The organism is Desulfocicer vacuolatum DSM 3385 (assembly GCF_900176365.1).
Lineage (GTDB): Bacteria > Desulfobacterota > Desulfobacteria > Desulfobacterales > Desulfobacteraceae > Desulfocicer > Desulfocicer vacuolatum.
The window spans coordinates 1-57,671 of the sequence record NZ_FWXY01000019.1 but is presented as its reverse complement, the minus strand read 5'-3'; the positions used below and the strand labels follow the sequence as shown (position 1 = coordinate 57,671).

General features: G+C 47.9%; 49 protein-coding genes (1 of these 49 running past the window's edge). 18 read left to right on the top strand and 31 right to left on the bottom strand.

Annotated features, from left to right (window positions below; genetic code table 11):
* The 7 genes from B9A32_RS15870 to B9A32_RS15840 all read left to right on the top strand — a co-directional run.
* Positions 1 to 284 carry the final stretch of a cytidylate kinase family protein gene (locus tag B9A32_RS15870; protein ID WP_084070715.1) on the top strand. 499 nt of this gene lie to the left of the window's left edge, so 284 of the gene's 783 nt are visible here — the last part of the coding sequence; its start codon lies off the left edge, out of view; it ends in the stop codon at positions 282 to 284.
* Between the two features lie 47 nt (positions 285 to 331).
* Entirely contained in the window at positions 332 to 736 is a 405-nt protein-coding gene (locus B9A32_RS15865) for a response regulator (RefSeq protein WP_084070713.1), read from the top strand.
* A gap of 17 nt (positions 737 to 753) precedes the next feature.
* Complete coding sequence (locus B9A32_RS15860; RefSeq protein ID WP_084070710.1) at positions 754 to 2,331, top strand: sensor histidine kinase; 1,578 nt, start codon at positions 754 to 756, stop codon at positions 2,329 to 2,331.
* A gap of 51 nt (positions 2,332 to 2,382) precedes the next feature.
* On the top strand, positions 2,383 to 3,999 hold the full coding sequence (locus tag B9A32_RS15855) for a TrkH family potassium uptake protein (RefSeq protein ID WP_084070707.1): 1,617 nt from the start codon (positions 2,383 to 2,385) through the stop codon (positions 3,997 to 3,999).
* A 12-nt stretch (positions 4,000 to 4,011) separates the two neighbouring features.
* Complete coding sequence (locus B9A32_RS15850) at positions 4,012 to 4,671, top strand: potassium channel family protein (protein ID WP_084070704.1); 660 nt, start codon at positions 4,012 to 4,014, stop codon at positions 4,669 to 4,671.
* A 2-nt stretch (positions 4,672 to 4,673) separates the two neighbouring features.
* Positions 4,674 to 5,366, top strand: a complete 693-nt coding sequence (locus B9A32_RS15845) for a hypothetical protein (protein ID WP_084070701.1) — start codon at positions 4,674 to 4,676, stop codon at positions 5,364 to 5,366.
* Positions 5,367 to 5,476: 110 nt separating this feature from the next.
* Positions 5,477 to 6,421 carry a D-2-hydroxyacid dehydrogenase gene (locus B9A32_RS15840; protein ID WP_084070698.1) on the top strand — a complete coding sequence of 315 codons (945 nt, stop codon included), beginning with the start codon at positions 5,477 to 5,479 and terminating at the stop codon, positions 6,419 to 6,421.
* A 12-nt stretch (positions 6,422 to 6,433) separates the two neighbouring features.
* On the opposite strand, the gene B9A32_RS15835 is transcribed toward B9A32_RS15840, so the two are convergent.
* The 5 genes from B9A32_RS15835 to B9A32_RS15815 all read right to left on the bottom strand — a co-directional run bounded on the left by B9A32_RS15835 (position 6,434) and on the right by B9A32_RS15815 (position 13,032).
* Positions 6,434 to 7,393, bottom strand: a complete 960-nt coding sequence (locus B9A32_RS15835; RefSeq protein ID WP_084070695.1) for a DMT family transporter — start codon at positions 7,391 to 7,393, stop codon at positions 6,434 to 6,436.
* A gap of 79 nt (positions 7,394 to 7,472) precedes the next feature.
* Positions 7,473 to 8,261, bottom strand: a complete 789-nt coding sequence (locus B9A32_RS15830; protein ID WP_084070692.1) for an aspartate/glutamate racemase family protein — start codon at positions 8,259 to 8,261, stop codon at positions 7,473 to 7,475.
* 397 nt (positions 8,262 to 8,658) lie between these two features.
* A complete protein-coding gene (locus B9A32_RS15825; protein ID WP_084070689.1) occupies positions 8,659 to 10,095 on the bottom strand; it encodes a trimethylamine methyltransferase family protein in 1,437 nt (478 codons plus the stop codon).
* Between the two features lie 153 nt (positions 10,096 to 10,248).
* Positions 10,249 to 11,229, bottom strand: a complete 981-nt coding sequence (locus tag B9A32_RS15820; RefSeq protein WP_084070688.1) for an ornithine cyclodeaminase family protein — start codon at positions 11,227 to 11,229, stop codon at positions 10,249 to 10,251.
* 105 nt (positions 11,230 to 11,334) lie between these two features.
* Positions 11,335 to 13,032: a BCCT family transporter gene (locus B9A32_RS15815; protein ID WP_084070685.1), complete on the bottom strand. Its 1,698-nt coding sequence runs from the start codon at positions 13,030 to 13,032 to the stop codon at positions 11,335 to 11,337.
* Positions 13,033 to 13,513: 481 nt separating this feature from the next.
* On the opposite strand from B9A32_RS15815, the gene B9A32_RS22400 reads away from it, so the two are divergent.
* Entirely contained in the window at positions 13,514 to 13,639 is a 126-nt protein-coding gene (locus tag B9A32_RS22400) for a hypothetical protein (protein WP_269749035.1), read from the top strand.
* On the opposite strand, the gene B9A32_RS15805 is transcribed toward B9A32_RS22400, so the two are convergent.
* The 23 genes from B9A32_RS15805 to priA all read right to left on the bottom strand — a co-directional run bounded on the left by B9A32_RS15805 (position 13,627) and on the right by priA (position 43,201).
* On the bottom strand, positions 13,627 to 15,189 hold the full coding sequence (locus B9A32_RS15805; protein WP_232367195.1) for a sigma-54 interaction domain-containing protein: 1,563 nt from the start codon (positions 15,187 to 15,189) through the stop codon (positions 13,627 to 13,629). The genes B9A32_RS22400 and B9A32_RS15805 overlap by 13 nt on opposite strands.
* A 10-nt stretch (positions 15,190 to 15,199) precedes the next feature.
* A complete protein-coding gene (locus tag B9A32_RS15800) occupies positions 15,200 to 16,771 on the bottom strand; it encodes a WecB/TagA/CpsF family glycosyltransferase (RefSeq protein WP_084070681.1) in 1,572 nt (523 codons plus the stop codon).
* Between the two features lie 6 nt (positions 16,772 to 16,777).
* Positions 16,778 to 17,659 carry a sulfotransferase family protein gene (locus B9A32_RS15795; protein WP_084070678.1) on the bottom strand — a complete coding sequence of 294 codons (882 nt, stop codon included), beginning with the start codon at positions 17,657 to 17,659 and terminating at the stop codon, positions 16,778 to 16,780.
* Between the two features lie 15 nt (positions 17,660 to 17,674).
* A complete protein-coding gene (locus B9A32_RS15790) occupies positions 17,675 to 18,640 on the bottom strand; it encodes a glycosyltransferase family 2 protein (protein WP_084070675.1) in 966 nt (321 codons plus the stop codon).
* Positions 18,641 to 18,667: 27 nt separating this feature from the next.
* Entirely contained in the window at positions 18,668 to 19,630 is a 963-nt protein-coding gene (locus tag B9A32_RS15785; protein WP_084070674.1) for an aminoglycoside phosphotransferase family protein, read from the bottom strand.
* A gap of 87 nt (positions 19,631 to 19,717) precedes the next feature.
* Positions 19,718 to 21,427: a bifunctional sulfate adenylyltransferase/adenylylsulfate kinase gene (locus tag B9A32_RS15780; RefSeq protein ID WP_084070673.1), complete on the bottom strand. Its 1,710-nt coding sequence runs from the start codon at positions 21,425 to 21,427 to the stop codon at positions 19,718 to 19,720.
* A 727-nt stretch (positions 21,428 to 22,154) separates the two neighbouring features.
* Positions 22,155 to 23,234 carry an acyltransferase family protein gene (locus B9A32_RS15775; protein ID WP_170923864.1) on the bottom strand — a complete coding sequence of 360 codons (1,080 nt, stop codon included), beginning with the start codon at positions 23,232 to 23,234 and terminating at the stop codon, positions 22,155 to 22,157.
* 237 nt (positions 23,235 to 23,471) lie between these two features.
* On the bottom strand, positions 23,472 to 24,266 hold the full coding sequence (gene cysQ, locus B9A32_RS15770) for a 3'(2'),5'-bisphosphate nucleotidase CysQ (protein ID WP_232367194.1): 795 nt from the start codon (positions 24,264 to 24,266) through the stop codon (positions 23,472 to 23,474).
* A gap of 49 nt (positions 24,267 to 24,315) precedes the next feature.
* Positions 24,316 to 25,581 carry a glycosyltransferase family 4 protein gene (locus B9A32_RS15765; protein ID WP_084070671.1) on the bottom strand — a complete coding sequence of 422 codons (1,266 nt, stop codon included), beginning with the start codon at positions 25,579 to 25,581 and terminating at the stop codon, positions 24,316 to 24,318.
* Positions 25,571 to 26,035 carry a VanZ family protein gene (locus tag B9A32_RS15760; RefSeq protein WP_084070670.1) on the bottom strand — a complete coding sequence of 155 codons (465 nt, stop codon included), beginning with the start codon at positions 26,033 to 26,035 and terminating at the stop codon, positions 25,571 to 25,573. The genes B9A32_RS15765 and B9A32_RS15760 overlap by 11 nt, the downstream gene beginning before the upstream one ends.
* On the bottom strand, positions 25,980 to 27,548 hold the full coding sequence (locus B9A32_RS15755; protein ID WP_084070669.1) for an O-antigen ligase family protein: 1,569 nt from the start codon (positions 27,546 to 27,548) through the stop codon (positions 25,980 to 25,982). The genes B9A32_RS15760 and B9A32_RS15755 overlap by 56 nt, the downstream gene beginning before the upstream one ends.
* Before the next feature lie 6 nt (positions 27,549 to 27,554).
* Complete coding sequence (locus B9A32_RS15750) at positions 27,555 to 29,720, bottom strand: GumC family protein (protein ID WP_084070667.1); 2,166 nt, start codon at positions 29,718 to 29,720, stop codon at positions 27,555 to 27,557.
* Positions 29,721 to 29,730: 10 nt separating this feature from the next.
* Positions 29,731 to 31,518 (bottom strand): lipopolysaccharide biosynthesis protein, encoded by a 1,788-nt coding sequence (locus tag B9A32_RS15745; RefSeq protein WP_084070664.1) that lies wholly within the window; start codon positions 31,516 to 31,518, stop codon positions 29,731 to 29,733.
* 2 nt (positions 31,519 to 31,520) lie between these two features.
* Entirely contained in the window at positions 31,521 to 32,717 is a 1,197-nt protein-coding gene (locus B9A32_RS15740; RefSeq protein WP_212637972.1) for an SLBB domain-containing protein, read from the bottom strand.
* A 119-nt stretch (positions 32,718 to 32,836) separates the two neighbouring features.
* The gene (locus B9A32_RS15735; RefSeq protein WP_084070658.1) at positions 32,837 to 34,039 is read right to left on the bottom strand and encodes a glycosyltransferase family 2 protein; all 1,203 of its coding nucleotides are present in this window, start codon (positions 34,037 to 34,039) and stop codon (positions 32,837 to 32,839) included.
* Positions 34,036 to 35,250: a glycosyltransferase family 4 protein gene (locus B9A32_RS15730; protein WP_084070655.1), complete on the bottom strand. Its 1,215-nt coding sequence runs from the start codon at positions 35,248 to 35,250 to the stop codon at positions 34,036 to 34,038. Before B9A32_RS15730 ends, B9A32_RS15735 begins: the two co-directional genes overlap by 4 nt.
* Positions 35,251 to 35,459: 209 nt before the next feature.
* Positions 35,460 to 36,482 carry a glycosyltransferase family 2 protein gene (locus B9A32_RS15725; protein ID WP_084070652.1) on the bottom strand — a complete coding sequence of 341 codons (1,023 nt, stop codon included), beginning with the start codon at positions 36,480 to 36,482 and terminating at the stop codon, positions 35,460 to 35,462.
* A 2-nt stretch (positions 36,483 to 36,484) separates the two neighbouring features.
* Positions 36,485 to 37,984, bottom strand: a complete 1,500-nt coding sequence (locus tag B9A32_RS15720) for a sugar transferase (RefSeq protein ID WP_084070649.1) — start codon at positions 37,982 to 37,984, stop codon at positions 36,485 to 36,487.
* Positions 37,985 to 38,169: 185 nt separating this feature from the next.
* Positions 38,170 to 38,958, bottom strand: coding sequence for a sugar transferase (locus B9A32_RS15710; protein WP_212637971.1), 789 nt, complete (start codon positions 38,956 to 38,958; stop codon positions 38,170 to 38,172).
* 21 nt (positions 38,959 to 38,979) lie between these two features.
* Positions 38,980 to 39,312, bottom strand: a complete 333-nt coding sequence (locus B9A32_RS15705) for an STAS domain-containing protein (RefSeq protein ID WP_084070644.1) — start codon at positions 39,310 to 39,312, stop codon at positions 38,980 to 38,982.
* A gap of 190 nt (positions 39,313 to 39,502) precedes the next feature.
* Positions 39,503 to 39,907 (bottom strand): ATP-binding protein, encoded by a 405-nt coding sequence (locus B9A32_RS15700; protein ID WP_084070641.1) that lies wholly within the window; start codon positions 39,905 to 39,907, stop codon positions 39,503 to 39,505.
* A gap of 223 nt (positions 39,908 to 40,130) precedes the next feature.
* Positions 40,131 to 40,754 (bottom strand): anthranilate synthase component II, encoded by a 624-nt coding sequence (locus tag B9A32_RS15695; RefSeq protein WP_084070638.1) that lies wholly within the window; start codon positions 40,752 to 40,754, stop codon positions 40,131 to 40,133.
* Positions 40,755 to 40,762: 8 nt separating this feature from the next.
* A complete protein-coding gene (gene priA, locus B9A32_RS15690) occupies positions 40,763 to 43,201 on the bottom strand; it encodes a replication restart helicase PriA (protein WP_084070635.1) in 2,439 nt (812 codons plus the stop codon).
* 279 nt (positions 43,202 to 43,480) lie between these two features.
* Here priA and upp point away from each other — a divergent pair, with 279 nt between their 5' ends.
* Together upp and B9A32_RS15680 are read left to right on the top strand one after the other, a co-directional pair.
* Positions 43,481 to 44,107 carry a uracil phosphoribosyltransferase gene (upp, locus tag B9A32_RS15685; protein ID WP_084070632.1) on the top strand — a complete coding sequence of 209 codons (627 nt, stop codon included), beginning with the start codon at positions 43,481 to 43,483 and terminating at the stop codon, positions 44,105 to 44,107.
* Between the two features lie 8 nt (positions 44,108 to 44,115).
* On the top strand, positions 44,116 to 45,366 hold the full coding sequence (locus tag B9A32_RS15680) for a uracil-xanthine permease family protein (protein WP_084070629.1): 1,251 nt from the start codon (positions 44,116 to 44,118) through the stop codon (positions 45,364 to 45,366).
* Between the two features lie 410 nt (positions 45,367 to 45,776).
* Here B9A32_RS15680 and B9A32_RS15675 read toward each other — a convergent pair whose 3' ends face one another.
* From B9A32_RS15675 to B9A32_RS15665, 3 genes are all read right to left on the bottom strand, one after another.
* Positions 45,777 to 47,087 carry a citrate synthase gene (locus B9A32_RS15675; RefSeq protein WP_084070770.1) on the bottom strand — a complete coding sequence of 437 codons (1,311 nt, stop codon included), beginning with the start codon at positions 47,085 to 47,087 and terminating at the stop codon, positions 45,777 to 45,779.
* A 246-nt stretch (positions 47,088 to 47,333) separates the two neighbouring features.
* Positions 47,334 to 47,579: an FmdB family zinc ribbon protein gene (locus B9A32_RS15670; protein WP_084070626.1), complete on the bottom strand. Its 246-nt coding sequence runs from the start codon at positions 47,577 to 47,579 to the stop codon at positions 47,334 to 47,336.
* A gap of 248 nt (positions 47,580 to 47,827) precedes the next feature.
* Positions 47,828 to 48,520, bottom strand: coding sequence for a GntR family transcriptional regulator (locus B9A32_RS15665; RefSeq protein WP_084070623.1), 693 nt, complete (start codon positions 48,518 to 48,520; stop codon positions 47,828 to 47,830).
* 243 nt (positions 48,521 to 48,763) lie between these two features.
* Between B9A32_RS15665 and B9A32_RS15660 the strand changes: the two genes are divergently transcribed.
* The 8 genes from B9A32_RS15660 to B9A32_RS15630 all read left to right on the top strand — a co-directional run bounded on the left by B9A32_RS15660 (position 48,764) and on the right by B9A32_RS15630 (position 57,611).
* A complete protein-coding gene (locus B9A32_RS15660; RefSeq protein ID WP_084070620.1) occupies positions 48,764 to 49,879 on the top strand; it encodes a transketolase C-terminal domain-containing protein in 1,116 nt (371 codons plus the stop codon).
* Positions 49,872 to 51,167 (top strand): thiamine pyrophosphate-dependent enzyme, encoded by a 1,296-nt coding sequence (locus B9A32_RS15655; protein ID WP_084070617.1) that lies wholly within the window; start codon positions 49,872 to 49,874, stop codon positions 51,165 to 51,167. Before B9A32_RS15660 ends, B9A32_RS15655 begins: the two co-directional genes overlap by 8 nt.
* 124 nt (positions 51,168 to 51,291) lie before the next feature.
* Positions 51,292 to 52,455 (top strand): glutaryl-CoA dehydrogenase Acd, encoded by a 1,164-nt coding sequence (gene acd, locus B9A32_RS15650; protein ID WP_084070615.1) that lies wholly within the window; start codon positions 51,292 to 51,294, stop codon positions 52,453 to 52,455.
* A gap of 85 nt (positions 52,456 to 52,540) precedes the next feature.
* Positions 52,541 to 52,675, top strand: coding sequence for a hypothetical protein (locus B9A32_RS22395; protein ID WP_269749034.1), 135 nt, complete (start codon positions 52,541 to 52,543; stop codon positions 52,673 to 52,675).
* Between the two features lie 49 nt (positions 52,676 to 52,724).
* On the top strand, positions 52,725 to 53,846 hold the full coding sequence (locus B9A32_RS15645; RefSeq protein WP_084070614.1) for a sodium ion-translocating decarboxylase subunit beta: 1,122 nt from the start codon (positions 52,725 to 52,727) through the stop codon (positions 53,844 to 53,846).
* A gap of 144 nt (positions 53,847 to 53,990) precedes the next feature.
* Positions 53,991 to 54,206, top strand: a complete 216-nt coding sequence (locus B9A32_RS15640) for an acyl-CoA carboxylase biotin carboxyl carrier protein subunit (protein WP_084070613.1) — start codon at positions 53,991 to 53,993, stop codon at positions 54,204 to 54,206.
* Between the two features lie 446 nt (positions 54,207 to 54,652).
* Positions 54,653 to 56,386, top strand: a complete 1,734-nt coding sequence (locus tag B9A32_RS15635) for an acyl-CoA carboxylase subunit beta (protein WP_084070612.1) — start codon at positions 54,653 to 54,655, stop codon at positions 56,384 to 56,386.
* A gap of 493 nt (positions 56,387 to 56,879) precedes the next feature.
* Positions 56,880 to 57,611, top strand: a complete 732-nt coding sequence (locus B9A32_RS15630; RefSeq protein ID WP_232367193.1) for a CRISPR-associated endonuclease Cas3'' — start codon at positions 56,880 to 56,882, stop codon at positions 57,609 to 57,611.
* The last annotated feature ends 60 nt before the right edge of the window (positions 57,612 to 57,671 follow it).

The following is a 57,671-nucleotide window of genomic DNA, read 5'->3' as shown; positions in this document are numbered from 1 at the left end:
CGGTGGGATATCCGCGATTTAAACCCATGACCTATTCCAGAAACACGTTAACGGACCGGGCTTTGGCTGCAAAGGTTAAAAATGCATTATTAGAGACATTGACAAATATCCATGTCCATGCCCAGAATGGTACTGTGGTGGTGACCACTACCTCTTTAAAACGGGAAAAAGCAAAGAAAGTTGCCGCCATAAAAGAGATTGCAGGTAAGGTGGAAGGCATGGGATATTTGGAGGTTCACTGGAACGTGGATATGGTGAGTGAGGCGGCCTTGGGCCATCGTTGATACCGGACTGGAATTGTATTCCAACTTTTTGAACCAAGGAGACACAAATGTCAAATCAACTTGAAATTTTGCTGTTGGATGATGAACTCATTGTGGGGAAACGCCTGAAACCGGCCCTGGAAAAAATCGGATGTTGTGTGGAGGTTTTCCAGGACCCCCGGGAAGCCATGAAACGCATTGGGGAAAAGGAATTTGATATCGTAGTAACCGATATTTATATGGAAGAGATGGACGGTATGCAGGTGCTGGAAATGGTTCATGATCAATGGCCAAGAACAAAGATTATCATGATCACCGGATATGCCATGATTTCCCTTGCAAGGGATGCCATGGAGCAGGGTGCCTTTGATTTCATTGCCAAACCCTTTAAACCCGATGATTTGAGAAAAGTCATTGCCAAAGCTGCTGAGGCCCTGGGATCTCCCCTTGATCTAAATGCACCTGTCAACTGAACGGGGATGAATGAAAAATGGAAATATCGCAGCACAATTCAGAAAATTCCGGCAGCAAAAACGAGGTGGACGGCAGTGCAAAACATCTGTACGGGCATATCGCTGACATTCGTGAAGCCCAGCAAACCTTAATGTCCCGGTTACATTTCAGTGTAAGAAAGCAGATTTATCTGGGAAATGTTCTGGTGTTTTTGTTTGTGTTGGTCATTGCTGTGGTGCTCATTCTCAACAATGAAAAGGTACAGACCCGGCTGAAATTTCTTGAGTTTGTAAATGAATTTTCAGCCGAGGTTCAACAGGCCCGTCGGTATGAGAAAAATTATTTTCTCTATGGTACCAATCTCAGCGATGCCATTGAAAATATTCATCTTGCCCGGTTAATTTTCACAAGGGAGTTAAACACCTTTGCCGAGTTGCAGGATCAAATGACCCGGGAGGGTATTTTAAATAAGATTGAATCCTATGAATCGCTTTTGGGACAGTTGTTCCAGAAACAGCAGCAAAATGTGGTGGAGCTGCATAAAACCGGCTTTTCCAAGGGTATCGAAACCAAGCTTCGGAAGTATGGTCAGGATATTCTTGCTTCGGCGGAAAGTATGATGACCGTTGAGAAGCGGGCCCTTGAAAAATCCCTGGATCAATCCCGGGATTTTCATATCTATTCCATTCTGGTATTGCTGGTAATACTGACCATGAATGCGTGGTTGCTGGTGGGCAGAATCTATACAACCCTCAGTCGATTTTCCACCTATGCCCAGCGCATTGCCTCCGGGGATTTCAGGCCCATCCTGCCCAAACGAAAGTTCCGGGATGAATTTACGGATCTGGCAGTGGCCATCAATGAAATGATCAAGGAGATTGACACCAGAGAAGCTGTTCTCATCCAGACCCATAAGATGAGGGCCGTGGGAACACTTACCTCGGGGGTGGCCCATGAACTGAACAACCCGTTGAACAATATCATGCTCACAGCCCACATGCTGCTGGAGGATTATCAAGATCTGTCCGATGACGAGCGTAAAGATATGCTCAAAGATGTAACTGAAGAGACAGATCGTGCCCGGAAAATCATCCGCAATCTTCTGGATTTTGCCCGGGAAAGTTCCTCTGCCATGGAATCTGTGGATCTGTATCAACTGTTAAAGGAGACCATTACCCTGCTGGAAAATCAGATTCGGCTGGCAGGTATCACTGTGGACATTCAATTCACCGATGATCTTCCACGGATACATGGGGATGCCCAGAAACTCCAGCAGGTATTTGTGAACCTTTTGCTCAATGCCATGGATGCCTCGTCAAAGGGAGGGAAAATACAGGTTATGGGGTGCCTGGAGGAAAAAGCCGATGCCGTTAAAGTGGCTGTGATTGATTATGGCCAGGGCATTCCCCGTCACATTGTTTCATCGGTGTTTGATCCGTTTTTCACCACCAAGCCCAAGGGCAAAGGGACAGGGCTGGGGTTAAGTGTGTCCCAGGGTATTGTGGCCAAACATGGCGGCAGTATAAAGGTTACGAGCAAAGAGGGGAGCGGATCGAGTTTTAATGTTATTCTTCCGGTGGTTACTTTTCCGGAACTTCATTCTTTTCATCTTTGAGTACCGTCTTTTAAGGTTCTCAATAAATTTCATGTTGCGTATTTTGTTTTTATGATTTACCAAACTTATTTTTCATCCATGTGGCACTTGGGCTTTGCCTGCCTGGCTTTTCTGGGGGCTTTTTTGTGTGCCATCACCGTGTTTCGATGGCCCGGGCCCGGCAAGTTTTTTGGGGTGTTGGCAGGGGGGGCCGGTTTTGCTGCAGCCTTTCCCTGGTTTCTGGAAAGCCCCTTTATGGCGTTGCTGGGGGCGGTGGCATTGATCACCGGCAGTTTTATGTTGCTGGATTTCAGCCCCGGTTCCGGTTGCTTCAGATCTTTTTTTTCCGAAAAAAACGCGGCCCGGCACAGGGGCGGGGAAGATATGTGGGATCGTCCCGCAGCCATTGTTTTTTTTACTTTTCTGGGATTGTGCCTTATGGGTACATTGATGCTTCTTTTGCCCGGTATCATGGGCCATACTCCCATTGCCCTTGTGGATGCCGCATTCACCTCTGTGAGTGCCGTGTGTGTCACAGGGTTGGCCGTGCTGGATACCCCCACTGATTTTTCCATGGCAGGCCAGGGGGTGATTCTTGTTCTCATTCAGTTCGGCGGGCTTGGCATCATGAGTATTACCACCGTTGCCATGCATGCCATGGGAAGGCGATTAAGTTTACGCCAGGAGCGTCTCATGACTTCTCTGATGGATGCCGACCGCAAAGATCTGTTGGCATCCCTTGTGTTGATCCTCAAATTTACCTTTCTGGTGGAAGCCGTGGGGGCCATTTTTCTGGGAGGGGTGTTTTATACCATGGGAGACAGCCCCGGCCAGGCTGCCTGGCGTGGGAGCTTCACTGCCGTATCTGCCTTTTGCAATGCCGGTTTTTCCCTGCAGACCCAGAGCCTGGTACCATATAAAGATGCCCCCATGGTCTTGCACATGGTTGCTGTTTTGATTATTTTCGGCGGTATGGCCCCTGCCACAAGTTTATTGATTCCCCGGTGGGTGCGGGGCCGCAATATTCCCGTGACTGCCCGTATCGATCTTGTGTCCACGGCGGTTTTATTGATTTCCGGCACCCTGTTTATTCTGGCCTTTGAATGGAATGGTGTTTTATCAGATCTCTCCTTTGTCAATAAAATTCACAATGCCTGGTTTCAATCGGCAACCCTTCGCACCGCAGGATTTAACTCCGTGGATCTTGCCGGGGTCATGAGCCCCACGTTCCTTGTCATGCTTTGTCTGATGTTCATCGGGGGTGCCCCCGGTGGCACAGCCGGCGGGATAAAAGTCACCACAGTTGCCATCCTTGCCATGACTTTCTGGGCCAATATCACCCATTGTAAAGGGGTGATCCTTGGGAATCGGCATATTCGCCCGGTGACCATTTTCCGTGCCGTTACCATTGTCATTTCCGGGGGGATGATCTGGTTTATGGTGGTGTTGATGCTGGAGGTCACCCAGCAGATTCCTGCCCGCAGTATTATTTTTGAAGCCACCTCAGCCATTGCCACAGTGGGGCTTTCCATGGGTGTCACAGCCCAGTTTGATCAGATCGGAAAGTGTGTTGTGATGTTGGCCATGTTCATTGGACGTATTGGTCCGTTGACGCTTTTTATGTTGCTCAGCAATGCTTCCCTTGCCCCTGTTTCCCACTGTCCCGATGCAAAAATAACCCTTACATAATGGTATTATGATATGATTCAACAAATATTAATTATTGGCCTGGGACAGTTTGGCATGTCCCTTGCCCGAACCTTGTCCCAAAAAGGTGCAGAAGTACTGGCCGTTGATCTCCGGAAAAATCTGGTGCAGGAAGCCTCTGTCTTTGTAACAGAGGCCCTGACCATGGATGCCACAGATGAGGTGGCCCTTGCCCGGCTTCATCCGGATAAACGGGATGCCGTGGTATGCGCCATTGGTGATGATTCCAAGGAGCAGTCCATCATCTGTACAGCACTGCTTCGACAGATGGGAGCGCCTTTTATTGTTGCCCGGGCCAACGATAAGATGCACCAGCGCATTCTGCACCTGGTGGGAGCCCATAAGATTGTCAATCCTGAGCAGGAATTTGGCATGCGATTTGCCAATCGCCTGCTGTATCGACATGTCATTGCAGATACGGCCATTGGGGATGACCTTCATCTCACGGAAATTCGGATACAACCCTCCATGGTGGGTAAAAATCTCATTGAGCTGGCATTGCCCAAACGCTTTGGTATACTGGTGGCGGCCATACGCCGGGGCTCTCCTGATCGCATCATACAACCCTCTCCCCATGAACCCCTTCAGGCCGAGGATAATCTCATGGTGGTGTGCAATGAAGCTGCCATAACAAAATTCATAAAGGGGGTATGACCATGAAGACGGCACGCACGGTGCACATGGGCGTATGGTTTTTGATGGGACTGAACTTGCTCATGGCCTTGGGCTCCATCTGGATTTTCATGCGCATGGCCCCGGCCATTGAAGTGATCATTGATCGCAATGAGCTTTCCCTGGAGGCGTGTGAAGAGATGTTGTCATCCCTTGCATTGATGGGGACGGACGGCGCTGTGGACGGTGGGCTGAAAGACAGCTTCCTGGGGGCCATGGAACGGGTGGAGAACAATATAACAGAAACAAAGGAACCTGGGGCATTGCAGGCCATTCATACAAACTTTTCCCAAGCCTTTGCCGGAGATGTCAAAGCCCGGCACGCCACGGTGACGGCCATCACTCTTCTGGCCGGAATTAATAGAGATGCCATGATAAGAGCCGATCTAAGGGCCCGGCAATTTGGATATGCCGGAGCCTGGGCCATTGTGTTCATGGCTGCCACTGTTTTTTTTGCAGGCATGCTTTTTAAACGGCGGCTTTCCAAAAATCTGCTTGTTCCCATGGGGGAGATAGAAGCGGTGGTCAGGGCCCATCAAAATGGAGATATCATGCGCCGTTGCACCGGGGCAGATGTTCCGGGAGAGGTTCAGAATCTGTTTGACGGCGTAAATGAACTGCTTGATAAAATTCAATTTCAAACCGTTGCCACCGGCAATTTCCGAGCCTGGTTTTAGTTGGTTTAACATAGTTTCCCATCATCTGGGACTGGTTAAAGGACGCATTTATTTTTAAAATTTGTTTTGGCAGATCAAGAAGGCCTGGATGGGGTCATAAAGGAGGTGTGATGAAAGAATTTAAAGCTGTTATTTTGTCCAGTGATGCCCATGAGTATCGGGACATTCTGCTTGCGGAAGCATTGCCGGGACTTTCCATTGAAATTTGCCGGGATGTGGAGCAGGCTGAACCCCATCTGGCAGACTGCGATATTATGTTTGGAACCCCGGCCCTTGTGAGCCCACTGATCTCCCGGGCCCCCCGATTAAAATGGGTTCAGTCCATGTGGGCGGGGATTACCCCTTTTCTGGTACCCGGCATGCGGCGGGATTATATTTTGACGGGGGTCAAAGAGGTGTTTGGGCCCATGATGGCCGAATATGTGATCTGTCATATGTTAATACATGAACGCCGTTTTCTTCACCGATTCCAGAGCCAGCTTGTAAAGCAATGGGACACCACACCGCCGGGGACATTGATGGGAAAATATGTGGGGATCATGGGAATCGGTTCCATTGGTAGGGCCATTGCCGGGGCTGCAAAATTTTTCGGTATGAAAACCCGGGGATTTTCCCGGACCCAGACCCAATGCAAAAACATTGATTGCTGTTATTTGTTCCGGGAGCTGACATCCTTTGTTAAGGGACTGGACTATCTGGTGTGCGTGTTGCCGGAGACAGCGGACACCACCGGACTCATTGATGATGCCCTGTTGCAGGCCATGCCGGACACTGCCCTTATTATCAATGTCGGCAGGGGAAATGTCATCCATGAGCCGTCCTTGATCCGGGCTCTTGAAAATGGAAATATTGCAGGGGCGGTGCTGGATGTGTTCCAGGAAGAACCCCTGCCGCCGGATCATGGATTCTGGGAGACGCCCAATACCCTTATTACTTCCCACACGGCAGCATTGAGTTTTCCCGGTGAGATTGCTCCCATATTTGTTGAAAATTATCAACGGTTCATCAATCATGAGGCCCTGATGTACCAGATTGATTTTGAGCATGGGTACTAATTTTGCGGCCTTTTATTCCGATAATGCCACTGCCACCACCGATGCCATGATCAGGGTACTGCCCATCATTTGAAAAACGGAAAAGTTTTCTCCCAGAAGGGCGATGCCTGCAATGAGGCTGGTGACAACTTCAAAGGTGCTTAAAATGGTGGCGCTGGTGGCGCTGATTTTTTTTAAACCTGCCTGGAATGCCACCATGGCGATGACACTTGACACCAGTGCCACCATCACAGTGGCCATGAATCCCATGGGGGTCATTTGATGGGGAAGATTATCCATGAGGATGCAGGTGACAAGAAGCGTGATACTGTTGAACAAGGTGATGTAAAAAATCACCACAAAGGAGTTCATTGTCTTTATGGTGCCGTGGGACACCGTTAAAATGTAATAGGCATAGAAAAACCCCGATGATAAAGCCAGGGTGAATCCTGTGACGTTTAAACTTCCTTGACTTTCCAGCCCCACCAGAAAATAGATTCCCACAAGAGAAATCGCCATGGCTCCGATTTGCACAACATTGGTTTTTTCTTTGTATATGATGACGGCACCGGCCATGGTGGCCACGGGATAAACAAAATGTAAAACCGTTGCAAGCCCTGTGGCCATGAGGGTGTATGAGACACAAAGAGTGACCATCATCAGGTAGTAGCCAAAAAAACTGGCCTTGAAAAGGGTGATGACGTCTTTTTTTTCAATGACCAGTGATTTGTTTTGGTATTTCAGGATGGCAAAAAGGAATATTGCCGTGAATACCACCCTGAAAAGACTGAAACTGTATGGGTTGAATCCTCCGGCATAGGCTGTTTTTGCAAAAAGGGGCAAAAGCCCGAAGCAACAGGCGGCAAGGATGGTCAAGAAAATCCCCCCGGCCACAGTATCACCCGGAAAAGAGCCTCGTTTCCATGGAGATTCCATTTTCCCCCTTTTGCTTGTCAATATCATTCCCCCCTGTTTTTTACCTTTTTTTGTCATCCGTTATTTTTCAGTTCACACCTGCGGCATTGTGATTCCATTTTTGTTTCATGGTTCAGGGGGAATGGGGTGTCAAGGGTTATACATGTCCATAATAATCCCTGTGCGCCACAGTGGAAAAGGCAAAGTCCAGAATGGTGCCCCAACTGTATATGGGCAGATCCACCTCTCTCTGGATGGCCCGGGCAAAGGGCTGCATTCCCGTACATTCCAGCATGATGGCGCCAATGGAGGCATGGGATTTACACATGTTGACACATGCGTTGATCATCTGTTTTTCCTGGATTTCATATACGGCTTCGGGTTTTTCCGGTCGCACTTCCCAGTTCCAGAGTTTATCCAGCTCCGTGCACCGGTAGTCATCACTGGCACCCTTTACAATGTAGTTGCTTCCCGGGGTGATACCCACGCTTTCCAGGTGGGTGTCGGTGAGAAACTGGTTCTGGTAGCACAGAATACCCACATCTTTATCAGGACCGATGGTGTTCTGGATAAAGGGTACCTGGAGCAGGCTTGACATGAACACCGGAATATCCACAAATCCTGCAATGGCTTTTTGGAAATAGGCAAAGTAACCGCATTCTGCCGCAATGGCCTTGCAGCCCATGCGTTCCAGTTTTTTTGCCGCTTTTTGAATGGGTTCAAGACAGGGTGATTTGTCTTTTTCCCATAAAAGTTGTTTGATATCAATTCCTTCTACAATTTCATATTGGACAGGATAGGGAAATGCACTGGCATTTCTCACATCTCCGGGAAAGCCCGGGTACACATCATCCAGGATTAAAATACCGATGCCCATGCCGTAGCAGGTGTGATTTTTTCGGGTTTTCATGTGGGTGATGCCCATGTCTCTATTTTTGTATAGCATGCTGCCTCCCTGTGGGAAAATAGTTTGAAAAACGGTCAATCAATGGGATTCGTAGTTAATGTCGGGTCAGCAATTCTAAGAACCGCAAATTTTATAACTCGAGCGAAATAGCTTGCCTTTTGGCCCATCTACTGGGTTGCATCAAAGGCCAAATAGAGCTGAGTGTAATGCCAAATCTTAATTTTAGGATTGTCAATTCTCAAAAATCTCGCGGTGTAATACTCTTTGAACTTTATCATCCCAAATCTTAGCCTTGACCAAGCATGAGCTATTAAACTTTTAAAGCGCCTTGTAGATGAATCACCGGATTTTATAGATTGGTATGCACTATTTCTGCTCAAGTTATTTCATCTGCGGCCCTAAGTGTCATAATTAGAATTGCTGATGACGGATGCCGTTATTTCCAGTTTGCCTGCATTTTGTCCAGCTCTGCGATAACTTCATCGGAAAGTGGGGCAGGACGATGTTCCATGAGTTTCAGGGTCAGTTCCTGAAGGCGTTGCTCCATTTTTTTTGCCCCTGCCTTTTCCCATTTATCAAAGACCTTTCTGTCAAAAAGTTCTGAATATCGAACCTCTTTGAAATGATCCATGGTGTGTTTTTCCATGATGTAGTTACCACCGGGTCCCACCTTGTCAATGATATCAAGGGCCAGGGTCTCTTGGGTGACGGGAATTCCTTTCATGTAATGTTTTACTGACATCACAATATCATTGACCAGCACCATGTATTCCGGGGAGGCCAGGAAACCGTGATCCATCCAGGAGCTGCAATCGTGGACCAGACCGGAGCCAATGGCCGCCGAGGAGAGGCACTGAAAAGCTGCTTCGGCACCGGCCTGGGCATCACAAAATTTGGCATCGGTGGCCCCGGCAGTACCAAAGAAGGGAATTTCATAATGCTGGGCCATCTGGGCCAGGGCCCCGGTCATGAGGCTCAACTCATTGGCACCATAGGAGAAAATGGTGGTTTTCATGTCCAGAACCGTGGTGAATGCGCCGTAAATAAAGGGCGCTCCCGGGTTGGCCAGCTGGTGGATCACAAGGCCGCTTAAAGATTCTGCACTGGCCTGGACAATGGTTCCGGCAAATGTGGAAGGAGAAGATCCCGAGGCTTGGGGGGCCGGGAAATTAATCAGGGGAATATTATTTTCGGCACAATAAATGAGTTTATCCACAGCCGGATCATAATAGACCAGGGGGGAGATGGGTTCGGAGTAATGGACGATGCAGGGAGCCTTATCAAAATTTTTCTTGCCGCCGCACATGACAAGGGCCATCTCATAGATGTCTTTTACGCTGTTGGTGTCTTTGCAGCAGAACACCAGGGGTTTTTCACAGTTTTCCATGGTGTTCCTGGCAATGACCCGGTCGGCAATATCAGGGTGAACATCGGCTGCCATGCCAATGGTCATGCACCAGTCAAAACCGGGAAGCGCATCTGCAAGGGCCGCAGTGGTTTTCACATGTTCGCTGCTAAAGGGCATGCGCCGGTGGGTTTCAGGGTCGCAATATTCCACACAGTCAAGGCTGGGGCCAAAATAGGATTTGTCCCGTTCCAGGTGAACTGTGCGTTCGCCGGTGCGTTTACCCAGAACCACACGGCTGGGGGATTTGCGGATGGCATCTTCCACCATCCATCCGGGGATTCTTACCCGATCGCCGTCCACGGTTGCTCCACCTGCCACCAAAAGATCAATGGCGGGCTTGTGGGTGATTTTAATGCCGGTTCGTTCCAGAACCTCCAGGGTGGCGGCATGGATCTGTTTTATCTGATCGTCATTGATTACTTTTAACTGGGGTTTAAAATAGAGTTCGTCGGTGTTTAATCCCATTATTATACTCCTTAAGTTTTTTATATGACAAAGCGGGTACTGGGTGTTGTTCGCCGGGGGATGCCCGTTATATTAAAGACTTTGCAGATCACGAGCGTATGTAAGCTTTGTTGTGGGCAGAGCCGGATGAAAATACGGTCTGCCCATGGCTGTTTACAAAGTCAACCAGGTGCCGATGTTCTTTTCTGCGGCTTTTTTATAAATCAGCGGTGCCACGGCCATGTCTTCCATGGCAAGTCCCAGGTTGGCGGCAAAGTTTTTTTCCGTGGCATTTTCACGCCCCTTTTTCTTTCCTGTCACCAACTCTCCAAGCTCTGCATAAACCCCGGGGCAATCAACAAAAAAGCCCACCTTGTCTTTATAATGGTTATATTGATCCAGGTTGTCCGTGGTCCACTTGGCGGCTTCCTTCAGGGCCTCCCGGGAAAAAAAGGAATCAAAGTCCACACAGGAGACAAAGGTACCCTCATTCAGCCAGCCAGCCTGGATGGTGGCATGGGGAACCTTGAGAATGGGACCGGATGTGACCACAATATCGCAGCCGGTGACGGCGTCTTTGGGATCTGACACTATGGTGACCTCAAGGCCCAGGGTCTCTTTTCCAAACCGGGCCAGCTTTTCTGCATTTTCGGGGCTGGGGTCATAGGCCATCACTTTTTTCAAAGGAAACAAAACATTCATGGCCTCAAGATTGGTGTGCCCCTGGACGCCACAGGCCAGAATTCCGATGGTGGAAGATTCCGGCCGGGCCAGATATTTGGCTGAAACAGCAGAGGCCGCAGCCGTGCGCATGGCTGTGATCCAGGAACAATCCATGACGGAAAGGGGCAGGCCGGTTTCCGGATCATTGAGAATCAGCAGGCCGTTTATGTAGGGCAGCCCTTTTTGCTGGTTTCCGGGATAACCGCTGACCCATTTAACACCGGCTGCGTCCATGGCCGGGATAAAGGCGGGCATGGCATGGATGAAATTATCACCGCCTTCTCCGGGGTGTATACCGGGTTTGGGGGGCATTTCCACACGGTTGTTGCCCATTTCCATAAATCCTTTTTCTGTGGCTTCAATGATTTCTGCCATGGTAAGTCCCACGGATTTGACGTCTGCCTGGCTTAGATACAAAAGTTTGTTTGTCATGGTAAAAATTTCCTTTGTTTATGGATTACGTCGGCTGTTAACTGATAAAATTTTTGCAAACCTGTTCTTGGATGGCATCTCAAGGATGCCAAAAATCAGTAATTGTTACTCCTCGGAAACAGATGCTTTTACAGCGGCCCGGGCCGTTGTGGTGTCTGTTCCAACCGGGACAATTTTACCCCCTTGCCGGGCCCGCAGGGCATCACGGATAAGCGCTTTGAACAGGGCAATACCCATGAGGACCATGATAAGAGAAAAGGGAAGTGCCCCCACCAGCATGGCTGATTTAATGGCAGCCAGACCACCTGCCAGAAGCAACGTGGCAATCAACACCGTAATAATTGTTCCCCAGAAAATAATGTGTGTCTTTTCTTTCTGGCTTTCGTCACCCCCGGAATTGATGGTATTGATGATCAACACCGCAGAATCAGCAGAGGTAATGAGGTAGGTCATTAAAAGAAATACCACCATGGCCGTCACAGCTTTGGCAACCCCCGAGGAGAGGATCACCTTGAGGGTGGCAAAGAGCTGGGCTTCCTGGCCTGCACCCAAAATGGTGCCGCCGGCCTGTCCTGACAGTTCCAGATCAATGGCGGTTCCTCCCACAACGGTGAACCAGAGAAAACACATAATGGCGGGAATAATCATGGTGCCCATGACATATTCACGAATGGAGCGCCCTTTGGAGATGCGGGCAAAAAAGAGACCCACAAAGGGGGCAAATGCAATCCACCAGGCCCAGTAAAATACGGTCCACCATATGGATTGCCATTTGTAAAGGGTGGCAGCGGGCTCCACATCGGAACTTGCCCAGTAGGTAAGCCCCTGGATGGGGAAATTGATCAAATAATCCCACATGCCCAGGGCCAGGGATTTTATAGCCACCAGGGGAGAGCCAAAAATCATGAAGAAAATCAACAGTGCAAAGGAGAGAAACATGTTGAGGTTGGAAAGCCATTTAATACCCTTACCCACTCCGGATGCCGCAGAAAGAATGGAGGCAGCCATGATAATGACAAGTCCAATGATCATGGCTGCGTTGGTGGGAGACCCTTGTGCATTGATCATCCAGTCGGCGCCAAAAACGGTGTGCATGCCCGAGGCAAACTGGGTGATTCCGTAACCAATGGTGACAGCAACCCCTAAGATGGTGGCCACCACAGCACTGATGTCCACGATGTTCCCCAGGGGCCCTTCCAGTTTTTTGCCAAACAGCGGGGTCAGGCCGGATCGTATGGTCAGGGGCAGTTTTCTATTATATGTAAAAAAGGAGAGGGCCAGACCCACGATGGCATAGCAGCCCCAGGCACTCAATCCCCAATGGAAAAAAGACCATTTGTACACAGATCTGAGGGTTTCTTCACTTTTGGGCGCCACAAGGCCCATGATGGTATCCGGGTTACTGGCAAAGTGATATATGGGTTCTGCTGTGGAAAAGGTGAGCATGCCAATGCCCATGCCGGCCCCAAACATCATGGCAATCCATGAAAAGGTGGAAAATTCCGGTTTTTCGCCGGGATCACCCAGCTTGGTTTTTCCCAGGGAAGGGTGGATGGCAAGCCCGAGACATGCAATGACGTAAAAAGCCATGGCATAAATGTACCAGGCCCCAAAACTTTCAAAGGACCAGCCCTGCATTTTTTTTAACAGGGCGCCTGCCTGATCGGAAAAAACCGCTGCCCATAGGACAAGCAGGATAATGATGAATTTGGATCCCAGGGTAACCATGCTGTTGAATCCCTGATAAAATCCTTTTTTTTCCACCGTAATATTTAACTCTGTTACCGGGGGATGAATACTCATGTTGCTCCTCTTTTGTTGGGTTTGGGGTTATATGTTCAGTTTACCTCTTTGTCTGGGAAACACGCCTTTTGCATTTGGTACGGATACACTGGTCCCTGTTTATTTTTACCGGAGATGATTTTCCCGTTTAGAAATATATAAGAAAATCGTCGGTGAAGGACGAAAATACGATTTTTTATCGCCAGATACGCTACTTGGGTTTGTACATGTATCTGGCTTGTTTTTGTTATTGTTAATCTAAAAAATAGCAACATGTATGCCGTGGCAATGCCGGTGTTCATTTGGCCAGTGGGATTTTTTTCGAAAATTCGCCTTAAAATGCTTTAATTACAAGGCTGTTAAGATTTTTCATATCTCTTCTTTAAAATAGGGAGTGGGATGAAAAACAGGAATAAAATAAAATATATTTTATTTTTTTTCAGGGAGTAAAAATAAAATATATTTTATTTTTACAATGATGGAGGATGCTCAATTTTTTTATATGAGATACTCCAAAAATCTAAGGCGTATTTTAATCTTTGTTGTGGGCAGAACCGGATCGGAGTACGGTCTGCCCATGGCAGTTAAACAGCGTAATGGTATTTTCCGGAAAGGTCAGGGTTTGTAATCGTGGCGGTTGATTTTATATTTTTTCATTTTGTAATGGAGTAACTGGGGAGAAATTCCAAGATTTCTGGCGGCTTTGGCACCATTCCCCAGTGACTTTTTCAGAGCCATTTTTATATTTTCCACTTCATTATCAATCTGGATCTGTGCCAGGGTTTTTTCACGGGGAGTGGGGTGCCCGTTAACAGGAAATACGAAATTAAGACGTCCCGGTCCAGGGAGGGCGGCGTTGGATGGGGTAAGTGGCACCGGTGTTTCCCCATGGGGGGACTCATTTAACAGTGTCTCTGAAAAATTGCCCATTTGCACCAGAAGGTGGGCTTTTGTGATGGTTTCATGGTCACCAGTCATGTTCATGGCTCCCTCGATGATATGTTCCAGTTCACGGATGTTGCCTGGCCAGTGGTATTGGTAAAACAGATCCATCACCTCACCGGCAATGGAGTTGACCTGTTTGTCCATCAATACATTGTAGTGGTTAAGAAAATGGGCAATCAAAGGATCAATGTCCTGTTTTCGTTCCCGCAGGGGGGGTATTTGAACAAATACCACCCCCAGGCGGTAAAACAGGTCCATGCGGAAACGTCCTTCCTTACAGGCAAGTTGCAGGTCTTCGTTGGTGGCGCTGATGATTTTAAGATTCACATCCACTTCACGCAATGAGCCCACCCTGCGGATTTTTTTCTCCTGAAGGACCCGGAGGAGTTTGGCCTGTAATCCCATGGAAAGGGAGTTTATTTCATCCAGAAGCAGGGTGCCGCCATGGGCTTTTTCAAAAATACCGGCCTTGTCCATGGCACCGGTGAAGGCCCCCCGGGCCGTGCCGAATAAAATGCCTTCCAGGAGGTTTTCCGGTATGGCCGCGCAGTTGATGGCCACATATTGTTTGTCACGGCGGTGGCTTTCATTGTGGATGGATTGGGCAAACAATTCTTTACCGGTACCGGTTTCTCCGCCCAGCATGATGGGGGAGGGGGAGTCAGAGGCCATGCGGGCCGACTTTAAAGCCTTTAAAAGGTCCGGTGTGTTTCCGATGATATTATGAAATTCATACCGGGTGCCGTTTCCCTTGGCAGAAAGGGGTTTTTGTTTATCAGGCACATTAAAGGTCTGAAGGTTTTTTGCCCGTTTGGCCAGGCCTGCATTTCCCACACTCTGGTCCAGGGCGTTGTATTCCCTGACAAAACAGATGGAGCCTTTTAGTGTTCCATGGTGATACAGGGGAAATACATTGTGGATGGAATTGATCATTTTACCCAGATGGGTTCGGTAGTAACACACGGTGTTATCAACCGGTTTTCCTGTTTTCAGGCACTGCATGGTGGGGCTGAACCCTTCGTCTATGCGGTAAAGTGCCGTCACCTTTTTTCCCAATGTATACTCTGGGTCCAGATCATCAATTTTTGCCTGGGTTTGATTGAAATAGATGATAATGCCCCGGGGATTGGTGATCATCACTCCTTCGTAGAAATTGTCCAGGACCGGTACCATGGATAAAAGGGGGATGTCCGGGTCCTCAAACAGCATGTGAATGGATTCTTTTGTTGTCATGCTCATTGTCTCAGATATTGTTTTGGTTCAGCAGTGCCAGGGCAGAGGTCAAGTTTTTATGAATGTCAAACAGTTTGTCCACCCGGGTGATTTTTAACATTTGTTTTACATTGTCCGGAGGTTCGCATAAAAAACATGATTTTCCGCTCTGGAAGGTCTGTTTTCTTACTTTCAGAAAAATCATGATGGCAGAACTGTCGGCAAAGGAAAGTCCCCTGAGATTCAAAAGACAATGTTTATCATCAACTCCCCGGGTGAATTCTGAAATATCCATTTTTGAAATTTTGTCCGCATCCAGCTGACCAAACAGATGGAGGATAACCTTATCAGCGCTTTCATCCTTGAAATAAGAAAAATCCTTGTGCCCGGCATGGTCCATCAAGGCGTTCATGGCCTCTTGGCGGTTTTCAAGAATTGCGTTTTTAAAAAGGTCATGGATGCGGCTCACCTTCATGGTGCGCAGCACCTGGGGCCGTATACCGAAAAAAGCCAGGGGAAATTTATTTTTTTGGGACTGGGTGTAGAGCTTCACAAGAAAACCAATGCCCGAAGAGTCCATAAATGATACCTGGGACAGATCAATGAGAAGGGGCGTGCTGTCATCAATATCCTTTAAAAGAACGTTGCTTTGTGTGGTGACCTGGTGGGCGTCCAGGGGATCTTCAAGGGAGATGATTGTCACTGCCATGGCAGTTGCAGTCTCAAGCTGTGTTGCCCCGGGGGGGGCATCATTTTTTGTGGTGGATTGTTTTAGTGTGAGATTAAAAAACAGTTTTCTGTATTTCATGTAAAAAATGGGGGGGAGAATCAAAAATCCGAATTTAAAAAAACCGATGAAATAGCGTTTAAACAATCGCATGGGGTCCTGTGTGATGCGGTATATCCACTCCAGACCACTTTTTTGTATCCACACCGGGGCCCTTTTCACCCGGCCGGTGATGAACTCAAAGGTGCCGCCGATACCGATGGTTACGGCAGCCTTTAGTTTTGATCGATTTCGTTCAAACCACATCTCCTGCTTGGGATTGCCAAACCCCACAAACAGGATGTCCGGCCGGGCCCGGTTGATCTCTTCCAGGATCTGCCGGTCAATGCTCTCTTCATCCATGATTTTTTCCCCTTCAACATGGACAAAGGGGGAGCTGACACCGGCAATGCAAAGATCTGGGTATTTTTTCTGGAAGATTTCTGCTGTTTTCCAGGCCACATCTCCTTTACCCCCCAGAAGATAGATGGATTTTCCCCGGAGGGCACAGGCTTTGGCAAGGCCCGGCACCAGATCCGCGCCGGTGACCCGCTCCTTGAGTCGGGTTCCCAGCAGGCGGGCAGCCCATACCACGGGCATACCGTCGGCTGTCACCAGGTCTGCTTTTCTGAGAATGGAGACAAGTTCGGGGTGCCGGAACCGGTTGGGCAGCCAGGAAACGGTGTTGACAATGAAATCCACATTCACCGTGGCCACATATTTGGCCTGGTGATCCCTGGCAAATCGGTCCACCAGTTCAAATATGGATTCAATGGCCTGGTCAAAGGTGAGATTGTCAACGGGGATGCCAAGGATCAATCCGGTTTCCTGTTTCATTTTATGTTACTCCCATGCATGGTTGATTCGGGGATCTGAAAGGGATCGCCCGGTTTCCTTGAATGTATCACAACTTAATGCCACATTCATCCAGTTTCCCAATGTTTTTAAATCTTTATCAAACTGTTTTTTTAAAAAATCAATGTTTTCCGGGGTAAGGGTGGGACGTTTTTCCATCTGCCAGGGTTTTTTGATGAAATTCCGGACACTTTTGGGAATGAAATTTTTTCGGATAAAGGTCACCATGGCATTGTCAACAATGGCATCCCGCAATGGATTTACCTGTAGGCGTTCCCTGGAGACATTGGAGGCCTGGAGATCAAAGTCCCATTGTGGGCTCTGGGCGTAACCCAGAAACTTACACACCCTTTCAAGCTCGTGCTGGGGCCGGGTAACCAGTGAATCAAAAAACAGAGGAAGAATATTTTCCCGGCCATAGGTTTTGATGAAGGGTGCCAGCTGTTTGCTGTACATGCTGTATTCAATGAGGATGGGAAGGGTTGTGACAGCGCGGTTGATATCCACAGATACTTCTTTTTCTGTCCAGTGGTGGATGTACTGGGAGATGAGGCGATCAATGGGGTGCCGCATTACATATATCAATTTCAAGGAAGGCATTGCTGCCTGCATGCGCAAGATGGTGTCAGGGTAGGTGGGCAGCTTGGTGTAGTGGGTGCTGGATTCGCCACAAAGGGTGGTGACATCTGCACCCTGGAACAGGTCTGCGTACCAGTCAAAGCCCTTTGCATAGATTTCATCGTTGCTGAAGAAATTGGGTTCTTTGGGTTCACTCATTAAAATGTCGGGTTGGATGGCCAGCTGGTCATGCAGGGTGCTGGTGGCACACTTCATGGCGCCTATTATTATAAAATCCGGTGTTTTTTTCATAAGTTAAATCTCCAGTCATGGTCGGCGCAGCGATTGGTTTTCCTTAAGGGGATCGGTGAATTGTATCCAGGTGTCCCTTGCGCTGTATTGACAGTTGTGGGGTTCTTTATTGCCCAGGCGCTCTCTAATTCCTGCCACAAGCCAGCCTGCGGTCCACAGGAGATTGGCCAGGAACAGTCCTCCGGTGCCTGTGAATTTTGCAAAATACCGGGTCCTGGAGGCGTAAAAGTAGTGCGGCAGGCGTTTTCGTTTGGCCAGGGATGACTTCACAGAAGAGCTTCCCCCCCGCAGGTGCACCACCCGGGCCCGGGGCTGGTGGAGAATCTGCCAATCCTTTTCCCACACCCGGCGGCAATAGTCATTGTCCTCAAAATACATGAAATAGCCGTCATCCATCATGCCCACCTCCCGGATGACATTGTGGCGGATCATCACACAGGCAAAACTGGTCCAGGGGGGATACATGGGACCATCAGAGACCTCCATGGGAACATCATATGATTTGAGTAACCGGGTGACAGGGCCGGTGCCTGCTGCGTCAATGGTCTGGCTTAACGGGGTATGGTTGTTAAAGCAGCTGATCTGGGGCGTGGCATCGGGCCACTCCAAGCGGGGACTTACCAGCCCTGCTTTGGGGTGGTGCTCCATGGCATCCAGAAGGTGGCTAAGGGCTCCGGGACGCACAATGGTGTCACTGTTGAGAAGAAGATAGAACTGGGCCTTAACGGTTTTAATACCCAGATTGTTTCCCCAGGAAAAACCACCGTTCACCGGCGAGTGTACCATGCTGATCCATGAATCCCATTGATTGTCGATGATTTTTTCTTCTATGATTTTACCTGAACCGTCCGGGGAGTTGTTGTCCACCAGCACAACAACATCTTTGGCTGGATCTATTTCATGTTCCAGGGAGGTGAGGCACTGCAGGGTCAGATCAAAGGAGCAGTAATTGATGATAATAATGGAGAGTCTATGGCCCATGTTTTTTTCCCTTTTTTATGATGTTTCTCAGTGGGTTTGGCTGAATGCATAAAGCCCTTTGGCCAGGTTGACATAAGCGTGATGGGGAAACTGGTTCAGATTCTGTCCCAGAACCCCAAGGGCGGTTAACAGGTATGCCGTGGCATCAACGGGTCGGCATTCCAGAATGTCACAGTGGGCCTGGATCATTTTTTTTCCCTGGGACCGGGGGACGGTGAAGCTCTGGAGAAATTTAAACAGATCAAAAAAAGGAATGCCCCGGGTATCGGCCCCGGCCCAGTCAATGATTCTGAATTGACAGGCAGTCACACCGGTTTTGGGGGGCCGCATGATGTTGCCCCGCCACAGATCATTGTGGGCCAGGCTTGTGAAGGGACACCAGGCACCTGATGAGAGCGCTTCCATGGCATTTTCAGCGCTTTGAATCATCTCTTTGGGGAATTTTTTTTCCCGGCAGACGGTCTGCAGGGCCGATATGACGGCCACGGACTGCCCGGTAGCACACATTGGGTGTCGGGTTTGCTTGACCACATCTGTAAGCCATTTTCCCACCATTGGGGTTAACAGGCGTTTTTGCACCTGCCACATCCATCGGTTGGCAGTTAATGGCGTGTTCAGGTCATAGATGGCCCAGGAGACACCCAGAACCTCTCCATGCACAAAGGGCAGAACAATGACCTGATCATGGGGGCTTTGCAAAAGGGATCTGGCGGATCGGGCCTTTTCAACATTGTCCTTAACCAATGTTTTACCGATGGGATTGGCACAGAGGATAAAAGCTGCAGGGGTATTATTTTTATCTGCTATGATGCCCTTATAGGTCACATCAATGGGATAATAGTTGTTTTTCATGGGACCTGGATCAAGAACCATGTTATCGATGGCCAGTTTTCGCTGCCGGATTTCTTCCATACCGGCCAGTGACTGCTTCAAGGCTTCCAGCACAGGGGGAAACCGGGTCGGATCAAAGGAATTTTCTGTGTTTGTCATATTTTCCCCATGAAGTGGTTGATATATTTTTTTTGCATGCTTTTTGGGGGACCTGGGTTAAAATATGGTCCGCCCCGGCAATTATGATCACATACCGTTGGTTTTGATATATCCCTTTTTTTCCAGAAATGTCATCACCATCTGGGCCGCCTCGGCCTGGGTGGTGTTGGAGGTGTCAATGGTGATCTCTGCTTCTGAAGGGGGAATATATGGATCATCCACACCGGTGACCCCTTTTATTTTTCCCTGTTTGGCCTTGGCATAAAGCCCTTTTCTGTCCCGGAGTTCACACACCTCAAAGGGGGTGTTCATGTGGATTTCAATATATCCGCCATATTGGCTGATGAGATCCCTGTTAAATCGCCGGGACTCTTCATAGGGGGCAATGGGGGCACAGATGGCAATGCCCCGGTTTTTGGTGATCTCACTGGCCACAAAACCGATGCGGCGCACGTTGATTTCCCGGTGTTCCCTGGAAAAATTGAGTTCCCTGGACAGGTTACTTCGCACAATGTCGCCGTCAAGTAAGGTGACGGGCCGATCCCGCATTTCCATGAATTTTACATATAATGCCTTTGCCAGGGTGGATTTGCCGGCCCCTGAAAGGCCGGTCATAAAAAGGGTAAACCCCTGTTTGTGCCGGGGAGGGTAGGTTTTTTTTAATTCTGCCACCACCTGGGGAAAGGCAAACCATTCCGGAATTTCTTCGTCAAATTCCAGGCAACGTCGCAGTTCTGAGGAGGAAATTTCCCGGATTTCCATGTCCGGCTGGATTTCATTGCGGGGAAAATAGCGTTTCTGGCCGGGCACATAGACCATGGGGTCCAGGGGGACCATTTCAATGCCGATTTCCGGCCCATGTTTTTTCACCAGTTCCTGGGCCTTGCCCGGGGGATAAAAAAGATGGTCTCCGGTCTCATGCATAAAGGGGTCAGCCTGGTCCGGGGCCACCATAAAATGGGTGCAGCCGAAGTTTTTCTTGATAATGGCCTGGAGTACGGCCTCTTTGGGGCCCGCTTTTCTGGAAGCAAAGGGCAAAAGACCCAGCATGATCATGGTTTTGGGAAATTGCTGCACAAAAGCCTTGTAACAATACACTGTGGTGAAATGATCCAGATCCCCCGGTGCGGGAATGCCTGCCACGGGCTGGAGAAAAATGTTTGCCCGGGCATCCCGGGCTGCCTGGAGCACCATCTCCTTGTGGGCACAGTGCAGCAGCTTTTCCGTGTGAAAACCGATGACGTTACGCCAGCCGTTCTGGGTAAAGCTGCGGTGAATTTCCGAAGGGGGTTTCCTAAGATCCATGAAATCAAAATGGAGAGGGTGGTGGAGCCCTTCAATGATGCCGCCAATGTAACAGGATTCGGTTTTGTTAAAAAGATTAAACACTCCGGGGTGGAGGTGTTCATCTTCTGTGCCGTAGATGGACTGGGCTTCCAGCCGTTTGTCCGGTTGCCAGATGTCTTTGATGTGTAAAATGGCCAGGAGAAATCCTTCGGAATCGCATAGCCCCAGATCTTTACCCGGTTCCAGGGATGTGGCAAGGGACTCTGGAATATCAAGACAGATGGGCATGGGCCACACCGACCCATTGGCAAGAGAGCCGTTTTCCAGAACCGATTCATAATCTTTTTGAACCATGAAGCCGTTTAAGGGATAAAATGCCCGGTTGCACAGCAATTCAAGATCGTATAACTGACGTTCGTTGAGATTGATTCCCGGGAGGCCCAGGGCTTCTTTTTTCAATCGTTCAACCCTTCTGAAGTGGACCATCAGGCTTTCGGAAAAATCATTCATGGAGGTTTTATCCCTTGTCTGGTTAACTTTTGTGCTTTGTTGTGGGTGGAACCGGGTCAGAATAAGGTCTGCCCATGGCAGCTATATGTCCTTGTTCAATTGTAAAGGTAAGGTGAATTTGATCCATTTTGTAACGATCTTACTTTATTATGGTGATATTATGGTGTCAAGGTGCAATTGTATGGGGGGGTCACAATATTTTTTTCCATCCTTTCTGGGAAACATCAGTTGAAAATATCCTTTTATCCCACCATACTTAGTCACTCTTTCCGAAAAACAGTACAAGCGTGCTTTTGGGATGACACAGGCCATGATGTGATCAAAACTCAACTTTCGGGCTTCATTTCAAAGCTGGCATTTTTAAATGTACCGATGGGGTCAGTGTGCCGACGGGGTCATGTGCCGACGGGGTCAGGCTTTTGTTATTGATGTTATCGACCAAGGCCTTTGCCAACGAAAAAAACCTCGATAATGTCAATAACGAAAGCCTGAGCCCACCACGAGATGCGAACACCGAAAGTTGAGATTAAAATTAAAAATAAGGCTATTCCCGGGCAATGCCAGGCAATAGCCATGCATAAAAGTATGTAGAATAGAATTATTCCATGGGATTTTTGCCATTGGCAGCCTATGTGTTTTAAATGTTTCTAATTTCGATCTATTTGATTTGTAAAAGCCGATAGATAAAATTGTACCCGCACAGCTCGAATTATTTGAGATCGGTACTTTACTTTTTATCTTTTCCCGGAAGACCGATGAAAACCGGAAAATATTTTTTTATTCCGTCAGCCACGGGAAGTAATATCAGAATGCTGATAACGGCATAGGCAAGGGAAAGTAGGATGGAATCTTCCTTGATGCTTGATGGTATTTTAAATCCATACACGATAATGGCTGTTAAAAAAGGAAATACTAGCAAATGCAGGGGAAAAATAATCAGGGTGCTGTCTCCGATTTTTGATATCAGACGGTTGGCAGGAATTTGCATGGCCAGAATGACCCAGAACAAAATTCCTGATAATGCGGCAGTATAAAAAAAGATATAATTGCCGTATACCCCCGCCACCACCGCCACTTTTAGGTTCATCAGGCTGCATACCGTGTAAAGCGCCAGACAGGTGGCACCAAGACCCCATTTAAAGAGACGATTTTTCCAGATGTCAAAGCTGAGCCAGGGCTGGCACAGATACCCAATGCCGTAAAAGACCACCATGGAAAAAGCAATGTCCATATTCCAGGGCAGCCTGAATCCATCGGGGCGGTTGATCCATGTATCCACGTACCCCCCAATGGAAAAAAGTGTTAATGCAACCATCAACCCCATTTTTGAAGGGATTTTAATCAAAAAGAAAAATAGGATTTCCGTGACAAAGAGGCAGAGAAAAAACCACAGCACCGTGTTGTGGTCCATCCAGTGGTTGATGCCATTGCCATAGAAAATGCCGATAAATGTACGAATGGGGCTGATGTTTAACTGGGCCTGGGTACCAAAATGACGAAAAAGAAAAAACCATAGGATATAGCTTAATATGGAAAAGGAGATATAGGGAATCAGGCGGCTTCGGGCCTTGTTTTTCACATAGGCCCTAAATGGAATCTCTCTAATGTTTTTTTTAACAAGAAGTCCTGAAAGCCAGAAAAAAATGGGCATGTGAAAGGAGAAGATCAGGCGTTCCACCGGGGTGGGCAGACCGATGGTGTGGCCGATGACCACCAGAAAAATGGTCATGGCTTTAAGGGTATCAATCCAGACAATGCGATGGGCCATGATGATTCCTCCACTTTTATTTTTGTTGGGCTTGGTCATAACGTGGGCCATGGTGTGATAAAATTTCGGTGACAAAAACTAATAGCTGTAATTACAGCGCTTTGTGGTTAATAAAATTTTATATCACGTATAGTGGCCCAGCTTATGATAAACCCCTGTTTGTAGTATTTAAGACCTCTTTCAGTGCAATGTAGTCGTCAAAGCCATTGTCCAGGAATATGCGTTTAATGGCAAGGCTTGGGCATGTTGATGGTGTTGCATCTTTTGGAATCAGTTTTAAAAAAGAGATAAGTTTTCCATAAAATTCAAGTTTGAGCCCACAAAAAACGGTCCATTGAGTAGATTTGCTTTGTTGTATTTAAACGATACTCCTTTGGTGTCTGTGACAATGCCCCCGGCTGCGGTGACCACTGCCTGGCCAGCCCCTGTGTCCCATTCCCAGGTGGGGCCAAGTCTTGGATAAAGATCTGCTTTGCCTGCGGCCACCAGACAGAATTTTAAAGAACTTCCCCGGCTCACAGCTTCATGGGGAGGCAGGGCATTCAGGCACTTTGTCAGCTCTTTTGAGGGGTGGGACCGGCTCTGGACCACCCGGACCACATCCCCGTCAATCGGAGGAACAATTTCAAGTTTTAGCTGTTTTTCCCGGGTAATTTCCCAGCATCCGGTTTCCACATCTGCCAGATACATCAGATCCAGGGCCGGGGCATAGATGGCCCCTGCCACAGGGATATGGTTTTCTATCAAGGCAATGTTCACGGTGAATTCATCGTTCTTTTTTATAAATTCCTTGGTGCCGTCCAGAGGGTCCACCAGCCAGAAGCGTTGCCATTGTTTTCTCTCTTCAAAGGAGATGGTTTTGCCTTCCTCAGATAAGATGGGAATGGCGGGATATTCTTTTTTCAGCCCGGCGGAGATGATTTCATGGGAACAGGTATCTGCCTTTGTGAGAGGGGAATCATCGGATTTGATGTCCACAGAGAAATCTGTGGTATAAATATCCATGATACCTTTTCCGGCTGCCTTTGACAGTTCTTTTAAAAATTCAAGATCAATGGGATGGGACATCATATTATCTCCTTTGGGGTCTTTTCAGAGGCGGCACACCGAGGGAAGGCGCTTATGCCCTGATCATTTTTTTATATAAACAGACCATGTCATGGGCTTTATTCCCCCATTCATAGGTTCTTACCCGGTCAATGGCCCGGGCTGACATTTTTTCTCTGATGTCCGGGTTTTCCAGCAGGAATTGGATTTTTTCAGCAAATTTTTGAATCAGGTGGTCCCGGGATTTGGGTTTGATTTTAATGCCGGTCTCCTCTGTGACGTATTCTCCAAGACCTGCATAGTCCGGTACAATACAGGGAAGTCCGCACCCCATGGCTTCCAGGGCCACGGCCCCTCCAAATTCACGCACTGAAGGAAAACAGAACACATCGCTTTTTTTGTAGTGGATCAAGGTTTCTTTCTGGGGTATCCATCCGGTGAAATGGACAATATTCCCCACACCGGCCTTTCCGGCCAGTCTTTCCAGTGATTTTTTTTCAGGACCATCCCCCACAATGGTGAAAGTCAATCGCTTTTGAACGGTTTTTGGCAATGTGGACAACGCTTTGATGGCCATGTCAGCCCCTTTATATGCCACAAGCCTTCCCACAAACAGCAGATTCATTGTTTTTGATGTGTGCTTTTTGGGTGTTTCTGTAAAGGAGGCAAGAATACCGTTTTCATGGAAAAGACCAATGCGGGAATCATCCATGTCAAACAGATTTTTCAACATGTTCTGTGTGTACAGAGAGCCTGAAAGCACTTTGTCTGCAGTTTGATATGTTTTGGTGTATCCCGGAATCAGTCGAGTGAACATGCGCAGAAAATTAAATCCGGCAAACTCTTTTTTGGCAACGGTGTCAAACCCCGGAGGAAAGGGAACGCCGCCGTTCACCGGCCCCAGCAAAAAAGGGGTGGTTTCACAGTGATCAATGAGTTTCACCGGGTATCTGGGCAGAATGGGGGTCATCACATGCACCAGATCATATTTTTGGGCCCGGATGAGGGGACCATATTTCTGGCTCACCCGATGGTTGAATTCCCCATAAATGGGATAGGAAAGGGCATGTTGTAACGGCCAGTTCACGGCCCCCCGGTGGGTGACGATTTTTATGAGGCGGTAATATCGTTTTAAAAGAGACGACTCCCGGATATAGTCAATGGTGTGATTGCCCCGGACTTTTTCCAGGGCGGATTGATTTCGTTCATGGGTCACCAGGGTAACCTGTACCCGTTTGCGGATTTCATGGTAGAAATTATAGGAGAGCAAGGGCACGGACGCCCATTCCGGATTGCACTGTTCCATCACCATTAATATTTTTATGTTTTCATTTTTCATGCAATTCTCCTTTTTGGGTATGTCGGCCCGTGCGAAACATTATTCTTATGATCACCGCCAGTATGATGCCAAGGACGGCACCGATATTGTTTGCAACGATATCTTCCGGTGAAAAATGCCTTCCCGGCACATATTTCTGCATGAGTTCCAGTATAAATCCCAGGCCGGGCATGGAAGATGACACACAGAAACCAAGTTTTATGGATGAAAAAAAAGCAATGGGAAAAAATGCAATCAATCCAAAGGTGATGATCCGGGCCAGCTTATCAAGTCCCATGGGGGTGTTGCCCTCACTGAGGCTTGCCTGGGGAATCAGGGAGCTTATGATAACAAAGGCTATACTTGCTATCCACAGAACAATGAGGGGGCGGGAGATGAGGTTTTTCCAGATATCAGTTTTATTTAATTTCAGTGACAGGCCTTTGAAGGGCTTGTCTTTTTCCTTTTTGCCCATGGGATATCTTCTCCTGATTATTTAAGTTTGCGGGCGTTTTTTCAAGTTGAAATCGGGGGCCTGTATAATTGCGCTGCAGTACAAAACGGGTGGTGCCCCGACCCGGGGGCGGCAAAATGGGTGACCCCATGGGCCGGGAAGTGGAAAGGGGAGACGGCAATGATGTGGGTTCTTCTTCCCCGGGTGCAGACATGGGTTGTATTTTTTTGTGGGTGATCATTCCTGTTATTCCCCCGGCAAATATAATGTACATCTGGTTGACCATGGCATTTAGTGTGCAGTCAATGAGAAACAGCAAGGGGATGATGGCAATGGCCGCACTGGGGGCAATTTCCGGCTGGGTCCAGGTTTTGGGATGGTTTCTCAGGGTGAACAGCAGCATGGGTAAAAAGAGCACAAGGGACACCGATATCAGGCCCATGAAGCCCCGGCTGCCGAGAATGATGACCCAGAACCCGTCCGTGGTACTCAAATCTTCCCCGGTGTCCGGGTCATACACCCGGGATCGACCCCATCCCCCCCAGCCGAAAAAAGGTCTTTCCAGGGCCTTTTCCACCAGAATATTTTCATTGTCAAATCGGAAGGCCAGGGAGGCAGCCCGGTCTGCACTGAATTTTTCTGTAATTAAATCAATGGCATTTTGTCCGTCCCAATAGCCTGTGGACCGGGTGGAAATATAGGCCGGTGGAATCAACAGCATTGACCATATGAGTATTGCCGTTTTCAGTTTTGATGAGGCAAACAGTGCCATGAGTCCCAGGAACATAAGGCCAATGGCGCCGGATGATTTGCATACAATGGCGGAAAAAAGCATCACAAGGGCCAGAAGCCAGGTTGGGACATTGAATATCTTTTTGGGAAACACCTTGGTTGCCGTGCACCATATACCCACCAGGGCTGCCATGCACATGAAGGTACCCAGCATGATGCCGTGCTGCATGAACACCATGGGGCGATACCCGCCTCCCCGGATCACCTGGGCAAAGGAGTGCTGCATGTATCCGTAAACAATGTTATGGGCCTGGGGACTCATGACCAGCTCAAAGGCCACAAAGGGAATGTAGATAAACCCGCACAGGAACAGGGCTTGGCACAACAGAAGATGCCCCCTGGGATCGGAGAAGTAGATTCGTCCGGCCAGGTAGGGAACCCCCCACAGGGTAAATGTGTTAAAGCTTTCCTGGAGTCCGTCCTTGGCACCAAGGCCGTTTAGTATGGAGGAAAAAATCACGGAAGAAAGCCATACAATCATGGGGTAATCCACCGGGTGCAAGGCAAAATTTTCCAGACGTTCTCCATCCGTTACTTTCATGGCAAGCATGACGCCAATGCCCGTTGCCGTCATTTTGTTATACAGAATCAGAGGCACATGGAGTTCTTCCATGGGAAGGAAGAGCACTGCACCGAAAAATGCAATGACGGCAGCTTTCGGCCCTCCATATCTGGAAAAAAAATAGAAGATGGCCGGAATGATCATGATAAGGGAAAGCAGGCATATAAAATTTCCTCTCATGATATTTTACCCCATTGCCCGCCTGATACGTTTTAAAAAGGAGTGCAGGAATGAGTTTTCCATGCGTTTTTCAAGTTTTCCCACGTAGCGGGGCCCCCCCCAGTTAAGCACCGGGATGATGGCCGGGATCTGCTGCCGGATAAACAGCTCTGCGGTTCGCCTCAGATCGGAATACATTGCCCGGTTTCCCTGGACCACCAGAAGCAGGACATCTGAAAATACAGTGAGGTATTCGGTGAAATCATTTTGCATCACCGGACTGGAGTCGATGAGCACAATGTCGTAATTTTTTTTGGCCATGGTGATGATCATGCCGTATATCAAGGTGGAGTTCTGGAATTTCTCCTTTCCCGATGCCGGTAAAATATCCACATTGCGTTCTGCATCTGTATAAATGCATTCATTGAAATCGGCTTCACCGTTGATCATTTCTGCAATGCCCGGTTGGGATGGAGGAATATCAAGCAGCCTTCGCATGGCCGGTTTGGCAGTGACAGCTTCAATGATCAAAATATTGGGATGGATCTGTCCCAACAGGTTGCCCACGTTGAGGATGATCTCCGAGGTGCCGGAGGTGTCGGTGACGGCGTTAAAAAGAAAAATACGCGATTCATTGGTCTGATTTTCCTTGTAAATTCTCAGGGCCAGGCTGCGAAGGGCTTTGGATGTCACCGATGCCGGGGCTTCAAGGGTCACCCTGGAGAAGGGAACATGGGGCAATGCCCGGGAGATGGGCCAGGTGGATGGATGGCCCAGGGCATGGGTGATGTTCATGGGGTTGGTGATGCGGTTGTCCATAAACTCAATGACAAGACAGATAAACCCGATGAACCCAAAGGGGACAATCACACACACCATGACCAGTTTTTTTGCATTATTTCCCGCAGGGGACATGGGTGTCTGGGCTCTGAGGGCAAAGGAAATTCTGCTGGGGGCATTGGCTTGTACCCCAAGCTCGTTGATTCTGGACTCATATTTAAACAAAAGTCCCCGCATGTGTCTCAGTTCCGCCTGGGTTTGTTCTCCGTTGATGAGGCGTTCTGAATTAATGGCAGCTTCTTCCCTGGCCTTTGCCAGCTGGGTTGAAATATCTTTGGCCGCTTCCCTGAGAGCATCATATCGACTCTGTTCCTTTATCAGGTTGGTGGTCAACTCATAATCACGTTTTCCGTAAACCGTCATGTCCGCCAGTTTGCGCACTTCATTTGTCATCTTCTTTTCATACCGGCTCATGGCTTTCATGCGCTCTTCAATATAGGTTCTGTCAGAGCTTTTTTCACTTAATCCATCCAGTTTGGTCCTCAGTTCCTGGAGTTGCTGGTAGGTCCAGGACTGGGTGGAGTCAAGCCCCCAGTCATTGGCCACCACTTCTTCCACAAAGGGTTCCATGTCCAGCTTGGATATTTTTTCTTTTTCCTGGACTTTCTGGTTATAAGCGGTTTCCACATCCATTAGCATGAGATCAATTTTTACCTTTGCCTGCTGGAGCTGCTCTGCCCGTTTATAGTAAAAATTGTACATTTCACTGAACTCACTGGTGTGGGTTTTTTTGGCAATGTCTTTGAGAGTGGTGATTTTATTGTCTATGCTCCGGCGCAAATGATCCCTTTCCGATTCCAGATATTTAAGACGGGTCTGGTTTTGTTGCTTTTGCTGGGAATCCACAATGTCTTTGTAAGATTCCATGACATTGTTGAGCACTTGGGCAAGACCGGTACGGCGACCGGACTGGAGTTCCAGTTCAATGAGATGGGTCCTGCGGACGATTTTAACTGACAGTTTTTTGTGGAGCATGGTAATACATCTTTCCTGGGGTGCCCCGGGGAAAAAAAGGGCATCTCTGTGTTCTGGAACCAGGCGTTTAACAGCTTCTTCCAGGACGTCATGGCTTCTTAAGCGGGTGGCCTGGGTTCTGGAATAGTCTGAGTATTGCTGGAGAATGGAGTTTTCCTGACCCTTGCCGATGATGGTTTGAACCACAGGATCTATCTGAAGTTTTGCCGTGGCCATGTAATAGGGCTTGATCCCCATGAGAGCAAAGGGGATGAGCAGGGTAAAAATAAAATTACCCAGAACAATGATGGGGACTGTATATTTTCTTAAAAATCTAAAAATATCAAGGGGTTTACCTTTTTTTGTCCCTGGCAGCAGTTCTTGTGAGGAGGTCTCCATGGCGGTTTTTTTATCCTCTGTTTTTTCCGGGAAGCCGATGTTTTATTATATTCATCAGAGGGGTGGTTTCATCTGCGGTGAGAAAAAATTTCCATAAAAGAGTAAAGGTCAGGGCCAGATGGAAAATTCCCAGAAAAATGACTTCCACCCCGGCTATTATTCTTGTGTGCATGGGCAGGATAAGGGTGATAACGTACACCGTCATGGTCACCAGTAAAGGACCCAGTGTGGGGGTGAGCACGGTTTTTACAAATTGTTTTAAAGTGATGCCAAATGCCTGGTTGGTCCTTAAGAACAAAAAGATACTGCCCAGGCAGGAGCTGGCCAAAACCCCCAGTGATGCTCCCAGAATACCCATGAAGCGGGTCCCGGTGGGAATCCATAACAGGGCCGTGATGAGCTGAATAATAAGATATTCAAATTCCCGTCCGGATCGATTGATCCCCTTAAACACCAAGGTGGCGGGTCCTGTGCAAAGATGAATCATGTTGGACAGGCTGATGATCACCATGACCCCTGCGGCACCGATATATTCATTGCCCACCCAGCAGGTGATCAAGGGGGTGGCCACGGCCATTAAAAAACCAAATACGGTGGCATTCAGTATGGCAAGCAGTCGCAGCCCTTTGAGGTAAAAGCTCTGGAGTTCCGTTTCAAGAAGTTTGTCTTCCTCTTTAAATGTGCCATAAAGCCATTTTAAAAACGGTGTCACCGTGGCAATGATCAGTCCGATAAAGGCGCATAATAACGCCGTGGGTAAGGTGTGTGCCCCGGGATTGAAAATATAGATGAAAATCACCGGCACCATGCCGATTAATAAAGAGGCCAGGAATAAAAAGAGATATTTTTTAATCCGTAGCCCCACAGGTGCCAGATCCCCCCGTTGCCATCGTCCCCCAAGATAGGAGGCCGCTGGGAAAAAAGGGGTAAAAGCGGCCCGGGAGATGTTTCTGCCGGTGAAGGGAAATTTTCGGCCGATTTCAAAAAGTCCGGTACCGGCAAGCCCCATGAAAGAGGCAATGACAAAGCGGGCCAGGGATGCATTAAAGATGGAAATGGCCCCCAGCACCTGAACCTTGCCAACATAGACAAAAAGCTCTTTAAACGCAGCGGCGCTGATAAAGGAGATGCCAATGGAAAAGCCCGGCAGTTTTTTAAATACAAATACGGTGCAGATTAGCATTTCTGCAACGGTTTTAATACCATAGGCATATAAAAGTCCCTTGACTCCCATGCCCAGAGGAAGGAATATCACAATGAGGATCACCTCAAACACCGAGGCCCCCACATTAACACTTTTTGTAAAGGCAATTTCCTGGAGGCCGTCCAGGACGGATCGAAAACCTCCCATGGTAAAGTCAATGCAGAATACAAGGGTGGTACCCATGACCATGAACCCTGCAATGGACATGGATTGGGCTTTGACATGGAAAAGGCCCAGCAACCACGGGTGAAGAAGATAGATGGCGGTATAAAAAATCAGAGCAAACAAAAGCATGAATAACAGGCCTGTGGAAAACAGGCTGTTCATTTTTTCCAGATTTTTTTCTGCATGGTATTGGGCTGTGAATTTGACGTAGGCGGTGTTGATGCCCACGGCCCCCACGGCTGCGTAGGACAGAATCACAAAACAGATGGACCACAGGCCAAATTCGGTGAGGGAAATATAGCTTAAAATAATGGGGGTCAGGGCAATGCGGCTTAAAAAATAAATGGCGGTGGCCGCCATGCCTGCCATGGCATTTTTACCTGCTTTTTTCCCCACCTTTGATAGATTTTTTTGTTGATTTTCATCCATTTTTATTCATCCTTTCCCCATATTTTGTCACGAACTTTTTGCATGGCTCCAAAATTTTCCATGACATTGGTGCCAAGCTCAATGATTTCCAGGGAGGGGAATATTTTTCTCAGGGCATAATTAAAGCGGCTGATGCTTTTTTCCGATACATAGAGGATATCATTGTCCTTCATAATATAGTTTTGGCTGAAATCGGCATTTGTAAGGATGTGCTGAAGATCTATTTCCCTGACCTCTCCGGTATTGTCGGCTGTTTTACGAATGAGATACAACTTTGATTTTTTAGCATCCTCTGTGGGCCCCCCTGCCATCATAAGACTGTCCAGCAGGGTGAGCCGTCCGGTCATGTTGTAGGCGCCGGGGTTGAGCACCTCACCCATGACATATACCAGTTCTGACTGGCTTTCGGGGATGAAAATCACATCATTGTTCATGATGCGGGCATTCAGGGCCATGTTCCCGTTCTGGAGCAATTCATTAAGATCAATCCAGATGATGGTGTGATTGCCCCGGATGATGGAGCATTTGGTCAGGTAGGTGTCTTCGGCCTCGGTGGAGTATCCACCGGCAATGGACAGGGCCTCAAGAAGGGTGCCTTCTCCGGGGAAGGTGACCACACCGGGATTTTCCACCCGGCCCAGTACAAAGGCTTTGTTGTTGTGGTATTCATCAATGGAAAAACTGATTTCCGGTTTGCTGTAATACACCGTAAGTTTGCCCCTGATTTCCTGGGCAACGCTTTCCCGGGTGCGCCCTTTGGTCTGGATAAACCCGATTCTGGGCACGGTGATCACACCGTCCGGTCCCACAATCATTCTGGGGGAGGAAGCATCTGGACGTCCCCACACGGACAGGCTTAACACATCCCCGGGGCCTATGACATACTGGTTTTTTTTGATGGTGGATATGTGCAGCAAAGGAGCGGCCCCAAGGCTTCCATGGGGCAGACCCGGTATGACAATGGCATTGCCTGCCCGGTGGGTGGCCTGGTGGGAAAACTGTTTTACCTCTTCCGGGGTGGCAAATTTTGTGCTGGCCTGGATGTCATCCACCTCAAAAACGGGGTCAGGGGGCAGGGGCGCCTGAACTTTTGGCTCAATATCAGCACAGGCTGTGAAAAAGCAGCATAAAATCACCAGTAAAAAAATAAAATCCAAGCCCTTTTTGCATTGGCAATGGGTTGTTTTGCCCTCCAGCATATTCCGTTTTTTTATTTCAGCTTCAAGCAGACATGGGCCTGAACGCACCGGGACGGGGCACGATTTTTTGAAATCTTTCCGTGGTGTATATGATTTTTTCTGGTGATGACCAATGATCACTATTTATCGGTGTCCTCATTTATTTCTGCGGCTCTTTTTGTTCTTTCCCATTCTGGAATGCCTTTTTTTCCTGCAAGTTTAAAATATACAGGAATTTTCCATAAAATAAAGAAGGGTGCACAAAAAAGAGATTGCCATACATAAAAAGGGGCTTTTTTTAAAATTAAACCGGAAAAAACATACAGAACCGTTGCATACAGACAAAGGCCCCACAAAATAAGTGCATGGGGATAAAAAATAAAAGATATGGCAAACAAAAACACCTGCCCTGCCACCACCAGCGACAGGGGCGGAGTAAACAGTTCCATAAAGGCATCAATGAACATGAAATTGCGTTTTCCCATAAAGGTCAGAACAAGCGACCCGGTGTATTGTTTCAGCAATTGTATCCTGCCCCCTTCCCAGCGCTTTCGCTGGGTTTTTGCCTGGTCAGATTTTGATGCCATCTCTCCAAGAACAATGGCATCGGGATTATAATGTACCAGGATATTTTCCAGGAGCAGATGTATGGAAAATTCAATGTCCTCCACAATGGAAAATGCAGGCCAGCCAAATTTTTGTATAATGTCGGTTTTAAAGGCCATGCCGTTTCCCTTGAGGCCGGCGGTGGCATTTATCTTGTTTCTACCGGCGGGCCGAATGTGATGAAACACGCAAAGGGCCGCAGAGGAAAGGGCTGTGCGCCAGTTCACCCTGGGGTTGGAAACCCCGTAAAAACCCTGGACCACCTGCACTTCCGGATGGGACAGTGAATTGCAGATTTCCGTGAAAAACTGCGGATGAATCAAGGTGTCGGCATCAATGATGGCAACACTGTCCATGGTATCATACCGGTTTTTATGATTTTTGAAAAACCAGTCCAAAGCCTGACCTTTTCCCCTGTTTTGGGTGTCGGTTCTTTCCATGACCACAGCCCCGGCATTTCTTGCCACACCGGCTGTGTCATCGTTGCAGTTATCGGCAATGACCACAATGCGGCATTGGTCATGGGGAAAATCTGCTGCTTTGATGCTTTCAATGGTCTGGGTGATACCCAGGGCTTCATTGTGGGCCGGGATCACCACAGTGACGCTGGAAATTTTTCCATCGGGGACGGTCTTTTTTTTGAAGAACCAGGCAGCCATTGTTAAAAAGAACAGATAGCCTGTGGTTAAGAGAATATAGGCTGCCATGGGGTAAAAAATCAAATCAATGAGTATCATAGAAATCCTTTGAAAAAGTCAGCCATGACTTTACAGTTTTCGTTGAGGTCATATTTGTCCAGTACCTGTTGTCGTCCCTGTTTACCAAGGGTGTTTCTCAATTCTGGATTTTCTATGAGTTGTTGCAGTTTATCTGCCAGGTCTGTTGTGTCAGACGGTGCGGTTAAAAGGCCGTTGGTACCGTTGTCAATGAGTTCCGGAATACCGGTGATTCTTGTGGATATGGCGGGAATCTCCTTGGCCATGGCTTCCATGAGCACCACCGGCACGCCTTCGGCAAAGCTTGCAATGGCAAATATGTCGGCCCGGTCATAGTATCCGGGCACTTCATCCTGGCCAATGGCACCGGTGAAGGTCACCTGTGGGGCAATGCCCAGGGTGTGGGAAAGGGCTTCCAGGGAGGCCCGATCCTCGCCGTCTCCCACATAGGTGAGGGTAAAATCAATGCTCCTTTTCTTTAAAATGCCGCAGGCATCCAGAAGGATATGCTGTCCTTTGGCCGGGACCAGCCGTCCCACACAGAGAATTTCAGGGACACTGTTAGCAGGATCGGGGCGGGGGGAAAATTTTTCTTTGTCAATGCCGCACCGGACAATGTCAAGCTTGGACCACAGGCGGTGGGGGATCAATCGCATGAGCTGGCTTCGGCAATAGTGACTGATACAGCGCACTGCCCCGGCCCGGATGATTTTTTCCGCCAGAAGGCCTGTGTCCACATTGTAGAAAATATCAGGGCCGTGGACACTGATACTGAAGGTGGTGGTGCCGTAGACCGCACCGATCATGGCCACGGTGGCAGCCGGGTTGGCAAAGTGCACATGGACATGGGGGGTATTGTTATCCTGCATCCATTTTACCAGTATGCCGGCCTCCACAAAATAGGCAATGCCCTTTAATATATTTCTGGGGCCCCGGCGTGACAGAACAATGGCCTGTTTGAGCATGGAAAAATACCGGGCAGGTGATCGGGTCATCAAGGAAAAATGGGATGTTACAATGCGTTTTATATTGGCGGTTTTTATGTAAAGGGTGTTGTCTGCATCTGTTTTTTCTGCAGCTGTCATCTTATCCAGGTTGGCAGGTCTTCGGATGGAAGCGGTGATCACATTGATTCCCAGTTCCCGGAGAACGGCAATTTCCCGGAAAATAAAGGTGTGGGATATTCCGGGGTATTCACTGGCCAGGTAGGCAATTTTTAACGGTGTGTTCATTTTCCCCCTTTATGAAAAATTATTTTATTTCGATTTTTGTTGTCATATTACTGCCACGGGTAGCCCCGTATTTTGATTCACCACGCCTAATGTTACAAAAGCATTGTGCTGGCCCGGTCCAGAACCGTAGACGGCTCAATTGTCTGGTTCCTATTGCCCATCGGGGGGCTCTGCTGAGGTAAACTTGGAGGCTGCTTTCACGGGCAGTCTTATTTTGAAATACCGGTTTTCAAGGTTGCGGCTTTGTTTCTCAGGGGACGGTTGAGCAATTTTCCCCAGACAAAACGTTTAACCCCGAAAAACTGGGGTATCACCACCAGGGAACAGTGAAGGGCATATATCATGGCCATGTCCCGGTTGAGTTTTTTATGTTCCACAAACCACTGAGTTCTGAACAAAAACGGGTAAAATAAAAGCACAAGACCGGGAAAAAAAAGCAGCAGAAACAAGGGATGTACCGTGGACAGGCCCAGCCCTGCCAGGGTAAATCCAATAAATCCGCCCCCCCGGGCTGAAATGCGGAACAGTTCATGTATCCAGAAACCGCTGACAGAAAGCCCCCACCGGGTGGTGACCGCGGCATAACCGTAGCCTGTGCGGTGCCCCCTTTTCCAATATTGGCCAAGGCGCATCATTGCAAGATCGTGTCCGCACATGGGGACATCCAGCTGAAGGATTTGCCAGTCTTTTTGCCGGATGCGCTGGCTAAGTTCAGGGTCTTCCCCGGCCACCAGTATCTCATCATAGCCGCCGGTGTCTTCAAGAATGGGGCGTCGGATCATCACATCGCCGCCAAAGGCGTCACAGGGGCCGGGCTTGCCGTTCCACTCCAGATTTCCAATCCAGTTAAACACCGAGGCTTCTGGATGCAGCTCATATCGGTTTCCCCGGACGGCCCCGATGCTGTTGTTTTCCAGCAGGGCATCCACGGCAATATCAATCCATTGGGGCTCCACCATGGCATCGGAATCGAGAAATTGAACCAGTGGTGAGCCACCTGCCTTCCAGCCGTGGTTTCGACCCAGACCCGGTGTGGGAAATTGGGGGTCAAGGGCAATCACCGTGACGCCGTCAAAGCTTCGGGCGCTGCTGATGCTGTTGTCGGTGGAGCCGCCATCCACATAATAAATGTGAATTTTCCCCCGGCTGTAATGACTGGCCAGGAGGTGTTCAATGCATTGTTCAATGGTTTTTTCTGTGTTGATACCGATAATCACGCAATCAATGTCCATAATTATCTTTCCTGAACGCTTTTGGGTGGAAGAAACAGGCGGGTGAAGTATTTCAGCACCAGCTTGATATCACGAATAACAGAAGGGGAAGAAATATAGATGGCCTCGGCAGAGTAGAGCTCATCGGGGTTGGGATCAGCGCCAAAGTTAATCATGGCTTCACTGATAAGACCTAATTGCCCCTGGATGTAGATTTCCCGCCAGTCCCGATCCAGGGCTTCAAGTTCTTCCCGGGTTCTTGGGGATACCCCGGTGATGGCCATTTTGCCCTTGATGACATTGAAAAGACCTGGAAGAAAGCGCAATAGAAAATCTTTCCACCAGAATGCCATGCCCGGGTGGGGATTGTTCCGGGGCCATTGAAAAAAAGAAAGTTCCACACTGTTCCAGGCAAAGGGGTCTGCGGCCGTGGGCAGTCGGATGGCCCGTATTTTGTGAAAGAGCTCTCCTTTTCTAAATAACTTAAGCACCGGGACAGTCACTGCAATGAGGGGGAAAAATATGAAGATTAATCCCATGGCAGTGAGCCGGGATACCTGGGCTGCCAGCCATTTTTTTATATTTTTTTCCTCCATGTCACCCAGGATGAACTGTTCTGAGATAAAGGTCTCAGAGTCAAATTCCGTGTTCACAAGGCAATTTCTATCCAGCACAGAACTGGCGATTTCCAGTCCTTCCCCCACATAGGTGTTGGGAAAAACAACGGCATTTTCCAGGGTGGAATCCTTGGCCACCATGGTTCCTTTGCCCATGATTACATGGGGACCCAGGGTGACACCGTCTTCAATGCGGATTTGCTCATCCAGGTACACAGGGGCAATGAGTTTTGCATCGGGGTGCAGGGCCACGTCCCGGGAGATCCAGAGGCCTTGCTCCACCTCTGTTGCCGTTCGCATGAGAAAGTTAAAGGTTTCATGGGAAAGTGCTGCTTCATTGGCTTTCAAAAGGGCCGCGCAGGAATCACAGGCAATCACCTCCGGTGTCGGGATGATGTGGGCATTGTTTTCCCGGAGCCATGTAAAAAAGCCGTCATACCCAAGATCCAGGGAAAGGGCCGGGGATAAATGGGCCGGGAGGATTGCCCATCCTGACCAGGAGGGCTCAGACGGGTTGCTTTGGGTGCAGATGGCAGACAGTTCAGGTTGGGGATCAAGTGCGGTGAGAGGATTAATATTCAAGGCCGGAAGGCGGTCCCCCCGGGCAAACAGAAAAAAACGGTCTGCTTTAAGGGTTTCAAAGATTCGAACAAACTGTGACGGATCCTTCAGGAGATGGTAAGAAATTTCAACCCCCCACCGCCTGCCGTCTCCCAGGGCAGCCTCTATTTTTTCCGGGTGGGAGGAAAGCAGAATGTCAAATTTTTCAATGCCGCCGTTGACGCACACTTCAATGACATGTTGTAGAAAAGGTCGGTCCAGCAAAAGTGCCAGGGTGCTGGGGATGCGGCTTCCCAGAAGTTCATGGGTGGTAAAAGACATACTTGCATCAATGATGGCTCTCATGGATCATTCTTCCTTTTGCAAGGCCAATGGCGTTGGAACGTTGAGGTGAAAAGGCATTTTCCCCTTGTATATCAGACATGCTTCATTTTCCAGTTTATACTTTTCAAAGAGATATACCCACTTACCGGGAAAACTTGATCTAAAAGTGTAAACGACTTTTGAAGTTGTATGAAAGATGCCGTATATCAATAGGCCCCTTTCCCCGAGAGTACCGCTGGAATGGTTTTAAACAGAATACGAAGATCTGTCATAAAGCTTTTGCTTTCAATGTAGGCCACATCCAGTTTCACCTGTTCGTCAAAGGGGATGTCAGAGCGGCCGGACACCTGCCAGGTACAGGTAAGCCCCGGAGTGACATCCAGCCGCCTTCGATCCTTGAGGGTGTATCTTGCCACTTCTTCGGGCAGGGGAGGACGAGGCCCCACCAGGGACATATCCCCTTTGAGAACATTCCACAGCTGGGGCAGTTCATCAATACTCAATTTACGGATGATTTTGCCGATCCAGGTGATTCTGGGGTCCTTTGCCATCTTAAAGGTGACACTGTCGGTGTGGTGGCTCTGGTTCAGTATGGTCTGGCGAATCTCATCGGCATTGACCACCATGGATCTGAATTTGGGAAAGGAGAATTCTCGACCCCATTTTCCCACCCGTTGCTGGGTGTAGATCACAGGTCCCCTGTCAATGGCTTTGATGATAAGAGCCACCAGAAGAAGCAAAGGGGAGAGGCCCACAAGGAAAGTCATTGCCACCACAATGTCCATGGTGCGTTTTACCATATTTGTGGCCCGGGTCACCACCAGCCATGCATATTTTTTTCTTAGATAATTGAACGATCCCCTGGAACCGGAACGGTCATATCGTCGTGTCAGTTCATCAAGAAGTGCTTTGCGGGTATAAGTTTTCATAAGCCCTTTTTCCAACCCTTTTTTAAGGGCCTTATTAAAAATCAGGGAGTCAAAGTGAAATCCCATGGGAGCGAGAAGCAATTTTTTTTAAAAGTTTTCCATGGCCTCCTGCCGGGTGTTATACATTTCAACGATTTTATGCATTCGGATGAGTTCAAAAAGGGTTCTGACCCGCTTATTGATGTTGCATATTTTTATTTCTCCGTCATCGGCGTTCACCTGACGGATACAAGACAAAATGGCACCACACCCCGAGCTGTCCACAAAAAAAAGACCTTCAAGATCAAAGAGAACTTTTTTTTGTTTTTTTATCAGAGGCAGGACAGAGTCTTTAAATTCAGAGATCTTGGGGACATCTAACATTTTACTTTCAATTCTAATGATTACCACATCGTTGTCATTGCTTTTTTCAATTTTCATATACAGTTGCCTTTTTTTATAATAGATGGTTTTAAAGTTTTTTGGGTGATCATAAGTTGGGCCACTATAAGTGAAGATAAAATTTTGCTGACCGCAAGGTATTGTAATTAAAGGTATTAATTTTGCCACTGAAATTTTATCATAAAATGGCCGAGGTTATGAGTAAGCCTGTTTTTTATAGTGGTGGCAGTTATATTTTCAGAAATAGTCGCGTTCTATTATTTCCAAGATCATCCTGGTCATAGGTTACTCTGTCCATGATTTTTTCAATGATAAAGAGACCAAAACCGCCGGTTTTATCTATGATATTATCTGTTTCCGGGTTGAATAAAGTGGCATCCTCCCGGTTAAATGGATGGCCCTGATCCAGGAACTGTATTAAAATACCGTTGGATTCCCGGAGGATTATGATTTCAAATGTACCCGGTTTTTTGTCATCATAGCCGTGACGGATGATGTTTGCCGCCACCTCATTGGCGGCAAGTTCAAGCATGTCCAGTTTTTCATCCGGCAGGGGGGAGGCCAGGGCTGAACAAAATTTTCTGATATAGTCCCGGACCTGTTGGAGGTTTTCAATGTTGCTTGATATTTTCATGATATTCCCCTTCAGATCGTCTGCGTGCGGTTAAGCATTATTAAGCCTGATGGAAAAAAACTTGGAACGCTGCATACACTTCACCCTTTTATCAGATAAAATGTGTTAAATTTCAAGTAAAACTCTTTTGTCAGTCAAAAACATTGCTTTTTTCAAGGTTACCACCACACTTTGTTTTGGGTGTTCGCTGATGAATTATGGCTTCTCCCGGATGTTGACTTTGTCAAGGTTGTCTGTGGTGCACCGGAACACCGGTTTTCAGGAAATTATTTATCATGATTTCACCTTTTTCCGTTAGAAAACTTTCTGGATGAAACTGAACTCCGAACACAGGGTACCCCTTAAGGGTAATTCCCATGATAATTTTTTCATGGTTCCAGGCCGTGGTGATCACATCCGGGTTTGCCGGAGCAATGATCAGGGAGTGATACCGGGCCACCGCAAGGGGTGAGGGCATACCTTTAAATATGTCTGTGTTGTTGTGCATAATCCTGTCGGTTTTGCCGTGCACAGGCAGTGGTGCCCTTTGGGTGGTACCGCCGAAAACTTCATTTAAACATTGCATTCCAAGGCATACACCCAGGATGGGACATATTTTATGAAAGGTTCGGATTATCTCCATGGAAACCCCGGCGTGGGCAGGGTCTTTGGGCCCTGGACTGATGAGAATATAGTCCGGCGACAGGGCCGTTGCCTGGGGGATGGTTATTTTATCCGATCGCTTCACGATAATGTCCAGGTGGAAACGGGTGAACATCTGCACCAGATTGTATGTGAATGAGTCATAATTGTCAATCACGAGCAATTTGGGCGTTGTATTATGGGGCTGGGATGGACTGGAGGACATTCTTTCTCCTACAACATGAAATAAGGGTCTACATCAATGGAAACCTTTACCTCTTTTGATGCAAAGGCTTTTTTATCTGAGGTCATCCGGGTGACAAGCCGGTTCAAGGCCGTTGCTGAAGGGCTTTTGATCAGGAGTTGCCATCGGTACCTCAGGGCAATCTTAGGAATACCGGCCTCAATGGGGCCCAGCATCTCAACGGCATGGGAAGAGGGCATCTTTTCCTGTATCAGGCGTTGGCATAACTGCCCCACCATCAGCGCATGTTTCTCTACTTTTTCTTTGTTTATACCGGATATTTTAAATTGAATGATCCTGGACACCGGCGGATAGGAAAGGGCCTGGCGAAAGGGGAATTCCCGGGTGTAAAATTCCATGAAATCTTGATTTTTTGAAGCTTCAATGCTGAAGTGATCCGGAGTGTAGGTCTGCATGATCACCTTGCCAGGCAGATCCCCTCTACCCGCCCGCCCGGCCACCTGGGCCAGCAGCTGAAAGGTCCTTTCCCCGGAGCGAAAATCAGGAAAATTCAAAGACATGTCCGCACAGATGATGCCCACCAGGGTGATGGCGGGAAAGTCATGGCCCTTGGCCAGCATCTGGGTGCCCACAATGATATCAACGGTGCGGTTCTGTACCTGTTTCAGGATGCGGATGGTGGCCCCTTTTTTACTGCCTGTGTCCTGGTCCAGACGGGCCACCCGGGCCTCGGGGAACATTGTTTTGAGCATGGCTTCGATTTTTTCCGTGCCAAACCCCAGTGGTTTCACCCGGGAGGCACCGCAGTGGGTGCATTTTTGATACATGCCGGTGGCAAATCCACACAGATGGCATCGAAATTCATCGGTATCTTTGTGCAGGGTCATGGTGACATCACAAAACCGGCATTTGATGGTTTCTCCACAGGACTCACATACAGGAAAGGTGGCAAAGCCCCGTCGGTTGAGAAAAATCAAAGTCTGCTCCCCCCGTGTGAGGCATCCATGAATTTCCCGGGAAAGTTCCGGGGTGATGATTTTTTCCGTGCCCCTGAAGTCTTTATATTTTCTCAGATCCACCATGTGAATTTCCGGCAGGGGACGTCGGTTGACCCTTTTTTGGAGTTTCAGTTCCGTAAATTTTCCCTGGCAGGCATTATAATAGGATTGCATGGAGGGGGTTGCAGAACCCAGCACCACTGGAATATCACAAAACTTGGCACGGACAACGGCAAGGTCCCTGGCATTGTACCGAAGTCCGGATTCCTGTTTATAAGATGCGTCGTGCTCTTCGTCCACAATGATGATACCAACGGACTCAAGGGGGGCAAATATGGCGGAGCGGGCACCTATGACAATGGAAACATCCCCTTTGAGTATCCGGTGCCACTGGTCCAGGAGTTCTCCTTTGGTGAGTTTGCTGTGCAGCACGGCAATGCGGTTGCCGAATCGTGCCCGGAAACGTCGTTCGGTCTGGGTGATCAGGGAAATTTCCGGCACCAGCACAATGGCACCCTTTCCTTTTTTTTCTGCCAGGGAGACAAGGCGCATGTACACTTCGGTTTTGCCGCTGCCTGTGACCCCGGACAGAAGATAACTGTGAAATCCTTGGTCCATTTTGTTTCGGACCTGGTCCACCACCTCCTTTTGTTCCCGGGTGAGAGCTGGGGGAATGTCCGGGATCACCGGTTCTCCCAACGGATCCCGAAATACCTGTTTTTCAAACCGCTGGATATAGCCCTGGTTTTCCAGAATTTTTGCAAGTTTTGGCGCCGTGGGGATCTCTTTTTTTAATTCTGACAGGGCAATTTCTTTGTTCCGGGCCACAAGATCCAGTAGAAGCCTGCGTTTGGCAGAGAGTTTCACCGTGGCAGGTGCTAACTGCTCATGGCGATAAAAGGCCTCTTTTTTCATGTGGATCTGGTCTTTTTTTAATTTGGTAGCGACCTGGATCAGCTTTTGAGTGGCCATCTTTTTGATCAGGGCATGGATGCCGCTGCTGTTCTTTGCCGAGGTAAATCCCTTAATCGGCAGAGGTCCTTTTTTTTTCAAGGTGTGGAGAATTTCGCGTTCCCGGGGGGTAAGGGCGTTGGTTGCAAGGGCATCTTTTCCCTCCGGGGTGAGGGTGAGGGTGGATACATCATATCGGTTCAGTCCCACGGGAAGAGCTGTTTTAATGACTTCTCCCAGGGGATGGATGTAATACCGGGAGATCCATTGAAAAAGAGGAATCATGGATGGTGGAAAAAGGGGAATATCATCCGGCAGATCCAGGATTGACTTTGCCTGGTATCCGCCACTGTCTTTTTGAAATCCAAGGATGTATCCGGTGAGCCTGCGGCGGCCAAAGGGTACCAGGGCACGCATGCCCGGAAGTGCAATGTGTCTGAAATGATCCGGCACTTTATACACATAGGTGTTGGTAACAGGCAGGGCCACTGCCACATCAATGTAGGGGAACGTGTTCATGGGCCTGTTTCACCACAAAACAGGAAAAAATTCAATACATGGCTGTTTTTTGATCATTTTCCTTGACTGTAGCAGTGGTTTTTTTCTATCTTTAAAAGATTTGTCAATTGTTTAAAAAATTCGACATCCTTGGTGAATTTATCATTAATGCAGGGCAACAGGCGCTCACATTTTAGACACCCCACGCGTGGGGATGTTGCCCAAATCCATGTCCGGTAAATGAAGCTTGTCAAACATTCATTATAATTAACTTATAAAATAAGCACAAGGAGGATCTCCATGGCAGTGCATGTTGCAAACCACCCCCTGATCAAACACAAGTTGGGTCTGATGCGGGAAAAAGACGTTTCCACAAAGGATTTCAGAGATTTATCATCGGAGGTGGCCCGCCTTCTTACCTACGAAGCCACCAAAAATCTTGAAACCGAAACCCAGACCATCCAGGGATGGGCCGGGGATGTTGACGTGGAAAGGATAAAAGGCAAAAAAATCACCATTGTTCCCATTCTCCGGGCCGGTCTTGGCATGATGGACGGAGTGATTGATCTGATTCCTTCTGCCAAGGTCAGTGTGGTGGGATTTTACAGAAATGAAGAGACCCTGCAACCGGTTCAATACTATGTGAAAACAGCCAGCGCCATGGAAAAAAGAACGGCTTTGATCCTGGACCCCATGCTGGCCACCGGCGGGACCCTCATTGCCACCATTGATCTCTTAAAGGAATCAGGCTGTACCAAAATCATGGGGCTTTTTCTGGTGGCAGCCCCCGAAGGGATTGCCAAGGTGGAAGAGAAACATCCGGATGTGGACATTTATGTGGCCGCCATTGATGAGCGTCTCAACGAGGTGGGGTATATTCTGCCGGGTCTTGGTGATGCCGGTGATAAAATTTTTGGAACAAAATAGGAGGAATGATGTCCCAGGATCAAATTTCACCAGCAACCTATGATTTCAGGCCCAAGGATTGTCTTCTGGGGGCCCAGATGCTTTTTGTGGCGTTTGGTGCCCTGGTATTGGTGCCGCTTTTAACGGGGCTGAATCCCAATGTGGCACTCTTCACCGCCGGGGCCGGTACCTTGATTTTTCAGGTGGTGACCCGGGGGAAAATTCCCATTTTCCTGGCCTCCTCCTTTGCCTTTCTGCCCCCCATCATGTATGGGGTGAAAACCTGGGGGATTCCCGGCACCATGTGCGGATTGTGTGCCGCAGGTTTTGTTTATATCTGTCTGAGTTTTCTTATCCGATGGCAGGGCAGTGATGTGATTAAAAGGGTTCTGCCTCCGGTGGTCACAGGACCTGTTATCATGGTCATCGGTCTTATTCTTGCACCTGTTGCCGTGAACATGGCCATGGGAAAAACCGGAGATGCCTCCTTTGTGCTTTTTCCCCAGAGGACTGCCATGTTTATCTCCTTGACATCCCTTGCCGCCACGGTGCTGGTATCCATACTGGGTAAGGGAATTTTACGGTTGATTCCCATTTTGTGTGGCATTGTCACTGGGTATGTGCTCAGCCTGTTATTTGGGATTGTGGATTTTTCTGCGGTTTCCAAGGCGGCCTGGTTTGCCATGCCTGAATTTGTCTTTCCCGAGTGGAACCTCCAGGCGGTTTTTTACATTGTCCCCATTGCCATTGCCCCGGCCATAGAGCATTTTGGCGATGTGCTGGCCATTGGCGGGGTCACGGGTAAGGATTATGTTAAAGATCCGGGCATTGAAAACACCATGCTGGGAGATGGTCTTGCCACCTCCTTTGCCGCCTTTCTCGGAGGGCCTCCAAACACCACTTACTCCGAGGTCACCGGGGCCGTTGCCCTTACCCGGGTTTTTAATCCTGCGGTGATGACCTGGGCTGCCATTGTGGCCATTTTGCTGGCCTTTGTGGGTAAGGTGGGGGCATTGTTACAGACCGTGCCGGCACCTGTCATGGGCGGTATCATGCTGTTGCTTTTCGGGGCCATCATGGTCATCGGGTTAAATACCCTGGTGAAATCCGGTGAGGACCTCACCGAGGCCCGGAATCTTTCCATTGTTGCCTTGATTCTTGTTTTTGGTATTGGCGGCATGACTTTTTCTGCCGGTGAATTTACCCTCCAGGGCATTGGACTTGCAGGTATCCTCGGGGTTGTAATGAATCTGGTTTTGCCGGGGCGCAAGTCTGCCTGAGACGGTTTTTAAATACCGGGTACTTCTGACGGGCACAACAAATATAGGGTCGTAGACGCGGAGCCAAATGGTATTATGCCGCCCTCCCGAGGGGCAATGGGGACCGGACCGGAACTGTAGACAGCTCAATTGTCCGGTTCCTATTGCCCATAGGGGGCGGCTCTGCCTTAGCTTGCTTGCCTTGGAGGCTGCATTTTTATATAAACCCACATGGCTGTAAGCACCAGCCACAACGAATAATGAAAAAATAGTTGCTGTGAATACCCAGAACCTAATACCCAGCACCCGCTTTTTCATATAAAACTGCCACGGGCAGACCGTATTCTGATCTCGTCCTGCCCACAACGAAGCATGAAAGAGTGTTCGGTTTATATACTCTTTCTTATAGAAAAACTGCCATGGGCAGAGGATCAGTGTGCTCCTGTGTGATAAATAGTGGCAGGCCGTTCATCAATGGGGGTATAATCCCTGATATTTTCCCCCATGTATATCTGCCGGGGACGGCTGATTTTCTGATTGGAATCCAGCATATCTTCTCTCCACTGGGCAATCCAGCCCGGTAATCTACCAATGGCAAACATCACAGTGAACATATTGGTGGGAATTCCCATGGCCCGGAGAACAATGCCGCTGTAAAAATCCACATTGGGATAGAGATTTTTTTCCTGGAAGTAGGCATCTGACAGGGCTGCCGCTTCCAGTTCCATGGCGGTGTTGAGCAAGGAATCCAGGTGTTTGCACCTTGATAACACCTTATCGCATATCTTTTTCATGATTTTAGCCCTGGGGTCATAGGTTTTATACACCCGGTGGCCAAACCCCATGAGTCTGAAAGGATCATTTTTATCCTTGGCCTTTGCAATGACCTGGGGAATGCTCAATCCCTCCTGCTGTATGGATTCTAACATTTGAATGACAGCCTGATTTGCCCCGCCGTGCAGGGGACCCCACAGGGCGGAGATGCCGGCAGACAAGGCTGCATAGATATTTACTTTTCCACTTCCCACCACCCGCACCGCAGCTGTGGAACAATTTTGCTCATGATCTGCATGGAGAATCCAGAATACGTTCAGTGCGTCCACAAGGTCGTCATCCATTTGATATGGAATCACCGGGCTGTCAAACATCATGTGAAGAAAATTGGCACAATAGGAGTAATCCGGCCGGGGGTAAACCACTTTGTGCCCCCGGGAGATTTTATAAGCCATGGCAGCCATGGTCCTTACCTTGGAAATGAGGCGAAGGAAAGTAAAGTTGAGATCTTCATCCAGATCAATGAGTTCCGGGTAAAAGCTTCTCAGGGCATTGACCATGGCGGAGAGAATGCCCATGGGATGGGCCTTTCTGGGAAAATTCTGGTAAAAGAATTTCATATCTTCGTGTAACAGAGAAAAGTCACTGAGCATGACACTTGTTCGGGTGAGCGTTTTTCTGTCCGGAAGATTACCATTGATCAACAAATAAGCGGTCTCCACAAAGGTGGAGTTCTCTGCCAGTTGTTCAATGGGAATACCCCGGTACCGCAGGATTCCCTTTTCCCCGTTCATGAAAGTAATGGCACTTTTGCAGCTGCCGGTGTTGCCAAAACCCGGGTCAAAGGTTATTAACCCGGTATCCTGGCGCAGCTTTCGGATGTCAATGGCTCTTTCACCTTCGCTTCCTTGAATAACAGGTAATTCATAGGTTTTACCATCAATGGTAAGAGTTGCGGACTGTGTCATTGTGGTCTCCTTGGGGTTTTTCTGGTAATTTTCCTGGGGGGCCATCCCAACCAAGACAGTTGGGGAATGGATGGATCGGGGGTTGAATGTGGTCTCAATGGTGGCCATCCCGGCTGTGGGAATCTGTGCGCATCAATAACGAATTCTTATTCTGGACTATGAATGATGTGCCAGTATCAGCCATCCTTTGGTTTCAGGTCAGGATGGCCGATATATTGAGAAATACGTTTGTGTTTGCAATTATCCTCAGGCCTCTCCGGGGACCGTATAGGTGGTGCAGGAACCACTGGAGCAATTTCGGGTCTGGGCCGAGGCTTTCTGCTGCCGGGATGCCGATGTGGCTCCCATGGCATAGTTGGTTGAGCTGACAACACGTTCCACTGCAAAACTTTCACACTTGGGGCATTTTATCTCTTTTTCATTGTCACCTGACATGAACAGGACTTCAAAGAATTCTTCACAATCTGAGCATTTAAATTCAAATATGGGCATTTTATGATCCTTAATTTTTGCGGTTATCTAACCATTTTGATTGGAAAAACATTAATTAAATATTTTAATGCCCCATTGGATTTTGTCAAGGGAGTGTTGACTCTGTGCTTTTAGCTGACTATTCCCATGGACCATGAATGCAGGGTCCTTTTTTACAGTGTCGTTTCAAAAATTATGGATGGATCTTTGTAATTTGTTATTGGATAATCCTTGTTTTTCATCTTAGGAATAAGTTCTTTTAAGGCGTTTTAAATCATGGGGGCGGATTTTTGTTCAATCACCCGGTTAATGCTGATAAGTGCATGTTTTTTAACATTTAAAATATGCTGGCCCAGGATCTGCTGTGCACCTTTAATGTCTCTATCTGCAATGTGCTCATAGATTTTTGTGTGTTGGTCATCCACCGTATCCATGGGGGTGACAAAGAGAATATTTCCCCGGTACTTGAGATAGAGAAGGTCAAACAGATGCCTTAAGGTGTTTATTTGGAGGGTGCATCCTGACAGTTCGGCAAGAAACATGTGAAATTCCCTGTCCCTTATAAGGCGGTCTTTAAAGTAGATGTCCCGCACGGCGCAGAGATGACTGTCCAGGGATTTTTTCAGTTTTGCAAGTTTTCCCGCGGTCATCCTCTGTATGGTTTTTTCCACAAGGGCAACTTCGATAATTTTTCTGAAATCATAGATTTCAGTGATCTCTTCAATACTGATATTTTCCGTATAATATCCACAATTGGGCTCATGCCTCACCAGTCCCTGGAATTCCAGGCGTTTTAATGCCTGGATAATGGGGGTGGGGCTCATTCCCAGCCGTTCGGCCAGATCCCGGTAGGATATCTTTTGGCCGGGGATGATTTCATTATTGAAAAACATCCTGCGAATCCCCATGTAAGCTTCCTGGGTGAAGTCTTCTTTTCTTTTTTTTGTTTTTTTTGGGCTCATATTTAATTTTATTTTTAATTTAATTTTAATATTTTAGAACATTAAATATAGAAAAAGATCTGAAAATGCAAGACAAATATCCATTCATTCGATAAATATAATTATTTATTTGATTAAATCTCTTGACTCTGTTCGAGAGCTCTGTTAATGAGTATGTAATTCAATCAAATATTTAATCAAATAAATAATTGAATAGACGATTTTAAATTCAAAGTAAAGAGTTAAATACAACGGGAGAAGAAAATGGCTTTATCATTCATGGAAGGAAATGAGGCAGTTGCACGGGGTGCCATGGCTGCCGGTTGTTCCTTTTTTGCAGGCTACCCAATTACCCCCGCCACCACGGTTTTTGCCAATATGTTAAAACTCCTGCCCCCCAAGGGTGGGATTTGTGTACAGGGTGAAGACGAAATTGCATCCATGGGATATTGTATCGGTGCTTCCATGGCAGGGAAAAAAGTGTTAACCGCCACATCCGGTCCGGGAATCAGCCTCTACAGTGAACAACTTTCCTTTGCCATTGGCAGTGAAATACCCATGGTGATTGTGGATGTGCAAAGGCTGGGTCCCTCCACCGGATCTGCCACCAGGGGTGCAGACAGTGATATTCAATTTTTAAGATGGGGAAACACCGGCGGCGTTCCTGTGATTGTACTGGTTCCAAAGAACGCCCGGGATTGCTATGAATTAACGGTTAAGGCCTTTAATTACGCTGAGGAGTTCCGGTGTCCTGTGTTTATTGCTTCTAATAAGGAGATCGGCATGACCCGGGAAAGTGTGGATCTGGATGCCATAGCCCTTCCCCCCCTTGTGGAACGAAAGCCCTTCACCGGCGAAAATTATGTTCCCTTTGAAGCAGATGACGATAAGGCCCCGGATTTTCTTCCCATTGGTGGCAAAACCCTGGTGCGTCAGACCTCTTCCACCCATGGCCCCGACGGTTATATTACCATTGATCCTGAAGTGATCAGTGCCTCCCAGGAACGACTGCAAAATAAAATTCTTGCAGCGGAAGAGCGCCTTAGCCTTTTTGAGGAAAATCACCGACAAGGGGCAGATACCCTGGTGATCAGTTATGGTGTTACGTCCAGAGCTGTGGATGATGCCTGTGCTTCCCTGGAGAAAAAGGGCACCTTGGTTTCTTCTCTTTCCCTTAAAACAATCTGGCCTGTTCCGGAGAAATTGTTAAAAGAAAAAGCCAAAGCCTACAAACGCATTGTGGTCATTGAGATGAATCTGGGCCAGTATGTCAACGAGATTAAAAGGGTCCTGGCAGGTAAAAACATAGATTTTTACGGACAAATGGACGGCACCCTGATTGCACCCGGTAAAATAATGGAGGTTATTGACAATGAGTAGTTTATTAAATACCAGCCGTCCCCCGGTATTCTGCCCCGGCTGTACCCATGAGCGTATCACCAAAGAGCTGGACAAGGCTCTGGTAAAAATGGGGATTCCCGCTGAAAAAACCGTCATTGTCACGGATATTGGATGTTCCGGTTTGTTTGATACTTTCTTCAATGTCCATGCTCTTCACGGACTCCATGGCAGGGCATTGACCTATGCCTCCGGCCTTAAACTTGCCGATCCGGAGTTGAACGTCATCGTCACCATGGGTGACGGAGGCCTTGGTATCGGCGGTGCCCATGTGCTGTCTTCATGCCGGAAAAATATGGATATCACCCTGATTATTCTGAATAATTTTAATTTTGGCATGACCGGTGGGCAATATTCCGCCACCACCCCCAGTGATGCCGTTGTGGGATCTGAATTCCTTAATAATGCAGAGGTTCCCATTGATATCTGCGAAGTGGCAAAAAGTGCCGGTGCCACCTGGATTGGCAGATATTCCGGCCATGATGCCGCTTTGTCCGACCATTTTGTCACAGCCATGCAGCACAAAGGCTTTTCCATGGTGGAAACCCTTGGCATGTGCACCGGACGTTACACCAAACGAAATAAGTTAAACCTTGCAGCCATTGATGCCATGATTGAGGAAATGCCCTCCATGGACGGTGTGGTGGAAAAAAATCAACGCCCTGAATATGGGGAGCGTTACAGGGCCATTGCCGCTGAAAAAACGGTGTATCCCGAAGCGGTTACCGTGGAGCAGAAGGTCACCCTTGACAATCCCAAACGAGAGGACATTGTCATCCTGGGAAGTGCCGGCATGCGCATTGTTACGGCCGGGGATATTGTCTGCTTTGCCGGTATGGTGGCAGGATTAAATGCCTCCATGAAGAACGATTATAATATCACCGTTTTAAGGGGACAGTCTGTAAGTGAACTGATCCTGACTCCGGAAGAAATCGGTTATGCAGGGCTTGAAATCCCATCCATTGTCCTTGCCCTGAGTGATGAAGGTGTCCAGCGTCGTAAAAAAATATTTCCCAAACTCACACCTGAGACCCTTGTGGTTAAAGAGGCCAGTGTCACCATACCGGAAACCGCTGCCGAGGTGGTGACCGTGGATTACAAAGCAATGAAGATTAAACGCCATGACTGGGCCCTGGCCTCTTTGGGATTTCTTGCCAAACGCGGCAGGGGCATCACAGAGGAGATGCTCATCCCGGCCTTAAAAGCCAGATTCAATGAAAAGGTGTTTGGCATGGCCATGGAAACCGTTGAAAAAACCTTAAAGGGATGATGGCGTTTCGTAACCCCTGACTTGCATGGGGTTATGTATAAAAAGGGTTGTTAATTAAAATTCAAGAGATTTAAGCGTTTCATAAAAATATTAATGGAATAAGCATCACGAACAGGAGAGAACAATGGATTTTAGACTGTCAACAGAATTGAGCATGCTTCAGAAAGCCGTAAGAGATTTTGCAAAGAAAAAAATAGCCCCCAATGCCGACGAATGGGATGCCAATGACTATTTCCCATATAAAGAGGCGGTTCGTCCCATGGGTGAACTGGGTTTTTACGGCACTGTGATTCCCGAAGAGTACGGTGGAGAAGACATGGGATGGCTGGCAGCCATGATCGTCACCGAAGAGATCGCCCGGTATTCAAGTTCTTTGCGGGTTCAGGTTAACATGCAGGTGCTGGGATGCGGTTTTACCATCTTTAAATACGGAACAGAAGAAGCCAAGCAAAAATATGTGGAAAAACTGTGTTCCGCAGAATACATCGGTGGGTTTGGTATCACAGAGGCCGATGCCGGTTCCGATGTCATGGCCATGGCCACAGTGGCAGAAGAAAAAGATGATCATTACCTTTTGAACGGGTCTAAAACCTGGATCTCCAATGCGGATTTTGCAGATGTACTCATCTGCTATGCTTATACAGACAAGGAAAAGGGCAGCAAAGGCCTTTCTGCCTTTGTCATTGAGCCCAAAAACTTTGACGGCATTAAAACCTCTGCCCTGGATAAGCTGGGTTCCCACTCCTCCCCCACAGGAGAGGTGTTTCTGGACAATGTAAAGGTGCCCAAGGAAAATATTCTGGGTAAACCCGGTGACGGCACAAAGGTGCTGTTCAGCTCCTTGAACCATACCCGTCTCTCCGCTGCCGCAGGTGGTGTGGGTCTTGCCCAGGCCTGCCTTGATGAGGCCGTTAAATACTGCAATACCCGGAAACAGTTTGGCAAAAAGATCGGTTCTTTCCAGATGAACCAGGACATGCTGGCCCAGATGGCAGCGGAAATAGATGCAGCCCGTTTCATGGTGTATCGTGCAGCGTCAGAAAAGGACAAAGGCAAACTCAACAATGGTCTGGATGTGGCCAAAGCCAAATATCTGGCCGGAGAAGTGGCCACCAAAGCCTCCAATTTTGCCATGAGAATTCTGGGTGCCTATGGATATTCCACTGAGTATCCTGTGGCTCGATTTTACAGGGATGCCCCCACCTACAGCATGGTGGAAGGTTCTGCAAATATCTGTAAGATGATCATTGCTCTGGATGCCCTGGGTATTAAAAAAGCCAACCGTTAATAAATATGGGGCCGGGCCCGGGTTTTTAACAACCCGGGCCTGATTTTATGCCGCAGTAAAATGTAAAAAAGATGGAGAACAAACCATGAACAATGCCATGACCATTTTTATTTCAGGTATCACAGGGGTTCTGGGAGGAATGAGCCTGCTCTATTTTTCTTTGAAAATAACCTCTTATATTACGGATAAAATGGTGGCCTCCGGGGCTAAAAAAAAATAGTGACTTGTTGAGCTTAAGATATATTCCCTGTTTTTAAAGGATGATTAACATGTTTGATGCATTGCAGTTTTTAACCACCACCACCGGTTTCTGGCACTTGACCCCGGGCATGATGTTCATGTGGGTCGTTGGACTGGTTTTGATCTATCTGGCCATCTCCAAGCAGTATGAACCTTTGCTTTTGCTCCCCATCGGGTTTGGTATTATTCTTGCGAATCTTCCCCTGGCAGGCCTCATGGCCCCGGAAGAGGGCTTGCTTTGGAAATTTTATGAATACGGCATTCACTGGGAGATCATTCCCCCCCTGATTTTTCTCGGTCTGGGGGCCCTCACCGATTTTGGTCCTTTACTTTCCATGCCTTCCTTGATTTTTCTTGGGGCAGCGGCCCAGGGCGGGGTTTATTTAACTTTTTTCATTGCCAACACCTTTTTGGGATTTGATTTCATGGAGTCGGCCACCATTGGTATTATCGGTGGCGCTGACGGTCCCACCACCATTTTCCTGGCTTCCAAGCTGGCCCCCCATATGTTGGGGATCTGTGCGGTGGCAGCCTACTCTTACATGGCCCTGGTGCCCATTATCCAGCCTCCGGTGATGAAAGCCTTGACCACGGATAAAGAACGAAAGATCCGCATGAAAAAAGGGCGCAAGGTCAATAAGCTTGAAAAACTTCTCTTTCCCATTGTTGCAACCTTTGTGATTATTCTCATTGTACCGGCATCGGCTCCTTTGATCTCCATGTTCATGGTGGGCAATCTGTTCCGGGAGTCCAAGGTGGTGGAACGTCTCACCAAGGCATCCCAGGAAGAGTTGCTCAATATTGCCACCATTTTTCTGGGGCTGCCCGTGGGTGCCACCATGAATGCTGAGAATTTTCTTCAATGGAAGGTTATTTTTATCTTTGTTCTGGGATTGTGTGCCTTTATTCTCAGCACGGCCGTGGGGGTGTGTATTGCCAAGGTTATGAATCTTTTTCGTAAAAATAAGATCAATCCATTGCTGGGTGCTGCCGGTGTATCCGCTGTTCCCATGGCAGCCCGGGTGGTCCATAAAGTGGGCCAGCAGGCAGATAAAAAGAATTACCTGCTCATGTACGCCATGGGCCCCAATGTGGCCGGTGTCATCGGCACGGTGATTGCTGCCGGTATCTTTTTAACGCTGTTGCAATAAAATTTAAAAAAACTGTGGCGTTTGCTGTGGTTTTTCCGATAAAAACGACCATGGCAAGATTTCTTGCCACAACAAAAATGGAAAAAGTAAAGCATACAGATATTTTGGTAGCTGCTTTTTCATGTACAAAATAAGGAGAATCCCATGAGTGAAGAATTATTGGCCCCCCTGGCCGGAAAAATTATTCAGATTGATGTAAAGGTTGGCGACAAGGTGGAAGAAGATGATGATGCCATGGTAATTGAAGCCATGAAGATGGAAACACCTATTTACATTCCCTGTGACGGTACCGTTGCCAAACTCAATGTAAAAGAAGGCGATGAAGTTGAAGAGGACGCGGTTCTTCTGGTTGTAGAATAATCTGGATGGGTCCAGGCTTGGATATCGGTATTATCGTTAATTCTTTAAAGGCGCTTTCCTTTTATGCGATAACCGGAAATTCACAAGTCTGGGCCCATGGTAAGCCCGGTACCGCTGCTGTGGTACTTTAATGTAAAAATTTCATATAACGGGCATGTCCTGTGGGACGCAACGAATATAGGGTCGTAGACGCGGAGCCAAATGATATTATACCGCCGCCCCCCCGATGGGCAATGGGCCCGGACCGGAACTGTAGACAGCTCAATTGTCCGGTTCCTATTCCCCATCGGGGGGGCGGCTCTGCTGAGGCTGCCTTGGAGGCTGCCTTGTATATAACTGCCATGGGCAGATCATATTGGGATCTGACCTGCCCACAACAAAAAATGAAACTCTAATTATTGCAAGACCTTAGTCTGAGTTTTATATAAAAAAAATGTGGAGAAAAAATGAGACCGTATTTTGAAAAAATGCCTGAGTTCGGTACTGCGCTGAAAAAAGGACAGATCAAAAGGGGAGAAGACAATGCCCTTCGCCTGAAAGAAGTGGAAGGCGAAATAGCCGCAGCAGTGGATGTCATCAAAAATTCCGGGCTGCCTGAAGAAAAAATCAATGCCAGGGGTGTGATGACCGTGTGGCAGAGATTGGAGTACTTAGTGGACCCCGGAACCTGGTCCCCCCTTCACATGCTCTACAATCCTGCTGATAACTCCGAAGGCACCACCAATGTCATTGACGGTCTGGGAAAAATTTCCGGCAAATGGGCCGTTATCATCGGGTTTGACAACAAGGTGATGGCAGGGGCATGGCTGGCAGGGCAGTCTGAGAATATTTTAAGGGTCACCGATCTTGCCAAACGTCTGAATGTACCCCTGGTGTGGCTGGTGAACTGTTCCGGTGCAAAACTCACCGAACAGGAACAGTTTTATGCCAACAGAAGGGGTGCCGGTGCACCTTTTTACAGACATTCCGAGCTCAATCAGCTGGGTATTCCTGTGCTGGCGGGCATCTATGGCACCAACCCTGCCGGCGGTGGATACCAGAGCATCAGTCCCACCATTTTGTTTGCCCATAAAAATTGCAACATTGCCGTGGGCGGTGCCGGTATTGTCAGCGGAATGGCCCCCAAGGGCGGTTTTGATGTGGATTCTGCCGAACAGCTCATTGAAAATACCCGTCATTTTAAGAGCAATCCTCCGGGTACCCCCAAAGTCCATTATGATGAGACCGGATTTTTCCGATATGTGTACGAGGAAGAAAAAGAGGTGCTGGACGGTCTCAAAGATTATATGAAGGACATCCCGGCCTATAATCCCAAGTTTTTCAGGGTGGCAGAACCGGCAGAACCTAAGTTTGACATTGAAGATCTCTACAAGCTTTTGCCCATTGACCAGAAAAAAGTGTACGATTTTGACGAAATCCTGGCACGATTGGTGGACAACAGTGAAAGCATGGAGTTTCGTCCCGGTTATGGTCCGGAAGTATACACCGGCCTTTGCAAGGTGGATGGCTATCTGGTGGGCATCATTGGAAACCGCCAGGGATATCTTGGCAAAGGTTATCCTGAGTATGCCGATTACCCCGGCATTGGCGGCAAGCTCTATCGCCAGGGCATGATCAAGATGAACGAGTTTGTTACCCTGGCCGGTCGGGATCGTATCCCCCTGATCTGGTTCCAGGACACCTCGGGCATTGATGTGGGTGACACCGCAGAAAAGGCAGAGCTTCTGGGTATTGGACAAAGCCTTGTGTATTCCATCCAGCAGACAGATATTCCCCAGATGATGGTGCTTTTACGTAAAGGATCTGCAGCGGCCCATTATCTTCTGGGCGGTCCCCAGGGCAATGATACCAATGCCTTTTCCATTGGTACGGCAGCAAGTGAAGTGTATGTCATGCACGGCGAAACCGCAGCTGTGGCCATGTACTCCCGTCGTCTTGTAAAAGAAAAGGATGCGGGTAATCCCCTGGAGCCTGTCATTGAAAAAATGAACAAGGTGGTGGAGGATTATAAGACTTTTTCCCGGCCCAAGTATTGTGCCCAGGTGGGTTATGTGGATGAGATCGTCAATATGGACGATATTCGCCGGTATATGAAAGCCTTTACCGGGTCTGCCTATCAGAATCCCAAATCCATCTGTCCCCAGCATCAGATGATTTTGCCCCGTATTATTAAGGGGTAGTTTTTTCCCGGCTGGGTCCGGTGTAAAATTGGAATTGTTTTAATAAGAAATCCCTGGTGTGTGCCTTGTGCATGCATTGGGGATTTTTGTTTGCAAGCTCACCTCTCTTCGATAAGTATTGATCCAGAAATACTCTCCTTTACAGATATTTATCAACACCAAAATTATTCATAGAGTTATAATCGTCGTCATCTTTTTCTATAAAAAATTGGCACGCTTCATTCTCATATTACAGTTTTTAGAGAAATTTTTCCATTTTGGTGAGAGAACTCTTTAAAAAATTTTAAATTTCTTTTGGGGTTATATGGTGAATGCAAAAAAATATTTTTATTGTAACAATTAAATAAATGCGTTAACAGAAAGACAGCCATATGGTTCATGTTTTGTGAGTAATGACTTTTAAAATGATTATAAGGTAAAATATAAAGAAAATATTTCAAGTGTTTTGGACTATAATGATTGTACCCTTTTTTGTATTATTCAATGCGTTTTTATGCTTGTAATTCCGGCCAGTATTTTTGGATTAAAAGTGTTTTACACGTTTCAGAAAAATATGATTTCAGGTGAAGATATGAAACTATTTTATGCACATTCAACGAGTTCAGAAGATAAATCAGATTGGCAGCTCCTTGATGAACATTTGGAAAATGTTTGCACGAAAGCTGGGGCTTTTGCAAAAAATTTTGGAGCCAGCGCATGGGGTAGGATTTTGGGGAAAAGTCATGATATGGGTAAAGGAAGCTACCTCTGGCAGGCATATCTTCGCCATGTCAATAATATTGTGGACGAATTCAGTGAATTTTATGATGGTCACCCAAGTCACGCTTTTACGGGTGCTCAATGGTTATACAAAAATTCAAAAGATGTCGGGAAACTTCTGGCATATTGTATTGCAGGGCATCATGGCGGTTTACCCAATTGGAGTGACATGGGACCCTCTGCATTGAAAAATAGAATGGAACAGCATTATCCAGAAATTGAGATTCCGCATTCCCTTCCTGATTTCCCAAAGCAACCTCCCATATCATTTGAACAAAATCGTCTTGGCTTTCAACTACAGTTTTTTATAAGAATGCTTTTTTCATGCCTGGTTGATGCTGATTTTTTAGATACGGAAAGATCACTGGATAAAAGCAAGTCTGATTGCCGATCAAAGTTTTGTGATTTTTCTGAATTGTATAATGAATTCTGCCCCCTGTGTCAGGATAGAAGTCGCCTCAATTGAAAATTTAAACTCTGGGGCATTGAGGTGATTTTATGGTATATCCGATCAAAACAAAAGAGG

What these genes read in the sequence shown, in the direction of transcription:
- B9A32_RS15760 (WP_084070670.1), bottom strand. Translation starts at nt 26,035, where the DNA reads ATGGGCAAAAAGGAAAAAGACAAGCCCTTCAAAGGCCTGTCACTGAAA.
- B9A32_RS15700 (WP_084070641.1), bottom strand. Translation starts at nt 39,907, where the DNA reads ATGAAAATATCAAGCAACATTGAAAACCTCCAACAGGTCCGGGACTAT.
- B9A32_RS15660 (WP_084070620.1), top strand. Translation starts at nt 48,764, where the DNA reads ATGGCTTTATCATTCATGGAAGGAAATGAGGCAGTTGCACGGGGTGCC.
- B9A32_RS15855 (WP_084070707.1), top strand. Translation starts at nt 2,383, where the DNA reads ATGATTTACCAAACTTATTTTTCATCCATGTGGCACTTGGGCTTTGCC.
- B9A32_RS22395 (WP_269749034.1), top strand. Translation starts at nt 52,541, where the DNA reads ATGAACAATGCCATGACCATTTTTATTTCAGGTATCACAGGGGTTCTG.
- upp (WP_084070632.1), top strand. Translation starts at nt 43,481, where the DNA reads ATGGCAGTGCATGTTGCAAACCACCCCCTGATCAAACACAAGTTGGGT.
- B9A32_RS15825 (WP_084070689.1), bottom strand. Translation starts at nt 10,095, where the DNA reads ATGGGATTAAACACCGACGAACTCTATTTTAAACCCCAGTTAAAAGTA.
- B9A32_RS15740 (WP_212637972.1), bottom strand. Translation starts at nt 32,717, where the DNA reads ATGCTGGAGGGCAAAACAACCCATTGCCAATGCAAAAAGGGCTTGGAT.
- B9A32_RS15785 (WP_084070674.1), bottom strand. Translation starts at nt 19,630, where the DNA reads ATGACAAACACAGAAAATTCCTTTGATCCGACCCGGTTTCCCCCTGTG.
- B9A32_RS15840 (WP_084070698.1), top strand. Translation starts at nt 5,477, where the DNA reads ATGAAAGAATTTAAAGCTGTTATTTTGTCCAGTGATGCCCATGAGTAT.
- B9A32_RS15845 (WP_084070701.1), top strand. Translation starts at nt 4,674, where the DNA reads ATGAAGACGGCACGCACGGTGCACATGGGCGTATGGTTTTTGATGGGA.
- B9A32_RS15820 (WP_084070688.1), bottom strand. Translation starts at nt 11,229, where the DNA reads ATGACAAACAAACTTTTGTATCTAAGCCAGGCAGACGTCAAATCCGTG.
- B9A32_RS15655 (WP_084070617.1), top strand. Translation starts at nt 49,872, where the DNA reads ATGAGTAGTTTATTAAATACCAGCCGTCCCCCGGTATTCTGCCCCGGC.
- B9A32_RS15790 (WP_084070675.1), bottom strand. Translation starts at nt 18,640, where the DNA reads ATGGGCCATAGACTCTCCATTATTATCATCAATTACTGCTCCTTTGAT.
- B9A32_RS15635 (WP_084070612.1), top strand. Translation starts at nt 54,653, where the DNA reads ATGAGACCGTATTTTGAAAAAATGCCTGAGTTCGGTACTGCGCTGAAA.
- B9A32_RS15775 (WP_170923864.1), bottom strand. Translation starts at nt 23,234, where the DNA reads ATGACCAAGCCCAACAAAAATAAAAGTGGAGGAATCATCATGGCCCAT.
- B9A32_RS15720 (WP_084070649.1), bottom strand. Translation starts at nt 37,984, where the DNA reads ATGAGAGCCATCATTGATGCAAGTATGTCTTTTACCACCCATGAACTT.
- B9A32_RS15860 (WP_084070710.1), top strand. Translation starts at nt 754, where the DNA reads ATGGAAATATCGCAGCACAATTCAGAAAATTCCGGCAGCAAAAACGAG.
- B9A32_RS15780 (WP_084070673.1), bottom strand. Translation starts at nt 21,427, where the DNA reads ATGAATGATTTTTCCGAAAGCCTGATGGTCCACTTCAGAAGGGTTGAA.
- B9A32_RS15645 (WP_084070614.1), top strand. Translation starts at nt 52,725, where the DNA reads ATGTTTGATGCATTGCAGTTTTTAACCACCACCACCGGTTTCTGGCAC.
- B9A32_RS15725 (WP_084070652.1), bottom strand. Translation starts at nt 36,482, where the DNA reads ATGGACATTGATTGCGTGATTATCGGTATCAACACAGAAAAAACCATT.
- B9A32_RS15805 (WP_232367195.1), bottom strand. Translation starts at nt 15,189, where the DNA reads ATGACAACAAAAGAATCCATTCACATGCTGTTTGAGGACCCGGACATC.
- B9A32_RS15830 (WP_084070692.1), bottom strand. Translation starts at nt 8,261, where the DNA reads ATGCTATACAAAAATAGAGACATGGGCATCACCCACATGAAAACCCGA.
- B9A32_RS15850 (WP_084070704.1), top strand. Translation starts at nt 4,012, where the DNA reads ATGATTCAACAAATATTAATTATTGGCCTGGGACAGTTTGGCATGTCC.
- B9A32_RS15695 (WP_084070638.1), bottom strand. Translation starts at nt 40,754, where the DNA reads ATGTCCTCCAGTCCATCCCAGCCCCATAATACAACGCCCAAATTGCTC.
- B9A32_RS15680 (WP_084070629.1), top strand. Translation starts at nt 44,116, where the DNA reads ATGTCCCAGGATCAAATTTCACCAGCAACCTATGATTTCAGGCCCAAG.
- cysQ (WP_232367194.1), bottom strand. Translation starts at nt 24,266, where the DNA reads ATGATGTCCCATCCCATTGATCTTGAATTTTTAAAAGAACTGTCAAAG.
- B9A32_RS15765 (WP_084070671.1), bottom strand. Translation starts at nt 25,581, where the DNA reads ATGAAAAATGAAAACATAAAAATATTAATGGTGATGGAACAGTGCAAT.
- B9A32_RS22400 (WP_269749035.1), top strand. Translation starts at nt 13,514, where the DNA reads ATGAGATACTCCAAAAATCTAAGGCGTATTTTAATCTTTGTTGTGGGC.
- B9A32_RS15730 (WP_084070655.1), bottom strand. Translation starts at nt 35,250, where the DNA reads ATGAACACACCGTTAAAAATTGCCTACCTGGCCAGTGAATACCCCGGA.
- B9A32_RS15745 (WP_084070664.1), bottom strand. Translation starts at nt 31,518, where the DNA reads ATGGATGAAAATCAACAAAAAAATCTATCAAAGGTGGGGAAAAAAGCA.
- B9A32_RS15750 (WP_084070667.1), bottom strand. Translation starts at nt 29,720, where the DNA reads ATGGAGACCTCCTCACAAGAACTGCTGCCAGGGACAAAAAAAGGTAAA.
- B9A32_RS15640 (WP_084070613.1), top strand. Translation starts at nt 53,991, where the DNA reads ATGAGTGAAGAATTATTGGCCCCCCTGGCCGGAAAAATTATTCAGATT.
- B9A32_RS15795 (WP_084070678.1), bottom strand. Translation starts at nt 17,659, where the DNA reads ATGAAAAAAACACCGGATTTTATAATAATAGGCGCCATGAAGTGTGCC.
- priA (WP_084070635.1), bottom strand. Translation starts at nt 43,201, where the DNA reads ATGAACACGTTCCCCTACATTGATGTGGCAGTGGCCCTGCCTGTTACC.
- B9A32_RS15800 (WP_084070681.1), bottom strand. Translation starts at nt 16,771, where the DNA reads ATGAAACAGGAAACCGGATTGATCCTTGGCATCCCCGTTGACAATCTC.
- B9A32_RS15670 (WP_084070626.1), bottom strand. Translation starts at nt 47,579, where the DNA reads ATGCCCATATTTGAATTTAAATGCTCAGATTGTGAAGAATTCTTTGAA.
- acd (WP_084070615.1), top strand. Translation starts at nt 51,292, where the DNA reads ATGGATTTTAGACTGTCAACAGAATTGAGCATGCTTCAGAAAGCCGTA.
- B9A32_RS15630 (WP_232367193.1), top strand. Translation starts at nt 56,880, where the DNA reads ATGCTTGTAATTCCGGCCAGTATTTTTGGATTAAAAGTGTTTTACACG.
- B9A32_RS15710 (WP_212637971.1), bottom strand. Translation starts at nt 38,958, where the DNA reads ATGGGATTTCACTTTGACTCCCTGATTTTTAATAAGGCCCTTAAAAAA.
- B9A32_RS15675 (WP_084070770.1), bottom strand. Translation starts at nt 47,087, where the DNA reads ATGACACAGTCCGCAACTCTTACCATTGATGGTAAAACCTATGAATTA.
- B9A32_RS15815 (WP_084070685.1), bottom strand. Translation starts at nt 13,032, where the DNA reads ATGAGTATTCATCCCCCGGTAACAGAGTTAAATATTACGGTGGAAAAA.
- B9A32_RS15865 (WP_084070713.1), top strand. Translation starts at nt 332, where the DNA reads ATGTCAAATCAACTTGAAATTTTGCTGTTGGATGATGAACTCATTGTG.
- B9A32_RS15735 (WP_084070658.1), bottom strand. Translation starts at nt 34,039, where the DNA reads ATGATACTCATTGATTTGATTTTTTACCCCATGGCAGCCTATATTCTC.
- B9A32_RS15755 (WP_084070669.1), bottom strand. Translation starts at nt 27,548, where the DNA reads ATGAGAGGAAATTTTATATGCCTGCTTTCCCTTATCATGATCATTCCG.
- B9A32_RS15665 (WP_084070623.1), bottom strand. Translation starts at nt 48,520, where the DNA reads ATGAGCCCAAAAAAAACAAAAAAAAGAAAAGAAGACTTCACCCAGGAA.
- B9A32_RS15835 (WP_084070695.1), bottom strand. Translation starts at nt 7,393, where the DNA reads ATGACAAAAAAAGGTAAAAAACAGGGGGGAATGATATTGACAAGCAAA.
- B9A32_RS15705 (WP_084070644.1), bottom strand. Translation starts at nt 39,312, where the DNA reads ATGAAAATTGAAAAAAGCAATGACAACGATGTGGTAATCATTAGAATT.